Genomic DNA, 52,781 nt, shown 5'->3' on the forward strand with positions numbered 1-52,781 from the left:
TTGCCGGGAAGACCCGTCAGCGGGTTCTGGTCCTCCGCCGTCTTCAGGCGCTTCTCGTTGATGATTTTCAAGAGCGAGGAAGCGGACAGGATGCCGGCATAGCGCAGGTTTTCCGTCAGGATCACGCATTCATTGCCGCCCATGCCGGTGAAGACGTCGAGCAATTGTTCGGCGGGCGTATCGAGATCGGCGATCGGCGCGGTGGTGACGAAATGCGACAGGCTCTTCTGGTAGAGCTTGTTCTTCAGCAGGTCGCGGCCGAACGGGTGATAGCTCAGCTCCTTCACATGATATTCGTGCAGGATGCCGCGCGGCTCGTCATTGGCGTTCAGCACCGGGAAGAAGGTGCGCTTGGGGTCACGGCGGAAGAATTCGAAGACCGATTCCAGGCTCTCGTTTTCGCGCAGCACCGCCACCTGCTCGATCTCGCGGCGAATGAGGATGCTGTCCAGCGTGCGCGACGAACGGCGCGTGCCGCCGGCCCGCGTCACCTGGGCATAGACCGGGCTGAGCATGGAAAAATCGGTGACCGGGCGGGAGACGAACCAGCCCTGCACGAGATCGCAGCCGGCCTCGCGGGCGGCGACGAACTCCGCCTCCGTCTCCACCCCTTCGGCGATGACGCGGATGCCGAGCACATGGGCGGCGTTGACGGTGTTGCGCACCAGATGGCGCTTGCGCGCATCGTTCTCCATGCCGGAAATGAAATGGCGGTCGATCTTGAGATAGTCGACCTGGTGGTCGCAGAGCAGCTTCAGCCCGTTATGCCCGACGCCGAAATCGTCGATGGCGAGCTTGAAGCCGGCAAGCCGGAGCTTGCGCACGAGGATGGCGAAATCCGGCAATGTATCGTTGTCGAAGCGCTCGGAAATCTCGAAGCAGATCGAGGAGGCCGGAATGCCGGCGCGGAAGAGATGGCCGGCCAGCCGCTCGACGAGGTCCGCCCCTTCCGCCACCAGGCGGGAATCGAGATTGATGAAGAGCGTGCGCGAGCGGAAATCCGGCAGGGCGGCGAAGGCCGCGATCGCGCGGCTGTTGGCCATGTGCTCCAGCGCCAGGAGCTGGCCCGCCTCGTGCGCGCGGTCGATCAGGTCGAGCGGCGAGTTGAAGCCGAGCCGATCGAAGCCGCGCATCAGCGATTCATAGCCGAACACCGCGCCGGTGCCGGCCTCGACGATGGGCTGGAAGGCCGTTTCGATCACCAGCTTGGCGAGGGTGACGATCTCGCCATCCCCGAAACGGCGTAGGGCGAGCAATTCGGCGGCGGACATGGGCGGCTCCGAGGCGTGAACTTATGCCACGAAGTGTTCTTCGGGATCGCTGAAGAATCCGTTTCCGTAATGTGACAGTTCGATGAAAGTTCAATGACTACAAGGAGTTGAAAAAGGAGCGACTCATATAGGCAAAGCCAGCAGCAAGGCCCCGCCGCCGATCATGACCACAGCCAGCCAATGGGCCGGCGAAAGCTGCTCGCCGAGGAACAGAACGGCGAAGACGGCGACCAGAACGACGCTCAGCTTGTCGACGGGCGCCACCTGCGCGGCCTTGCCGATCTGCAGCGCGCGAAAATAGCAGAGCCACGAGGCGCCGGTCGCCAGGCCCGAGAGAATGAGGAAGATCCAGCTCCTTGCCGGCACCGTGCCGGGCGCCTGCCAGTTGCCCATGAGCGTCAGCATGAGGGCGAGCGCCAGCAGGATGACCACGGTGCGCACGAAGGTCGCGAAGTCGGAATTGACCTCGGCAATGCCGATCTTGGCGAAGATCGCCGTCAGCGCCGCGAAGACCGCCGAGCCCAGCGCCCAGACCTGCCAGGATGTGAGAAGCGCCTTCACATTGCACCTCCTGCGAGCATATAGCGTGACAAAGCAAGCCCCGCCGCCACGGCGAGCAGCGAAAAAATCACCGAGGCGCCGACATAAAGCGCGGCCAGCCCCACCTCGCCGCGCTCCCAGAGCAGCGCCGCATCGAGCGAGAAGGCCGAAAAGGTGGTGAAGCCGCCGAGAATGCCCGTCGTCAGGAACAGCCGCAGCTCCTGCGGCAGGTGGCCGCGAAAGGCGAAGGCCCCGGCAATCAGCCCCATAACCAGGCAGCCAAGCACATTGATGATGAGCGTGCCCGCCGGAAAGCCCGTGCCGAACAGGCGCGCCGACAGCACGTTCACCCCGTGGCGCCCGGCACCGCCGATGCCGGCGCCGAGAAAGACGATCAGATAGTTCATGTCCGTTGCCCTCATGGTTTAGCTACTCGAAAGCCGGACAACAAAAAACCGCCCACGGGCGGTCGCCAAACACGCGCCCGCCTTCGACGGCCATTGCTGGCCGGTTCTGGCAGGCGCTATCAGCCGGTAAACGGCGGTTGTCGGGGAGCACCATCCCCATCCCACGGTGAAATTTTTAGCGCGCCGGCGTGGCTGCTGTCAAACGGCGTTGATAGTGCCGACAGCGCCAAAAATTTTTATTGATTGATCACTCAATTAAAAATACGCTTGACGAAAATCAGGGGAACCATATGCCGAAGGTTGGAATGGAGCCGGTGCGCCGCAAGGCGCTGGTGGACGCGACGCTGAGGGCGGTCGGCGACCACGGTTCGCTGACCGTCACCATGTCGGAGATCGCCCGCCATGCCGGCGTGTCGGCCGCACTCGCCCATCACTATTTCGGCTCCAAGGAACAGCTCGTCATCGAGACGATCCGCAGCCTGCTGCGGCAGCTCCGCGCCGATGCCGTGGCGGCGCTGAAGGCCGCGGCGACGCCGCGGGAACGATTGTCGGCGGTGATCCGCGTCAATTTCCAGGCGCACCAGTTCGCACCCGAGACCGTCGCCGCCTGGCTCGCCTTCTATTCGGAGGCGCAGCGCTCGGAAGAGGTGCGCCGCCTGCTCGTCGTCTATGCGCGGCGGCTGAACTCCAACCTGCTGGCGAGCCTCAAGCAGCTCTGCCCCGCCGCCACCGCCTCGGACATTGCCGATGGGGCGGCGGCGATGATCGACGGGCTGTATCTGCGGCAGGGGCTGAAATCCGCGCCGGTCAGCATCGAGTCTTCGATTGCGCTGACGGAGGGGTATGTGAATGCGCAGCTGGCCGCAGCCGGCGCTGTCGCAGGGTCACCCCCACCCGCCGCTTCGCGGCGACCTCCCCCCTCAAGGGGGAGGTAAAGTCTGCCAAACGCCACGCCTTGCATTCTTTCGAAGGACCCATCCGTGACCGCCAGCAAGCCGAATATCCTGATCATCATGGTTGACCAGCTCAACGGGAAGCTTTTCCCGGATGGCCCGGCGGACTGGCTGCATGCGCCGCATATGAAGGCGCTGGCTGCGCGTTCGGCGCGCTTTCGCAACAACTACACGTCCTCGCCGCTCTGCGCCCCTGCCCGCGCCTCCTTCATGGCCGGGCAATTGCCGAGCCGCACGCGGGTCTATGACAATGCGGCGGAATACGTCTCCTCGATTCCGACCTTCGCCCATCACCTCCGCCGCGCCGGCTATTACACGGCGCTGTCGGGCAAGATGCATTTCGTCGGGCCGGACCAGCTGCACGGCTTCGAGGAGCGGTTGACGACGGACATCTATCCCGCCGATTTCGGCTGGACGCCGGATTACCGCAAACCCGGCGAGCGCATCGACTGGTGGTATCACAATATGGGTTCGGTGACGGGCGCGGGTGTGGCCGAGATCACCAACCAGATGGAATATGACGACGAGGTCGCCTTCCTCGCCAACCAGAAGCTCTACCAGCTTTCGCGCGACAATGACGACATCTACCGCCGGCCCTGGTGCGTCACCGTCTCCTTCACCCATCCGCACGATCCCTATGTGGCGCGCAAGAAGTTCTGGGACCTCTATGAGGACTGCGAGCACCTGATGCCGGAGGTCGGCATGCTGGAGGAGCAGGACCCGCATTCCGCGCGCATCCTGCATTCCTGCGACTATGCCGCCTTCGCCATCAGCGGCGAGAACGTGCGCCGCTCGCGCCAGGCCTATTTCGCCAACATCTCCTATCTCGACGAGAAGGTCGGCGAGCTGGTCGACACGCTGACGCGCACGCGCATGCTGGACAACACGCTGATCCTGTTCTGCTCCGACCATGGCGACATGCTGGGCGAGCGCGGCCTGTGGTTCAAGATGAACTTCTTCGAGGGCTCGGCCCGCGTGCCGCTGATGATCGCCGGCCCCGGCGTCACCCCCGGCCTGCACCTCGCCCCCTCCTCCAATCTAGACGTGACGCCGACGCTTGCCGACCTCGCCGGCATTTCGATGGACGAGATCATGCCGTGGACGGACGGCGAAAGCCTGGTGCCCGTCATCAACGGCGCGGAGCGGACGTCGCCCGTGCTGATGGAATATGCGGCGGAAGCCTCCTATGCGCCGATCGTCGGCATCCGCGAGGGCAAGTGGAAATACATCCACTGCGAACTCGACCCGGAACAGCTCTATGACCTCGACGCCGATCCGCTGGAGCTGACCAATCTCGCGACCTCAGAAAATCCAGTCATCAAGACGACGCTGGAGGCCTTTAGACAGATGCGCGAGGCGCGCTGGGACATGGCGGCGTTCGATGCGAGCGTGCGCGAAAGCCAGGCGCGGCGCTGGGTGGTCTATGAGGCGCTGCGCAACGGTGCCTATTATCCCTGGGACCACCAGCCGCTGCAAAAGGCATCCGAACGCTACATGCGCAACCACATGAACCTCGACAATCTCGAGGAATCCAAACGCTACCCGCGGGGAGAATAAGATGAGAGCCCAACCGAAAGCCTCGCATTTCATCGATGGCGAGTATGTGGAAGACGCCGCCGGTACGCCCTTCGAGAGCCTTTACCCCGCCACCGGCGAGGTCATCGCGAAGCTGCACGCCGCGACGCCTGCGATCGTCGAGAAGGCGATCGCGTCGGCCAAGCGCGCCCAGAAGGAATGGGCCGCGCTGAGCCCGACCGCGCGCGGCCGCGTGCTGAAGCGCGCCGCCGACATCATGCGCGAGCGTAACCGCGAGCTTTCGGAACTCGAAACGCTCGATACCGGCAAGCCGATCCAGGAAACCATCGTCGCCGACCCGACCTCGGGCGCCGATGCCTTCGAATTCTTCGGCGGCATCGCGGCGGCCGGCCTCAACGGCGACTATATCCCGCTCGGCCAGGACTTCGCCTTCACCAAGCGCGTGCCGCTCGGCGTCTGCGTCGGCATCGGCGCGTGGAACTATCCGCAGCAGATCGCCTGCTGGAAGGGGGCGCCAGCCCTCATCTGCGGCAATGCTATGGTGTTCAAGCCGTCGGAAAACACGCCGCTCGGCGCGCTGAAGATCGCCGAGATCCTTGTCGAGGCCGGGCTGCCGAAGGGGCTCTACAACGTCATCCAGGGGGACCGGACGACCGGGCCGCTGCTGGTCAACCATCCGGATGTCGCCAAGGTCTCGCTGACCGGCTCCGTGCCGACGGGCAAGAAGGTGGCGGGGGCTGCGGCCTCCGACCTCAAGCATGTGACCATGGAACTCGGCGGCAAGTCGCCGCTCATCGTCTTCGACGACGCCGATCTCGAAAGCGCCATCGGCGGTGCGATGCTCGGCAATTTCTACTCGACCGGCCAGGTCTGCTCGAACGGCACCCGCGTCTTCGTCCAGAAGGGCATCAAGCAGAAATTCCTGTCGCGCCTCAAGGAGCGCACGGAAAAGATCCTGATCGGCGACCCGATGGAAGAGGCGACACAGCTCGGGCCTATGGTCTCCAAGACCCAGCGCGACAAGGTTCTCGACTATATCGAGAAGGGCAAGGCGGAAGGCGCGACGCTTCTTACCGGCGGCGGCATCCCGAACGACGTCTCGGGTGACGGCTACTACATCCAGCCGACCGTCTTTTCCGACGTGACGGACGAGATGACCGTCGCGCGTGAAGAGATCTTCGGTCCCGTCATGTGCGTGCTCGATTTCGACCATGAAGACGAGGTGATCGCCCGCGGCAACGCCACGGAATTCGGCCTCTCCGGCGGCGTCTTCACATCGGACATCACCCGCGCCCACCGCGTCGTCGACCAGCTCGAAGCCGGCACGCTGTGGATCAACACCTACAACCTCGCCCCCGTGGAAATCCCCTTCGGCGGCTCCAAGCAATCCGGCTTCGGCCGCGAGAATTCGCTTGCCGCGCTGGAGCACTATTCGGAGCTGAAGACGGTTTATGTCTCGATGGGCAAGGTCGAGGCGCCGTATTGAGGCGTTGCCGAGCAGATGGCTGATGAAAGACTAGCTGGGGCAGCGATGCATATGACAGGCAAAGTCAGTGGTGAACCCGGTTTCGAGCCATCTGCCGGCCTGCTATTCGCGGCGCTTCCAGGTGAAGAAGACGTATGCCATGGCGAAAGAAACGTACAGAAGTCGGCAAACACCGTGGAGCATGACAAGGCAGAGCACGAGAATCCACAAGACAAACAGGACCGGCGAGATGTTCAGCGCCAACAAAGCGATCAGCACGCAGACCAGTATTTTAGCCCCAGCTCCAAGGTCTTGGCGCAAACTCCACGAAGCGTGGCGCCGAATGTCGCTCCATATGGCGCTTTTGCGGCGCGGCGCACTTTTCTTGCGCACAGCTTCGACTTCCAGGCGAGCACGTTCAAGCATGCTCAACCTCAGCAGCAGCTTATCCTGGAAACCTTCGCGGATCATTCTGCACGCGCAGCCTTGAGTGTGAACGACAATACATAGGTCGCATCGCTCTCTCGAATTTTCAACCGAGGCGTGCCATCCGGCATTAAAAACCTAAACCATGCCTAACAGAACTTAAGCGGGCCAACACCATGCAGAACGCAGACTACATCATCGTCGGCTCCGGCTCAGCCGGCTCCGCGCTCGCTTACCGGCTTTCCGAAGATGGCAAGCATACGGTCATGGTGCTGGAATATGGCGGGTCGGATATCGGGCCGTTCATCCAGATGCCGGCGGCGCTTGCTTGGCCGATGAGCATGAAGCGGTACAACTGGGGCTATCTTTCCGAGCCCGAGCCGAACCTCAACAACCGGCGCATCACCGCGCCACGCGGGAAGGTGATCGGCGGGTCGTCGTCGATCAACGGGTTGGTCTATGTGCGGGGCCATGCGGAGGACTTCAACCGCTGGGAAGAGCTTGGCGCGCGGGGCTGGGCCTATGCGGACGTGCTGCCCTACTACAAGCGCATGGAGACCTCGCATGGCGGGGAAACGGGCTGGCGGGGCACGGACGGGCCGCTGCATGTGCAGCGCGGCCCTGTGACCAATCCGCTCTTCCACGCCTTCATCCAGGCGGGCAAGCAGGCGGGGTTCGAGCTCACCGAGGACTATAACGGCTCCAAGCAGGAAGGGTTCGGCCTGATGGAGCAGACGATCCACAATGGCCGGCGCTGGTCGGCGGCCAATGCCTATCTGCGCCCCGCCATGAAGCGGCCGAACGTTTCGCTGGTCCATTGCTTCGCGCGAAAGATCGTCATTGAAAACGGGCGGGCGACCGGCGTCGAGATCGAGCGCAACGGCAAGATCGAGGTGGTGAAGGCGAACCGCGAGGTGATCCTCTCGGCCTCCTCCTTCAATTCGCCGAAGCTCCTGATGCTGTCCGGCATCGGGCCGGCCGCGCATCTGAAGGACATGGGCATCGAGGTGAAGGCCGACCGGCCGGGCGTCGGCGCCAATCTGCAGGACCATATGGAATTCTATTTCCAGCAGGTCTCGACGAAGCCGGTCTCGCTCTATTCCTGGCTGCCGTGGTTCTGGCAGGGGGTGGCGGGCGCGCAATGGCTCTTGTCCAAGGGCGGGCTCGGCGCTTCCAACCAGTTCGAGGCCTGCGCCTTCCTGCGCTCAGCACCTGGGCTGAAGCAGCCGGACATCCAGTATCATTTCCTGCCGGTCGCGATTTCCTATGATGGCAAGGCGGCGGCGAAGAGCCATGGCTTCCAGGCGCATGTCGGCTTCAACCTGTCGAAGTCGCGCGGCAGCGTGACGCTGCGGTCCGGCGATGCGATGGCCGATCCGGTGATCCGCTTCAACTATATGAGCCATGCGGAAGACTGGGAGAAATTCCGGCACTGCGTACGGCTGACGCGCGCGATCTTCGGCCAGAAGGCCTTCGACGAATTCCGCGGGCCGGAAATCCAGCCGGGCGCCGGCGTCGAGACGGACGAGCAGATCGACGCCTTCCTGCGCGAGCATCTGGAAAGCGCCTACCATCCCTGCGGCACCTGCCGCATGGGCGCGGCGAGCGACCCGATGGCGGTGGTTGATCCGGAAACCCGGGTGATCGGCATCGATGGGCTGCGGGTCGCCGACAGCTCGATCTTCCCGCATGTCACCTATGGCAACCTCAATGCGCCGTCGATCATGACCGGCGAGAAGGCGGCCGACCACATCCTTGGCAGGCAACCGCTGGCGCGCTCCAACCAGGAGCCGTGGACCAACCCGCGCGCCGCCGTGAGCGACCGGTAAAAACTTGGGAACCAGAACGGTTCCAAGGGGTTAAGGCGGGCAACCGTTCCAAGGGGAGCCCATGACCGTCTACCAAAAGGTTTCGCGCATCGACATCAGCAAGGAGACCGATCTCGTCGTCACCTTGATCCACGGCATCACCGGCCCCTGCGCCTTCATCACCGATCCGGCGCAGGCGCAGGACACGATTCCGCTTCCCGCCGAGGAAGCGCTGACCGACGCCCGGCGGCTGATAGCCGGCGACGTCAACCCGCGCAATCTCGTCGTCGTCGACGAGGAGGACCTGTGGGACGAGCGCTGGGGCAGGCTCGTGCCGCATCCCGATCGCGGCGTTAGATAAAGCCGATCCAGCGTCCCGCCAGGACGGCGCCAATCCAGATCATGAGCGAAAACGCTGCCTGCACGCGCAAGGCGGGCGTGGCGCTGTCCGTGGATATCGCCATGCGCCACCCGCTGCGCAGATGCAGGACGAGGGCATTGGCGATGCCGAGGGCGACGAGCCCGACCTTTGCCAGGAAGGCCGGGTTTTGCGCATATTCCTGCGGCCGGACGGAGAAAAGACAGAGGCCGGTCACGATCGCGAAGACGATGCCCGTTGCCGCGGTGCGTGACAGGAGCGGGCCGATGGCGGCGATGGAGGCCGCGCGGACCACGCCGATCAGCCGCAGGTCGAGCGGCAGGATCGCCCCGACGATGAGGCCGATCGACAGGATGTGGGTGGCGTTGACGACGAGATAGAGCGTGCCGGACGCCTTCAGCGCTGCGGCGACCGGCGTCGTCGAGAGCCAAGCGAGCGCCTCCATGCGGGCCGCCCGTCAGTTCGTCTCGATGCGCTCGGGATAGATATCGAAGACCTTGCCAGCGACAGTGATGCGCACCGCCTTCATGCGCTTCTCGCTCTGGTCGAGCGAGCGGTTACCCAGCACGACGATCTCGTCGCCGGGTTTCGCAGAGCCTTCCACGAAGCCGGAGCGCTCCGTCTGGCGCGGATTGCCGAGTTCCACTTTCCACACGCCGTCCGAGGCCGTCTCGACCTCAAGTGCTGGATGCGGCGGCGCGATCATGACGGTGCGGATGGTGCCGGTGAGTTCGGTCTGCTTCTCCTCGGCCCAGGTCCAGCCATGGTGGGCAAAGGCGGCGAAGGCGGTCATCGTCACAGCGGCGGCGAAGGTGACGATCCGGATGGTTTCGGTTTGCACGGCGTTGTCCTCCGAGGGTCAGCCCCGAAGGCAGGATACACCAAGCCGCCGGCGAGGCCGTTCAAGGATAGTTGAACGGGTCGCCCAAACGAAAAGGCCGGGCAAACGCCCGGCCTTTCCTCACCTCTTCCGACCGGAGGCTCAGAAGAAGAAGAAATCGTTGGCGTGCAGGTCGGTCTTGTCGACGCCGGCCAGTTTGATCGTGTTGTTGCCGTAATCGATGACGACACCGCTGGACGAGTCGTCGGCATGCGCCAGAACGTCCTTGAAGCTGGAGAGCACGGACTTGTCGAGGCGGATCACGTCGCCCTTGGCGCTGCCGGCCGAGAAGTCGGTGATGGTGTCGTTGCCCTGGGCCTTCTTGAAGATGAAGGTGTCGTTGCCCGCGCCGCCGGAAAGACGATCATTGCCGGCGCCGCCGTCGAGCGTGTCGTTGCCCGCGCCACCGGTAAGCTTGTCGTTGCCGGCGTCGCCGTACAGCTTGTCATTGCCGGCACCACCGGAAATCGCATCGTTGCCCGCGCCGCCCTTCAACGTGTCGTTGCCGCCGTTGCCGGAGATCTTGTCGGCCTTGCCGAAGCCGGTGAACGTGTCGCTGCCATTGCTGCCGCGATAGTCGATGGCATTGGCCTTGAGGATCTTTTCAAGGCTGGTCGTCGCGCCGCCATCGGTGTTCTTGCCGCCCATGATGTCGGCGAGGATCTGGCCACCCACCGTCTTGTCGGTGACGTTGAGACCGGTGATCTCGATATCGGAAACCGCCTTGAAGCGCGAGCCCGACAGGTCGATGGAATTGCCGAAGGTGATGGCGCTCAGCGAGCCGGTGACCTTGTGGGTCATCAGGTCGTAGTCCCACTTCGTCTTGCCGGCCGTCAGGAAGGCGCCGAAGTCCTTGGCATTGGTGGTGGCATATTGCGTGCCGCTCATCGCCATCGGGTCGGCGCTGTTGAAGGAGCCGTAGCCATCGCGAAGATAGGTCCTGTTGAAGCTGGCGAGATAGGCGGCGAAATTGATGCCCTTGCCGTCGCTGTTTGCATCCTTGACCGTGATCTTGATCGCCATTTCGCTGTCCTTCCCGAAGAGCCGCACAGGCCCCATTAATAACATGACTGAGATAGTCAGCTATTAAATCTGATTTTTGCTGTCAAGTTTTTTGACGGCTTCTCTGCTACATGCATGCGTGCTGAAAGGCGGCAGGATTTCTGCGCTCGGCGTGAGTTGGAGAGATATTTGCTCCCGCGCCGACATTTCAGAAATCGGTTTTGCTGTCTTGAAGGGGGCAAGGCTGCGATAATCCCCTCAATTCTCGTAAAGGCATGGAATGGAATGACTGCTCTCACCGGAAACGGGACCGCGCAGGCCCTCAATGACAAACTCGCCGAACTCGACCTCGCCGGGCGCATCGCGCTCGTGGCGGAGTTGGGCGGCCGTGCCGTCTTCACCACCAGCCTCGGCATCGAAGACCAGGTCATCACCGCGGCGATCGGCATCGATCGCCTGCCCGTGGACGTGGTCACACTGGAGACCGGCCGGCTCTTCAAGGAGACCGTCGATCTGATCGACGAGACCGAGGAGCAATATGGCATCACCATCGCGCGCTATCGCCCGGTGCAGGACGATATCGACGCTTACGCCAGGCAATATGGCCTCAACGGCTTCTACGAAAGCGTCGAAGCCCGCCACGCCTGTTGTGGCGTGCGCAAGCTGAAGCCGCTTGCGCGCGCGCTCGAAGGGGCATCCTTCTGGATCACCGGCCTTCGCCGCGGCCAGTCCGGCAACCGTGCCGACACGCCGTTCGCGGAGTTCGATGCCGAGCGCAACCTCATCAAGATCAACCCGCTGGCCGACTGGGACATGACGCGCATCAACGCCTATGTCGCCGACAACGCCGTGCCGGTGAACCCGATGCACAAGCGCGGTTATCCGTCTATCGGCTGCGAGCCCTGTACGCGCGCCATCAAGCCGGGCGAGCCCGAGCGGGCCGGCCGCTGGTGGTGGGAAAACGACGAGAAGCGCGAATGCGGCCTGCACGTGCCGGAATCGGCGATCCCATCCCTCGAGTCGAGCGCCCTTTGACAATCCTTCGCCTCGACCAGGCGCATCAATCCGGAGACTACCCTTTCATGTCCGATACCCGTCACGAAGCGGAAGCGAAGCAGAATGCAACGTCGAAGCCGCCGCTCGATCCGCATCTGAAGGCACTGGAAAACGAAGCGATCCACATCTTCCGCGAAGTCGCCGCCGAGTTCGAGCGTCCGGTGATGCTCTATTCGATCGGCAAGGATTCCTCCGTTCTCCTGCATCTTGCGCGCAAGGCCTTCTATCCCGGCCGCGTGCCCTTCCCGCTCCTGCACGTCAACACGGGCTGGAAGTTTGCGGAAATGATCGCGTTTCGCGACAAGGTCGTCGCCGATTACGATCTCGACCTGATCGAGCACATCAATCCGCGCGGTGCGGCGGAGAACGTCACGCCCTTCACGCATGGTTCGGCGCTCTACACCGACATCATGAAGACCGAGGCGCTGCGCCACGCGCTCGACGCCGGCAAGTTCGATGCGGCCTTCGGCGGCGCGCGCCGTGACGAGGAAGCCTCGCGCGCCAAGGAGCGCATCTACTCCTTCCGCACGCCGGACCACCGCTGGGACCCGCGCAACCAGCGCCCGGAACTGTGGAACATCTACAACGGCATGATCCGCAACGGCGAAAGCGTGCGCGCCTTCCCGCTCTCCAACTGGACCGAGGTCGATATCTGGCGCTACATCCAGGCGGAAGAGATCCCGATCGTGCCGCTCTATTTCGCGGAAAAGCGCCCCTTCGTCGAACGCGACGGCATGATGATCCTCGCCGAGGACCCGCGCCTCGAACTGCTGCCCGGCGAAGTCAAGCAGGAAGGCGTCATCCGCTTCCGCACGCTCGGCTGCTTCCCGCTGACGGGCGCCATCCGCTCGCAGGCCACCACGCTCGACGACATCATCGCCGAGCTGGAGACCGCCACGGTCTCCGAACGCCAGGGCCGCGCGATCGACCGCGACCAGTCCGGCTCCATGGAAAAGAAGAAACGTGAAGGGTACTTCTGAGATGACCGCATCCGCCACCGCAACCGCCGAGGTTTTCACCGTGGACGAATCGGTTCTCGAAACGGCCAGCGATCAAGCGCGCGCGATCCGCGATTCCCGCCCGCTTCGCCTCATCACCTGCGGCTCGGTCGATGACGGCAAGTCGACGCTGATCGGCCGCCTGCTCTGGGACACCAAGGCCGTCAAGGAAGACCAGGCCGCAACGCTGCACCGCGACAGCGGCAAGCAGAACGATCTCGGCCTGCCCGATTTCGCGCTGCTGCTCGACGGTCTCCAGGCTGAGCGCGAACAGGGCATCACCATCGACGTCGCCTATCGCTATTTCGCGACGGACCGCCGCTCGTTCATCGTCGCCGATACGCCCGGCCACGAACAATATACCCGCAACATGGCGACCGGCGCCTCGACGGCCGACCTTGCCGTGCTGCTGATCGATGCGCGTGCCGGCATTCTCGAACAGACCCGCCGCCACGCCACGATCGCGTCGCTGATGGGCATTCGCCAGTTCGTGCTCGCCGTCAACAAGATCGACCTGACGAGCTACGACCGCGCCGGCTTCGAGCAGATCGTGCACGACTTCAAGGAGTTCGCGCTGACGCTGGGCGTCAAGCAGATCACCGCCATCCCGATGTCGGCGCTGAAGGGCGAGAACGTCGTCTATGACGGCGGCGCCAACATGCCCTGGTACGAAGGCCCGACGCTGGTCGAGACGCTGGAAAAGGCCACCACCCGCTCCAACCAGACGGTCGGCTTCCGCCTGCCGGTGCAGCGTGTCTCCCGCCCCGGCGAAAGTTTCCGCGGCTATCAGGGCACGGTTGCCGGCGGTTCGGTGAAGCCGGGTGATTCCGTCGTCATCCTGCCGTCCGGCATGGTGGCGAACGTCACCAAGATCGTCACCTTCGACCTCGTGCGCAACGCCGCCGTCGCCGGTGATGCGATCACGCTGGTGCTCGACCGCCAGGTGGACGTGTCGCGCGGCGACATGATCGTCGCCATAGACAGCCAGCCGATGACCGGCCGCGGCTTCGACGCGCAGCTCGTCGCGCTCCAGCCGGAAGGCATCGAGCCCGGCAAGCGCTACTGGCTGAAGAGCGGCTCGCGCCGCCAGCGCGTCAGCATCGAGCCGGTGAGCCAGCTCGACCTCAAGACCTCGAAGTGGCATTCGGCCGAAAAGCTCGGCATGAACGGCATCGGCAAGGTGCATCTTGTGTTCGACGAGCAGGCGATCTTCGACACCTACGAGCAGAACCGCACGACCGGCGCCTTCATCCTGATCGACCCGGACACCAACAACACGGTGGCTGGCGGCATGATTACCGGCCGCCGCTCGGAAATCGGCGGCATCCACAAGGACGACCAGCGCGTGCTGCTGTCGCTGCCCGCCGACCTCGCCGAAAAGATCATGGCCACCGAACTCTTCGCCAACCGCCGCCAGGACGTGGACGTGCGCCACACCAGTGCCGGCAGGGCCGCGGAAATTCTGGCCGATCTGGACGAATAATCCTGGCGTCGCCATAGGATCTGCAAGCGGCGCTCCACGAGCGCCGCTTTCGTTTGGGCGATACCGTTTTTACCCAAACCGGCTTGCAGCACGCTCCATTTCTGCAATGTTGCACGCCATGACGTCCCGCCTCAAAATCGATTATCCGACACTTACCACCGACCGCCTGCGGCTCCGCGCGCCGCGCATAGAGGATGGAGACGCCTTCCACGCCATCCTGTCCGTTCCCGACGTATCGCGCTTCTCCAACCTGCCCGATGCGCCGACGCGCAAGCAGACGGAACGAACGCTGAAGTGGATGTGCGAGGTCTTCGCGAAGGGCAAGGGCTGCGCCTGGATGATCGAGGAACGCGCGTCCGGCAGCCTCGTCGGCGCGGTCCGCTTCAACCGGATCGAGCACGACGCGCGCTGCGCGCAGATCGGCTACGAGCTTGATCCGGCGTTCTGGGGCAAGGGATATATGCGGGAGGCCGTGGAGGCGGTCGTCACCTGCGGCTTCGCACAATTCGCTCTCAACCGCATCGAAGCCTGGACCCTGCCGGGCAATCCGGCCTCGGACCGGGTGCTGGAAAAAGCGGGCTTCCAATATGAAGGCACCCTTCGCCAGAAAGCCTGGTTCAAGGGTGCCTTTCATGATTTCAGAATGTTTTCGCGATTGGCCGGCGATGGGCCAAATGCCTAGCGTTTTCCGCTCAGAAGAAGAAGTACCAGAGCAGGAGAACGACGAAGAGCGGCACACCCATCAACCAGAGGATCAAAGCCCGAGCCATTGTGGTTTCCTTTCCAACATTGCGTTGATCGGGAAATGCCCGGGCGGCAAAATTGTTCCATCAGCGAATGGTAATGCGAGACCTCAGCGCTCGCGGAACGCCTTGGCGAAATAATCGGCGAGCGGCTTTACCAGATATTCGAGCGGCGAGCGTTCGGTGGTCTGGATGAAGGTTTCGACCGGCATGCCAGGCATGACGTGCTTGTCGCCGAGCTTCAGCATTTCGCCGACATCCGGCTTGATCTCGGCCTTGTAATAGGTCGCGCCCGTGCGCTGGTCGGCGAGCACGTCAGCTGCGACCTTCGTCACATGGCCGAAGATTTCCGGCGTCGAGCGGTGGTCGAAGGCGGCGAAGCGGATATGCGCCATCTGGCCGACATGGACCTGGTCGATCTGCGTAGGCGAAATCTGCGTGGAGATGACGAGATCATGCTCCTGCGGGATGATGTAGAGCAGCGGATCGGCCGGGCGGATAACGGAGCGCAGTGCATGCACCTGCATGCCGAGCACGATGCCCGACATCGGCGCGGTGATGTCCATGCGGCTCAGCGTCTCCAGCTTGGCATTGCGGTTTTCCCGGAGTTCGGCGACCTTCGCCTCGATCTCGCGCAGCGTCGTCGTCGCCTCCTCGCGCACCGTCGAGTGGATGTTGAGGATGGCGATCTCGATTTCGGCGACGCGGCCGGTGTTTTCCGCGATGTTGGCGCGGGCCTGGCTGATCGTGCCGAGGATTTCCGCCTCCTCGCGCTGAAGGGCGAGCACGCGGCTCGCATTCGTCAGCGACTGGGCGAGCAGCTTGTTCTGGGCGTCCAGTTCCTTGCCGATCAGGCCCTGCTGGGTTTGCAGCGCCTTGATGCGGCTTTCCAGGCCCTCGTTCTGCTTGCCGATCTGCGCCTTCTTTTCCTGAAGCTGGCCGGCCTGCTTGCCGCGTGTCTCGGCGCGCGCTTCCATCAGCCGCTTCTGGCCGGCAACGATTTCGGCGACGTCGGGATCGCTCGCCGCAACCTTCAGGAGTTCCGGGTCGAAGGTGATCTCGGTCTTCTCGTCCTGCTCCGCCTGAAGCCGCGCGGCGGTGCCGAGCAGGCTGAAGAGCTGGCCCTCGATGACAGCAAGCTCGGAGCGGTCGAATGTATCGTCGAGGCGCATCATCACGTCGCCCGCCTTGACCGTGTCGCCTTCCTTGACGCGGATCTCGCCAACGACGCCGCCCGTCAGGTGTTGCACGATCTGGCGGTTGCTGGCGACCTCGATGATGCCGCTGGCGACGACGGCGCCGTTGATGCGCGTCAGCGCCGCCCAGGCGCCCATGCCGCCGAGCAGCACGAAGACCGTCGCATAGCCCGCAATCGCATAGCCGCTGCTGGCCCACTTGCGGTCCCTGGGTGCCGTTTCCTTTTTCATTGGCCGATACCCCTTATTTGTTGCTGCCGCCGGTGCCGGCGACGACCTGCGTGTGGTTGCGCAGATGCGCGCGCAGCACGTCGTCGCGCGGGCCGAAGGCAAGGCGCTGGCCGTTTTCCATGATCAGGATCAGTTCGCATTCCTCGATCGCCGCCGGGCGATGCGCCATGATGACGATGGACTTGCCGTCTGCCTTCATGTTGCGGATGGCGAGGTTGAGCGCCATCGAGCCCTCGGCATCGAGGTTGGAGTTCGGCTCGTCTAGCACCAGCAGCACCGGATCGCCGTAGAGCGCGCGGGCGAGGCCGACACGCTGCTTCTGGCCGCCGGAAAGCCGGCCGCCCATGGCCGGCAGCTTCGTGTCATAGCCATCCGGCAGGCGCAGGATCATGTCATGCGCGCCGGCCTTTTTCGCCGCCTCCACCACCATCGTGGGATCGGGATCGAGCGCCATGCGGGCGATGTTTTCCGCCACCGTGCCCTCGAACAGCACGACATCCTGCGGCAGGTAGCCGACATGGTCGGCTAGGCCGTCCGTGCCGTATTGTTCGAGCGAGGCGCCATCGAGGCGCACCTTGCCGGCGGCGGGCGGCCAGATGCCGGTGAGCACGCGCGCCAGCGTCGACTTGCCGGACGCGCTCTGGCCGATGACGCCAAGCGCCTGGCCGGGCCTGAGTTCGAAATTCAGCATGCGCAGCGTCGCGACCTGCTCGCCGGGCGGCACGACCGTCACCTGCTCCACCTCCAGCAGCGCGCGGGGCTTGGGCAGCGCGGTGCGGGCCGTCTCCTCCGGCACGCGGCCGAGCAGCTCGGAAAGCTGCTTCCAGCCCTGCATGGCGCGCTGGATGAGCGACCATTGGCCGATGGCGCCTTCAATGGGCGCCAATGCGCGGCCGATGATGATGGAGCTCGCGATCATCGCGCCCGCGGTGATCTCGTTCTTCAGAACCAGATAGGCGCCAAGCGCCAGGATCGCCGATTGCAGGAAGACGCGGAAGGTCTTCGAGGAGATCGAGTAAAAGCCGTTGCTGTCGGAATAGTGGATGTTGGCCTCGAGCGCCCTGTCACGCAAGAGCTGCCAGCGGCCGGCGACGGCGCGGCGCATGCCGAGCGCGCGCACGGTGTCGCTTTCCTTCTGCAAGGTCTGGGTCATCTCGTCGCTGAGCCGGCCGGCGATCATCGCCTTTTCCTGATCGTCCTTCGTGCCGTTCTGGTTGAGCCAGGTGAGCGCCACGAGGATGAGGCCGCCGGCAACGCCGAGCATGCCCATCCACGGATGGAAGGTGAAGATGATGAAGAGGAAGAACGGCGTCCACGGAATGTCGAAGACGGTGAAGAGCGCGGGCGAGGACAGCACCTTCTGGATCGCGTCGAGATCGCGCATGCCGGTGACGGTGGAGACGCCCTGCGCGTGCAGGTTGGTGCGGTCGAGCACGGCGTTGAAGACGCGCTTGTCGAAGCGGGCCTGGAAGCGGGCGCCGATGCGCGCCGCGACGCGGCTGCGGATATGGTCCAGCACGCCCATGACCATATAGAGGCCGATGATCAGCCCCGTCAGCGCCACCAGCGTCGCCTCCGAACGGGAGGACAGCACCCGGTCGTAGATCTGCAGCATGAACAGCGGGCCGGTGAGCACGAGCAGGTTCACGAAGAAGCTGAAGAAGCCGATGGCGAGGAAGCCCGCGGCGCTCGATTTCAGCACGGCTCTGAGTTCTTCCACACCGGCTTTGCCCGATGGACGCATCACATTGTCTCTTTAAAGATCGACGCCGGAGGTTCGGCCGGTCTCCGGCCGTTGTCCGAGCGGCGAAGGGCCACTCGACCGCCCTGCCGCGCGCGGCCGGATGCGGGGGTGCTCGCAAAACGCGAGCCACCTCAATGGAAGACGGTATAGGGCGCGATTTATTCGTAAATCAACAGAATTCCGACGAACCGCCTGAAAACAAGAGTTCAACTGTCATCTTTATCGTGCCGGCCAACCCGTTTTGTCCCGCCATCCGTCTTGATTTCGAGCTTGCCGATGATGAAAAGCACGACGAAGCAGGCAACCGTTGCGAAGACGGCAATGAACCAATAGCCGAGGCCCACGCACAGCCCAACAGAGCCGGCGAGCCACATCCCTGCCCCGGTCGTCAGGCCTTTTACCTCGCCCCGCGAGAAGACGATCATGCCGGCGGCGAGGAAGGCGACACCAGCGGTGACCGCCTCGATGACGCGCAGGGGATCGATCTGCACCTGCTCGTCGGCAAAGCCGACCATATGCACGCTCTCGATGGAGAGAATGGCGAAGACGCAGGCAGAAAGCGCGACCAGAATATGGGTGCGCAGCCCCGCCGGATGCTCCCGGTACTCCCGCTCCGCGCCGATCACCCCGCTCAGCACGATGGCACCCACCATGCGGGCCAGGATGACCGGATAGGGCAATCGCGTCGGCGGAAAGAAGTCGGCGAGGATCTGTTCCATGGCTCGCCAAACGCAACAGCCCCATTTCGGTTCCGCCGACGCTGAGCCGACAAAGAAAAATTTCCCGGCCAGCCGGGGTTTTGCCCAAGCTCTCGAATTTTTTTGACATTTTGCGCTTGTCGAAACGAAAAGCCTGATCTATAGGAAGCGCCGCTGGTCACGGAGTGTAGCGCAGTCTGGTAGCGCACCACGTTCGGGACGTGGGGGTCGAGTGTTCGAATCACTCCACTCCGACCAGCGGAAAAGCCTCAATTTTCCGGGCTTTGACACTTTCCCGAAAAGCCTCGTAAAAATCACGGCAATGAATACGGCAATGAATGGCTACTTCATTCGCCCTGCCCTCCCTGTTGTAAATGCTTCACCGACACCGGCCTGATGATCCGGATGGTGATGGCCATAGGTTTTCTCCAGCGTCTCCAGGGTCATGCCCAGATAACCGGATGCCTCCCATTTGTCGGTAGCTGCCTGCATGAGCCATGTGGCTGCGGTGTGCCGCAAGGTGTGGCGGACGACGCCCTCGGCGCCCTCACCTAACACATCATCGACCAAGTTGCGGAAGGCCCGTTTGGGGTCCGCGGGCTTGCCGTTGTACTCGACGACATACCTTGCCCCCTTCGCATGCCACCGCCTCATATGGGCAAGCAGACGAGCAGGAAGGCGAATCGGCGGTGCTCGCTTATTCGAAGCTACCATCTCGCCCTCCCACGCCCTGTAGAAGACGCCGGCCTCCAGATCGATGTAAGGCCGGCCAGCTTCCTTCACGAACGACGCCTGCCAGATGCGCGCCGATCGGCTGCCGGTGTAAACTGCCGCAAGAGCGAATCGGGCGATGTGCACGGTTGGCTTCCGCTTATTGTCGACGCCACGAAACTTTCCGCGTTTGCGATAGGCGGCCCAGATCAGTCTCGCGAGTGTCGACCGATCGAGGTGCTTCACCCTCCCCTTGGCCTTCGGCGGAAGGGTGACCGTCACAGACTGGCGGGTGACGTTGTCGGCAATGGCCTGGCGGCACGCAGCGCGAAGATCCTCAAGCTCACGGCGGGAGCCGTTCTGATTTCCTCGTCGCCTCACATATTCGGCGCAGGTGCCGCTTGTGATGTCGTCCAGCGTTTTGTCGCCCCAGAACGCCATAAGGTTCTCAGCGCGCGCAGCTAGCTCTCTGGGTCGGGTCGCCGTGTCCTTCTTCAGTGACAGGTAGTGGGCAAGCACCTCGGCGATAGCTACATCAGCAGCCGCCCGATGCCTCTTCGGCGCCTGCGCGAGGAACTGCTTACCGATGTGCTCGGCTAACGCCCTCTCAGCTCCTGCATGATCATGCTGACCGCAGCCTGTGCGGAACTGCTTGCCCCCGTCGAGAATGACCCAGACGGCGTCCCGGTCCTTGTCGGCCGGTCGGAGCCACAGTCTTGCTGGTTTGCGGGCACGCGACATTTTTCCTTCATCTCCTCTATCAAGCGCAGCGTCGTGAAATCCTTGCCGGCGATCCTCATAAGCACGAGTCGGCCGTGGGCGGCCTCCTTTCGGAGACCGCTCACCGTCATTCCACCGTGCGGGAACGCGACCGAGAGGATGTCGGCCAGCCTGAGAGGGGCGTCAGGCTGGATGTTGTCGTTAACCGGGATCGGGAGCATCAGGCGTTCTCGTTAATTACGAGAACCAAGCCCTCTTGGAGTCTGTTCAGGGCCTCCACCATAGTGGAGGCTTCTGCGGATGACATGACGATGTCACCGCCATTCGCCAAAACTATCCTGTCCAGCAGCCATGCCTCGGTATGCTGAGACCAAGCGCCGATCATTCCGAGCGCGGTGATTGAATCGTCGTCCATTGCCAGCTCCTCAGTGCATCATGCCGGAGGTCGCCGCGGTAGCCGAACGCATCATCTGCGCAACAACCTGCCCTTGGCGGATAGCCCTCTGCTGCTCTGCACGCTTCTCCTCGGCTTTGGCCCGCCGCTTCTCTTGCGCGGCTTCAGCCTTCTGGCGCTTGTGGCGCTCGTGGAGCCGGTGCAGTTCGAGGACGGCCTTATCGTTAAAGACCTCCTGAAGCGCCGCCACGCCGCTCCGCTCAGCCCATGACGGCGGCTCGACCTCGCTGTCTTCCGTCCAGCCGCTGTCATCGGCATACTGGTAGTGCTCGTTTTCGCGGAAGACGTCAGGCCCGTGGTAGAAGTCGCGATTTTCCTTTAGGACGTGCGGCATTTGCTGGACCCAGATGCCGACGCAGATCACGGCGAGTTCGCCCATGTCTGGCACCATCGTAACGATATGGGCGGAAAGCCGGCGGGCGGCGTCGCGCTCGTCTGCCGACCGCTTTTCACTCCAGTTGCGATTCGGGTCACTGTCCATTGCGGTCAGGCCGAGAATCAGTGCGGTTGCGAGTTCGGTATTCGATAAGGTCAATGTTCTCTCCTTCATGATAAATGGCCGACGGAAGACCGACGACGCTAGGTTCATCCGGTTCAGGCGTCAGCCCGCGGTTGCGCTTGGCTTGCAATTTCCGTGGTCAAAGTTCGGCTGATGCGCCGGAGTCCGTCGATGAGAAACGCGAGTTCTCGGTTGGTGAACTCCAGCTCGACCGTCTCGCCTCCGACAGGATTGAAGTCGTAGTATCCGTCCCGTTTCTGAGAGACGAGATCTGCAGCGCGGGAAAGCCAGTAGCTCGACTTGATCAGATATTCCTGGTCGCTGACGCCGGAATGCTTGTCTAAGATCACGATTGGTTCAACCATTGCGAAGGGTGTTTCGGCGTTCATCATGCTGATTGTGGTCATGTTCTCTCCTCTTGCTGGTGACGCGCCCGCCGCCCTATTCCCATGCGTATCGACATATTTAGTATCGATTAAATCGAAAGTCAAGCTATCGATTCTAAAAATATCGATAGCACTACTATCGAAACATTGACGCGCGTTCGTGAGGTCGGTATACGGAGCGGACACACCCCACCGGAGATTAAGGTTTGGCGAAACCAGGTGAACTAGCGGAACTGATTGCCCGGCTCTTTAGGCTGGAGGAGGCAACCGTTCGTCAGCAGGCTCGTGAACTTCGCGACCACGGGCTAATGAGCAAAGAGAAAGCTGGACGCGGAGCGGGTTCAATGTCCGCACGAGATGCGGCGCACCTTCTGATAGCGGCAGCGATGACCACCTCGGTTAAGAGGAGCGTCGAATGCGTCTATCACTACCAATCCTGCCGCATAACCAATTGGCGCAATAGCGGAACGAAATGGAATGTAGCGTTCCTACCATCGGCGGAGTTGAGTGGCCTCGCAGACGATCACAGCTTTGTTGACCTGGTTGAAGCAGTAATAGTTTCGTTCGCCACGGGCCAATGGTCCACGAAATACGATTCATTTGAAAAGTCGCGACGCAATGTCGGGAAACTAGTCATGAATTTTGGTCTTAGCGGGCCTGTTGTTTCAGCATCATCAACCATAATTAGAGTAGACGATTTTGATAAAAGAATTCCAGGGAAAAGGCCGGACGGGGATTCGCACCAATACGGAGACCCCGCACAAGGAAGGATCGACTATAGTTTCTCGGCTAATTTCAGCCACGAAACGTTGATCGAGGTAGCCTGCCTGCTTCGCACTTAGCATCTACTCGATTGGCCGATCGGGTCAGGTCCGCTTCACCCCCGGCATGCCGACGACATTACCCTGATCTCTCCGCGCGGCTTCCGCAGCCTCCTCTTCCTGGATCTCGCGCTCGGCCTGAAGCCAGTGGCCCAGTGTCCGGCCATCGAGTGAACCTTCCCGCTGCCACAGTTCGAAAGCCCTCGCCTTGATCCGCCTGTCGCGCTCGTCCTGCATTTCGTGATCTCCTAATGTTGGATGAGATGAATGTGCGGGAGATCGCGTTGTTCCTTAGTACACGGGAACATCGTCGACCTGCTTCCGTTGCAGCTTGACCAACAGGAGGACGTGCAATGGCAATCGAGAACGCACCGACGGATAAAGGCAAGGAAGGCGCAAGAGGCCTTCACAAGGCCACACGAGCCGAGGAGCGCAAGGTTGAAGCCGAGAAGGGTTCAGACCTCGCCAAGGGCGCTGATCGCTTCGAGGAACGCTCTAAGAGCTCAGACGGCAAGAGTGCCGGCGAAAAGCAGAAGTGAACCGGCAGTTCTGAAATGACAAGCCACCCGGCAGGTGAATGCCGGGTGGCGTATCTATCAAAAGTTGGTTTCGGGGCAGGTTGCACCAAAACTCAGCAGCAGGGGGCGCGCCGAAGGCCGCAGTGCGCCTTACCAGGTCTGGCGGCCGTACCAATCATCGACGTCTTTCGTGGCTTGATCTTTCGCGTAACCGTAGCGCTCCTGGATCTTGCCTTCAAGTTGATCGCGCTTGCCGTCAATGACGTCCAGATCGTCGTCAGTGAGCTTGCCCCACTGCTCCTTGATCTTGCCCTTGACCTGCTTCCAGTTACCTTCAACACGGTTCCAGTCCATCGTGGTCTCCTTCATTCGGACGTTGATGGAAAAAGAATGCGTGACGAGCGATTTTGATCCAGCAACACTGAACCCTTTGATGCGGGTGCGCGTGGCAGATAATATCGCTTCGAGACCACTACAGGACATCTCCATTGACCTACGACGACCTCATATCCGGCGGCACCGCAGCAGTGGCAGACCTAATTGGCAAGCAGGAAGCCCTCTCCTTAGAGTTCAAGTCGAACAATCTGCGGGAACCGATATTTGACGCGGGCGAGCTTACGAATCCAGGGAAAAAGATACTGGCAAAAGCGTGCTCAGCGTTCGCAAACTCCGCCGGCGGCGTTCTCGTGTTCGGGGTGGTGGCCGTTAACAGAGACGGAGTTGACCAAGCTACAGGGCTCACCCCGATCGAGAACATTCGGCGGGCTGAGACCTCAGTTCGCGACGCTGCCGCCGATCTTCTCCAGCCCCGGCATGATGGCATTCGGGTAGCATCGATATATTCGTCGCCGGACGCTGATGACGGTTTCCTCGTGGTCGACGTACCACGGTCGGATCGTCGTCCGCATCGCTCGGAGGCCAGAGGGCAAAAAGAGTACTTCAAGCGGATCGGCAGTCGCTCGTACCCAATGGAGCATTACGACATCGAGGACGCGTTTAGGCGAACATCGTCACCCTCACTGCTGCTGCGGGTTTCAACTGTCCAGCAGTTTTCCGTAGGCTCCGAAGCCGTTTTCACGATGATCCTTGGCCTGGAAAATGATAGTCAAGTTTCGGCGAAGTCGATTAGCTTGCAGATATGGGACCGTAAGGGGCACGTCTTCAATCCCGAGACAATTCAACCCGTCCCAGATTTGACCTCGACCCACTACCAAGGACGACAGCATCTAGCGGCCGGGTTGGGGTATGTAATACATCCAGGTGAAGCTCGGGCTTTCTACAAGTTTGAGTTTCGCGCGAAGAGAGATTTAAGCGCCGAGCCTTCGATCGGGATGGAACGTTTCACGAACGGGTCGATAGGGTTCTCCTACGCGATCGCCGCAGAGAATATGCGAAGCGTCGAACAGCGCTATGCGATGTTGAGAGACGATTTCGCCCCGGTATTCCGCTACTTCAAGATGGACTAAACAAAACCGCCCGCCTGGTGAGGGCGAGCGGCTTTAAAATGCCGCGCTCGGTGGGCGGCGGCCTCCCTGGTAAGGAAAAGGCCGCGCGCAGCCCCCCTACGGCGCGTCAGCGGCAAACTCAGAATTCGTCTCGGATCCAGCTGGCATAGGTCAGCCAGTCGATCACCCCGCGTCCGTCATTGCACTGCTTGCAGGCCAGAGCGAGGTTGTCGATGTTGTTGCGGCCGCCGTCAGCGCGGCGGCGCAGATGTTCGATGGTGGCGGCGTCATGCCGGTTGGGCTGCGGCGCGTAGCTAAGCCGCAAGAACTTGCGGCAGTAGCAGCATCTCCCCCCTTGGAGGACGAACAGCAGGGCGGCGACTGCGCGTTTTTGTGGACCTCGCAGGGAGCGGCTCAAGGAACTCACCGAGGAAGGTACGGATGGGCCGACCGGCGGTATCGCCGGTCAGTGCTACTTCATAGATTTCAAGGCCGTTGGCAGATCTTAATCTTCCGATGACGATTGCAAACCGGTCGCGGCACCGGACGAGTTGGCCGACCACAAAGCGGAACGTGGCCGTGAACGTGCGTCTTAATCTGGGGGTCTTCGACATTGCTGGCTGTCTCCTCGTGTTGCCTTGGAAGCGATTACACTTTATGGGTAATCCAATGCACGCTAGGAGTCAACACCTCCGGCGTATAATTTTGCACTTTAGGGGTATTTCGTGATTACAGGGGCGCAGATCCGGGGAGCGCGGGGGCTTCTTAAACTCGATCAGCGTGATTTGGCGGGGCTAGCAGACGTCTCTGTCGAGACCGTAAAGCGTCTCGAAAAGATCAATGGACCACTTCTCACGGCCACGGGGACGACGCTACACGCGATTCAGTCCGCCCTCGAGTCGAAGGGGATAGAATTCATTGAGGGTGGTGTGCGCCAAAGGAACTTCGAATGAAACGCGCAGCAAAGTAGGTCTCCCCAAATCTGGGGAGACCCGTCAAAGAAGTTTACTTCTGGCCTGCCATACACTTCACAAGTGCTGCGCCAGCCTTGGTTGATCCGCGCGCGGTCAACAGAAACGGCCGATCGCTCATGCCGTCCTTGATGGCAATCTGCTTCTGAGCAGCGGCGAACGCCTCGACAAAGCTTTGCGAGTTCTCCTTCGTCAGCATCGTCTCAGCCGCGGCAACGTTGTCCCCGACGGCGCCGACCCTGCCCTCCTGGCCCAGCACCTTCTTGCCGTCGATGGCGAACTCCATCATGGGCTTGAACTCGCTCAGACCGGCCTCCATCGCGAAACCTGGCACGGCGCGGATCATCAGGCCAGGCTGCGCCGTGTCGCAGATGATGACGACGCCCGATCGTACCGAATTCGAATAATCGACAGTGGTCCTGTTCCCACCAGAGAACGGATCGTCTTCGCTCTCCGCGCTCCAGTTGTCGAAGCCGGCAAACGCCGGTCCGGAGATCGTCAGCAGAGCAGCACAAATACCAATAAGAAGTCGCATCCCATACTCCCAAGCCCTTGCAACTTTGGGTAATATTGCCTGAAGAGCCGGACAATGCAACGGGGAAGGTTGCGCTCGCCCTTACTAGACCGGCGCCCTTCTCGTGGCGCGAGATTGGCAGAGGTAACTATCTGTAAACCACCCAACCACATCATCCTCCAATCAACGGAGAGCGATCAATGAAGCGAGATGACAACGTAACGCTGAAAGATATCGAAGAAGGCATGCAGATATTTGCGCGGCTCGAGGACCGTTATGGAGATTGCATGCTTCCGCACCTCGAGCGGCTCGAACGGGAGCACGAAGCTCGCAGGCAGAAGCGCAATGCTTCTTCCCAAGTGAAGCGGATCGCGGCGCTGATAGCGTCGGGCGATACTGTGCCTCCGGCCAAGCCCTCGACAACCGCACGTGGCGGTGCGACGATGGCACCTTGAGGGAGGGAGTGATGACGAACGAGGAAATCAAGTTAGCCCTGCAGCGCGTGTTGAGAAATGAGCTCGGTGGTTGCCAGAACGCAATCAAAAAAGAAGACTTCAAGCGAGCGAAGAGGGATTTAGACACGGCCACGATGAAAATCGACCGCATCATTCGACAGCTGTAGACTGGTCAAACCGGCTACCCCTTCACCGCAACACCCGGACCCGATTGCCGCCGGCGTACTCAAGGCGCTTTTCATATGCGAGCATGTCGAGCGCGCTGACAATCTGCTGCTGCGTGTAGCCGGCCGAGATGAGAGTTGGGCCGACCAGGTAAAGATCGACGGGGTTCTCAGCCGTGCATTCGACCGCGGTCAGTTCGGCGAGCACGGCGTCCCTGCAGGGCTTCTCAGGTGTCGGCATTGTTCATCCCTTAGAGCGCGGTGAGATAGCGTCGCGGCGACACGGAACAAGTCCGGTGTTGCGAGGTTGTGGCATTGCGGTCGGCCCCTCAAGGCCCCCCCCAAGCCGGCAGCCACAGGGGCTGCGTCATGTTGATGGCGCAGCCCTTTTGCAATAATGATGGACCGCGGCCCACCATCCGCAACAGGCGTCCGCCTGCACCACATAGAGGAGACCAGACAACGCGGTCGGCATCCGTGCCGGCGGCAATGGTGTCCTCGTGGTAGTGTCCGATGAACGATCCCCTCAGCAAACTCCCGCTCTTCGCTACTGACCGCGAGATCGCCATTGCCGTCGTGGGCAAGGAGCGCGCCTCAATGTATGTGAAGGCAGCAATTCCAATGCTGGAGCGGCACGGCTTCCCTCGCATCGATGTTCTTCATGGAGGACGGCCGGTACCACTGGTGAGGAAATGGTACAATCTGCACATGGGCGTAGACCGCGCCTACGTGCTTCAGTCGCTCGAGCCTCCGAAAGAAAACCCAGACGCCTGGCGCTCCGCACGAGAAAAGCGCAACGAGCGCAAGCCGCAACTGGGGCTGAACACCCGCTGCCTCGGCGCGCTCCGGTACATGGTCGAGCATCCCGACGTTGGGACGAGCGCAGAGATACCGGGCGCCACCGACTTCACGCTGCAGGAATTGGCCGCGAAGGGTGCCGTCAAAGAAGGCCGCAAGGACGCGCAGGGCGATCGAACTTGGACCGTGACGGGCGTCGGTCGGGAAGAGATGGCGCGCGTCAACGACTGGCATGGTGGGAAGCGGCGGCTGTAGCTACGTGTTCTGAGGATAAGCAGATGACCGACGCAGAACACATCGAACAACTAGAGGCCAAGATCCAACAGGCCTACCAGGTCATTGGCGTGCTGCTAGCCGGGCCGGACGGTGAGTGCGAGGACTTCTCGTCACCTGGCGGCCAGCGGACGCTCGACTACTTCGGGCATGAGGATTACGACGACGATTTCTTGCCGTATGTGCATCCGCGGTTGGGAAGCCGGTGAATGACCACCGCACCGCGCCTCATCGGTCGCAAGGAGGCCGCCGCCTACCTTGGAATAGCGGAGTCAACGTTCTCTATGTGGGTCGCTTCGGGCAAAATGCCGGAGCCTATTCTCGGCACCAGGAAGTGGGACAAGAAAGCGATCGACGCGCGACTTGATGAGATAAGTGGATTAGCGCCCATTGCCCCGGCCGCACCCGCGGCAAATACCCGTGGCACATTTGAACACTGGGATGCTCAACACAAAAAGCGCGACAAACACCGCCCCATCCATCGCCTGGACGCCCGTGAAGAACGAATTCTCCGGTTTATGATAGCCCACCCGGACAGCACCACAGTTGATCTTATCCCACAAGCCGGTGAAAAGACTATGGAGGCGCTGGCCGAGGTCGGCGTTGTTCGTGCCGGCGGAAGGAACCATCGCGGGCAACGAGAATGGTTCGTTGCCGACGAAGGGGTGGCGGAAATCCAACGCACGGATACCTGGAAGAATTGGAAGTTTGATTGACGAACGAGAACAATGCAAGAACGAAATTCTGCAATTGATCTGTGGATTAGGCGGTCCTGCATAAGGCAAGAGACCTTAGCATGTCATAATGCATGCGTAGTTCGGAGGAAGCGGGTGCGTTGACACCGCAGCATGTCCCGCTCCCCCGACTACTGGCGCTATGCCCGCGGGAGATGAGAGCGCTGGAACGCTCTCATCTTTCCCACGCGTATATTGTGCGACATCGTTGCCTGTAAGGCAAAAGGGAATGTGGATTTTCCAAATCTTTGTTGAAGTTTGAGAGCCTTGTCGAAACCTTGGGCAAAGACTCCGCGAACTTGACTCCTCCGCCAATGAGAACAAAATAGGAACATAGTCCGCCCAGCGGACGTAGTTCCTAGAGGTTCCCATGTCCAGCAAAGCCGCTCCGCAGCACGAAGTAGACGCCGTGATCGAGGCCTACGGCGGCGATGCACGCGTCGCGGTGCGCGAATTGCTGGCCGACGCGGACTTCCTGCGCGATCAACTCTACACAGCCTCTGCGCTCGTTTCTAAGGGCTATGCCCGCGGTTGGAAGCCTCGTTACGAACGCCCCTGATGCGTCACCGACGCGGCATAGATATCACGGCCGGCACTCCGATTGATCCGGCGGCGCGCACCGGCCTGAACGTGTATGTGAACAGCCGCCAGCACTCAGTCGCCTTTCAGGATATCCCCGAGTGGTACGAGCTCGGCGCCCGGTGTTTCCGGTGCAAGCACGCTGGCTATCTCGATCGCTGGGAACTGGCGCGTCGCTTCGGCAAGAAGTGCATGATCATCACGCTGGAGCCTAAACTGCGGTGCACCCGGTGTGACAACCGGGAAGCGAATGACTTCGTGTTGGTGAAGATGGGGCGGGATTGACTGGGGTCGGCTCAACTCCCCCGGCTTCACCTCGCAGCGGAACTTACGTCAACTTGATTCGTTTCGTCTCCGTTCTTGAAACGGAGCTCATCATGAGAAATCTGATATTCGCCGCTAGTGTCGCCGCGATCGTCGCATTGCCTGCTTATGCTCAGCAGCAGCCTGACAAGTCCTCTCCGCAGACCGGGAAGAAACCATCGGAAATTCTGTCACTCATCGAGGCCAGGCCAGACTTTGCCCGTCTGGACGAGATGTCGTGGAGTGATCGCGGGTATTACGAGATCCAGTACCGCACAAACGACAAGGCCCGCGTCGAAATCAACATCGATGCTGGCGGCAAGCCAGTGGACCAAGAGTAGGCCGGACGTAAGCAAACGCGTGCAGCCGTCCGCTGTCCCGAGTTGGGCGGCTCGACAAAGCCGCTCAGCGATGCAAATCTCTAAGGCGTCGTCGTCTAGAGAGCCCCAGCGTAGACCAGATCACGGAAAAAGCGCTAGCTACCGGCATCACGACCGCTGACAGCAACAAGGCGTTCAAAAAGCGTGAGCATCGCCGAGAACGATCTGCTGTGCGAGATGCCCTGGCCACCATCTCCGAGCCGCCACATCCCAAGGGGTTCGGCGATCCTTGGGATGGCGACAAGGATGGGAAGCGGTGCGTGACGGGCGATCAGGAGTCCGTACTGCGGAAGTAAGCAGTTGACCATTGGCCGCCCATACACCTACCCTTCTACCGCGGCCGACCGCCCGCACACCACCACTAAGAGGAGATCTGATAGCGCAGTCGGCATCCGTGCCGGTGGCAATTCTTTCGCTGATGGGAAGGCCGAGACGATGGCATCAGACGCTCGAAGGACCAGCGGCCTTTATTTTTGACATCCTTCTCTCGGCCGACCAACTACCTCAAAATGCTAGCTGCATGACCGGCTTCCTGACTCGCTTGCCGTTGTTTTTGTGGGAATGGTGTCGAATACATCGCGATGGAACGATCGAAGCAGCCTAGTTTGGCATGCTTTTCTACGTCGTTGAGCAACGGTTGGCGGGGACGAAGTCATGGGAATGGGCGCTCTTCGACTTGTACTGGCTGTATCGGTGGTGTGCACACACGGCGGCGGCTTACTCGGTTACGACATGGCAACCGGTCGCGGCGCCGTTCAGGGCTTTTTCATGCTTTCAGGATTTCTCATGCAAATGGTTTTAGCCGAGAAATACAATCCACGAAGCGACATTTTCCTATTTTACTCAAATCGCGCGATCCGCATCTACCCCACATATTTCCTAGCATTAATATTTTCTGCAATGATATCTGCGCTTCTTTCCCGGTATTCTAGCGGGTTTTTTTATGAAGTTTACGCCGCAATGCAGGTTCTCACCCCCTTTGATTGGGCAAAAGTCGTGCTATCCCATATCTTCATAATTGGCCAAGACATTTTTGTATTTCAGCAGCTTGATACATCATCACTGAATTACACCACAGTCGGTGTCGGTAACGCTGCGGAGAAGTTACTTTTGCTCCCGCCGGCATGGTCAATATCGCTTGAGTTAACCTTTTACCTGCTTGCCCCGTTTCTCGCGCGACTTTCTACATCTTGGCTTCTATTCATTGTGGCCACGGCATTCTCGCTACGCTGTATCGGGTGGTGGAACGGACTGGCTCATGACCCCTGGACCAATCGCTTCTTTCCGTTCGAGATAGCGCTGTTTGTCGGGGGAATGGTTTCCTATCGCTGCCGAAACTTTATACTCGGCGTTCTCGGGTCACGCGGACAGAGACACGTTTTTTGGATTGCTTTGGTAGGCGCCTTATCAGTGCATCCCGGAGTCATTGCTGCGACGAGGCTCCACGTGCATGTGGAGCTGATGTATCTAGCCTTCTATGGCTTTGTCTTTTGTGTGCTACCCGCCCTTTTTGAACGTTCAAAAAGCTCGACCCTTGACAGTTTTCTCGGTTCGTTCTCGTTCCCAGTCTACCTTCTACATTGGCCGATACTCTTAGCCTACAACGCTTTTGTCGGGACGCACCAAGACATTTATCAAGGCACGTTGCGTACGATAGCCTGTGTGATCATCACGTTCTCCATATCCTATGCCATTGTGATCTTGGTCGAGCTACCCCTCGAGCGACTACGTTCGCGAAGGAAGTCGGGCAACGTGAATGCGGCGCGCCTGCCCTCACGCTCTGGTCCCCCGCCACTAATGCCGTCATGAATGCCGTTCGCACCACGCCTAAAACCTCATTAGCGAATGCGTGTCCTCGTGACGAGCGGACGGTGCAGGTCGAGGCGGGCCCCATTCATGCCAGGGCCACTGGCTGATGGGCAGCAAAGGGGATGGTATTGAGCAGCTTTCCGATTATCGCGACGATACTTTTCGGTAGTGCTGGGCCTATCCGTAACCGCCTTTTGCTTGGCCTCGTCACGGTCTTCCGCATCTGGAAAACGGCTCCACTGGACTGCGTTTGCCATAACGGGGAATAATCGGCTCAAATCTGCGTCGTTAACATTACTAAAGACTAGACGCATCTGGACGCGTTATGTCCATCGACTTCCCACGCGCGAAGTGTAACACCACCATCGTCGAACTCACATTTAATCTAGGGGCCAAACATGAATTTGAATAGCGCACGCTTGGGTTTTGTTGCTCTCGCCTTCGGTGCTGCGGTAAGTGGTGTGATTACCACTTCCGCCTATGCCGCGGAGTTCTCTTTCACAGCAACAAACACCACCAATACCGGGATTACTGAAATATTGGTTTCCGAGAACAAAAAGGATTGGGGCTACTTTGACATTGGTAGTGGTATCAAGTCAGGCGCAACAGCAAATCTTGTGTGGGACCAAAGCACAAACAGCGAAAACTGTGCGCAATGGGTCAAGGCAAGCTATGCTGACGGGTCCGAGTCGGAACCGGCCAAGTTCGATTTCTGCGAAGACGGCCTGGAAATCAACTTTTAATCACTTCACCGCGTGACGCTATTCTCGGCAGGTCATTTTGGTGGCCTGCCGTTTTCGTTTGAGGCTGGAAATGCCGCCGCTGCTCAGCGTGACTCGTCCGTTACAATCCGCAGCGGCGGTCAAGTCTGGAGGCGTATGCGCTCCGCCACACCGCTTGACTTCGGCAGATGGACTCACGCCAATCTCTAGGCAGGTATCACCGCAAGGACTGTGAGATGTCCGATATAACAGTTAGCGTATTTGCCGCAAGCGGAAGGCAGCTTCTGGCACTTATCCCTGTTCCCAGCATGCCCATTGCGCACCCACACGGCGCGCCATGCGGCGATGACGATCTTGTCACGTACGCTATGGGCATCCTTCGGGATGGGCGTGGCTTTTCAGATCTTGAGGTCAGATCGTTCCGGTATGAGGTGCGCCGCGTGCGGCCAATAGAGGCAGACGGGTTTTCCATCGAAGTGCCGGTGGAAACTAGGGTCGACAAACTGACCGATGTGAAGACGGATCCTCATCTCCTCCTAGAGCGCCTTAGGCCAGGCGGGGGACAAGAGAGAAAGCCTGGCAGTCCATAATGGCAGAGGCTTAACCCATCGGCTGCGACATGCCGCAGCGGTTGGGATGATCGCTCTTCCAACAGTTTTTCCGTGATGGGTGCAAAAGGCTCTAATATGATCGTAGAACGCAACAAGCGCATTGTCGCCCTTCGCGATCAAGGCTGGTCGTTCAACGACATTTCTCGTGAGCTCGGCATCTCAGTCGGTCATGTCAACATGTTGTATTACAGGAACTGCCATCAGCCCGGCGACGGGGAGGTTCCGGACGGAATGTCCGCAGTAACTGCCCGAGAGGTAAGGGCGCTGCTGGGGGTCTGGCCGTCGTCAGAAACTGCCGAGGCCGTGGCAATTCTAGCCATGGAGTTGCTCCGCAAGTCTCGCAGGCGGCGAACTCTGGGAGAGGTGACCCAATGGCTTGAGAGCCGAGGTCTCGGATGGGGTGCGCCTAACGGGTGGAAGCCTTAGCGCCTAAGGGGTGGAAGCCTTACCCCGCGCGGCCAAAGCTGCGGAACGTCTCCAGTCCCGAAGTGCAGACCCACGGAACAATCGCATTCAGTCTCAGTTAGGTTTGCGCGGCCGGAACAGTGCTTCCCACCAAGCCCCTCCCAGCCGGCCGCTTTAGGGGCTGCGTCATTCTGATGGCGCAGCCCTTTTGTTCTTGCGCCTGCCGTCTCGACAACCCTGCATCGCGGTGCGAGGATGGAGCAACACGACGATGTAGCCATGCCCTCAAAACCAATCTTGATCCACAAGCTCACGCCAGCCCAGATCGACCTTATCGATCGCTTAGCCTCCAGCGACGACGTCCAAATGGACGGACTCGCCTACCCGGATTTGGTCGCCTATCAGGAATTGGAGAAACTTGGTTTCGCCGAAATGCGCATCGAGCCCCGGAAGAAAATCAAGATCGCGATCACCAATCAAGGGCGTCAGGTGCGTGCGGCCAGGTACATCTCCAGCAAGCCCGTCGTTCGCCTTACGGGACCGCAATTCCTTGCAATGTGCCTCCTCGCGAAAGGGCCGCGATCCTACAACGATATCCCCGCCTCGATGAAAGACAGTGTGCGGCGCTTGCGGTTACGCGGCTGGGCAACCGTGGAGGAGGATGCCGCGGGACGGTTCTGGACCGCGTTGACTGCCGACGGGTGGCAGATTGTGGATCTGCTGGACTAGGGTCGCTGGGCCGCGCACCGGTACCGCACCGAAATTATTCACGAACCGTAACGATTTCGCTGATCCCGGCCTTCACATACACCCCATTTCTATTTTCTATAGCGGCGGGCTCTGAAGGCCCTCCCAGTGGCATCTAGCCAATGTGCCGCTCGAATTGCCCCGCTTCAGCGGGGCTTTTTTGTGTCAACCTCGAACGCCCAGTGGATCGTCGGTAGGGTAGCAAAGAACCAGCACCCGGCGTCGCCTCACGCGTCGTCCGATTTCCCCCAACCCAACTCACGGCACAGCGCTTCCCCGCGCGCATCGCTTTTTGTTGCGTCTTAAAGGGACCCGCCAAATAATGCGACCTGCTACGGAATTCGACTAGGACACCTTTGCTCAGGACGTCATAGACAATGTGCATGCCAGTTTCATATTTCATCAGATCACCTCCAGCCTTTGATACGGCCGGCAGCGTGATCGGATCAAATCAATCAGCTCGTTAACCCAAAGAACTGAGGTTAATCAAGTAACCCTCGCGCTAATGTATAGGGCGATGGTTGAACGAACTGTTCTCACTTTCTTTCGGTCGGACGTTATTAGTGTTGCGTCATGTGTTGTATGGTGCGGACGCCATTGTCTGTCACCTAAAGGAATGTCGAGAGCCTTGGATCGTCATGCAAAGGTGACGACAGGTTCCAATTTGAACATCCAAGATGCCTAAACCAACAAAGCCACCCCACGGCGCCGGTCTAACGCCGTTCGGCATCTTCCTCCTGGCGCAGTCATTCGAAGACGCGGGCCATCTCGTGATGGAGAACACTATCCGCCAGTTCTCAGATCACCCACAGCGTCTCTTATTCCTCCATGCAATCGAGACGTACCTGCGTGCTTATCTCTGCCTGCAAGGCGCCGAGCCAGATGAGATTCGCGGCTATATGCATAACGTCGGGAGGATGCTGGCCACAGCTTAGCAAGCTCCCTCTCTTCGCTTCTGATCGCGATATCGCCATTGGCGTAGCGGCTGCTGCACCCCGCGGCGCCGATCGCCCCTCGCTCAAACCATTTGTACCAATATTACACGGATGTAGTGTCCTATCGTGTCGATTAAACGCTGTGGTTACCACGAGACAAATGCATTGATCGCGAGATAGAACCTTCGCCTGCTTGTTCTCGTACTTCCTGCACGAGCCAATACCGGCCCGTTCAACTCAAGGTACGCAGGAGTGGACAATGGCAAAGCCCTATTTTCTCACCGCCGACAGCGATACATTTGTTTTTGGCGATCGGCAGGGAAGCGTATTCGCACAGGCGGGTGACGACACAGTCGTAGGTAACGACGGCGACAACCGCATCGGCCTGGGTATTGGCGACGACAATGCCCAGGGTGGCGGCGGCGCTGATTTGATCTGGGGCAATGCCGGTAACGATGAGATCGATGGCGGTGCTGGCAACGACACGCTCTTTCACGGCGCAGGCGACGATATCGTCCGCGGGGGCGCGGGAAATGATATTGTCTACGGTGGCCCGAACATTTCTCCAAACTCCGGCTCCGACGACATCGACGGTGGAGCGGGTAACGACACGGTCTATGCCGGCGACAGAAACGACACTGTGCGTGGCGGCGAAGGTGACGACATCATCGGCGGCGGCGCGGGCGACGACATTCTTTATGCCGACGGCAACGACACCGTTTATGGCGGCGATGGAACCGACACCGCGTACATCCAAGGCGATGCACAGGACGTTCTGATTTCCCTCAATCTCGATGGAGGGTTTAATCTCGTCGGTGGCGGTGAAAGGCAGAACTTCTACAGCGTCGAAAAAATCGTCACCGGCGACAACGCCGTTCTTGATCTGGGCGTCGGCCTGTCCGGTCTGACGGGGGCCGTCGATGACCTGCTGGACGGCCTTGGTGTGGGCAATCTCGTTGACGAACTAGGGCTCGGCGGGGTGCTGAGCGGCTTAGGCGCTGATGAATTCTTATTGGAAGACCTGCTTGACGGCCTTGGCGTTAATGACCTGCTGTCCTCTGTTGGCGGCCAGAGCGGCATGGAAGACGGCTTGACCAACCTGCTGACTGACAATGGCCTGGGCAACCTCGTAGACGACGTGCTGGACGACTTGGGCGACGTGCTGGGCGGATTGCTCGGTGGGCTTGGTCTTGGCTCCCAGTCCGAATACCTGCTGTAAGCAACTTTCGCAATGTGGGTGGGAGCTGCTCGACGTGAGCGGCTGCGAGCAGCTCCCACCATCCCAAAAGGCTCCCTATTGCGATCCACGGGTCGTGCTCCCAATGGTGGCGTGACCGTGCAGACAAGGCCCGCTTGGCAGTCCGTTCATATTGATCATGTGGATCATGTATCGCTCCCGGTGGGCCTTATCGGCCTAAATCGCCCATTACGATCGCGACGTAAGTCCAGACAGAGACGAGATAGCTCGACGGCATTTTGCCCAAGGAGACCTTCTGTCCACAATCCTGGCAGCTTCATATCGCGAATATGAAGCCGGAGCATTTCGAAGTTCTGCCGGAAATCCCCAGCAATGAAACGGCGACAATCGGTATCGCTCTCGGGGTCGCCAAATAGGGCTCAAGCACTAGGCTTCGTCTATAGGTGGAGAGCCACGCTAGCGTGGTGGGCGGGGTGCCGCGATGTAGGCAAGGCCATGATTACATCGCACTCGCAAAAACCCCGCACATGATGCCGAGGGCATAGAGGCCCGCCACCGCGATTGCCGCTCCAGCCATCGCATAAATGATATGCCGGCTTGCCCGCTCTTCATTAGCCCGATCTGGCTGCGGGTCATCGAAGTTTGCCAGATCCTGTGGCAGATAACCTCTTTTCATATCAACACCTCATTCCGATCGGTTGATAGCATTAGCTGTAGGCTGAACTTCCGGCTCTCCTGGTGTCCAGAAGACAATGTAGATACCGGCGACAAGGGCCGCTATCCCCGAAATGACGATAACGAAGCCCTTCATGCCAGCAATAGCTTTTTGCTCAGTGCTCATGACAGCCGAACTGGAACGCAGAGCAAAGGTTCCCACGTCCGTCCCCCGTGGGCGAAGAGGCGTGGAGGGCTACGGTCCGATTGCAAACGCGAGGATTACAAAAGCTACTGCTGCCGCCCCAGCGAAGAGGAATGCAAGGACCTCCTCGCGGGCATAGCGGATCAAACGCCGGTTGGATTGATCGCGTGCAGTGGCGGAAGGTTCGTGTGGCAATTTAGACAAAACCATATAGCACCTCGTTTCAGTAGCCAGCTCGCCGCCAACCCGCCGCACGAGCGTCATCCTCTGAGCAAAACCAGCGCGCTCCCTTTGCGTAACTGATGGCGGTCTCGGTATAATAATGCTGGCCTGGAACGTGGTAGATCTGCTGACCGCCGTTATACGAGACGTTGCCCTTGATGTTGCAGGCCGGATCATAAAGTTCCCGCGGAATGAGCGCGTGGCCGCCCATCGCTAGCAAGCTCGCAACCGAAGCGCCGACTAACAGGTATGTGAAGCTGCTCATGAGAGAAAGCATTAGCATCCTAATGTTTTCCGCCGGTTTAGGAGTTACATAAAGTTGCATCTACTGAGTGGTGAAAACTACGGGCGGCGGCGGAAGCTCCTGGAGTCTGTAGGTGGGTCTAAGTCGGCTTGCGACGGCGTCGTTCCAGCTGATTAAGGAGGAGCGACCAATTCTCAGCTTCGACTTTGGCCATTCCCCATAAAAGGTAGAACTGCCCGTCCACTTGGATCTCAGCCGGGCCGTCCGTCTTGGCATCGATCACATGCCAAGTGCCGTTCTCATGTTGGCCAAGGTGATACCGCGACAGGCTCTCCATCCGGACAGGATACGCCCAAAGGGGCAAAATGACGATCGAATTTCAGTAAGGCCTAATGGGCCGGCCGGAACGTTGCGACAATTTCACCATTGTCCTTCCACTTAGGTAGCGCGGAGGGACAGATGGCCAAATTCTATTTCAAGATCCAGGATCAGGAAGACGTGCTTCAGCCGGACCGGAGTTTTGAATTTCCCGGGCCAGAGGAGGCGGAAAGCGAGGCCAAATTCCTTCTGGCGGAGATGGCAGTTGACGGCCTCCCTAAAGGAAAGCTCGATAGCCTTTCAGTTGAACTCCAAGACGAAAACCGGGTGCCGATAGTCACTGTGCGGCTCGTCATGGAGGTCATCCCCCACGGTTTTCATGAATCGTAACTGTGGGGAGACAATATTTCTCAAATAATCCGATTCGGCGGAACAAGGTGCCGAGTTCACTGTTATCTACTTGCTCTACGCGCCCTAACGCACGAGTAAATAAAGCGAGCGCCCCGGTCCCCCTCGGGCGCTCGTTTTTTTATTTGCTTCCTCCAGGCCTAAGCCTTGCCCGACTATTCGTCTTCATCGCACTCGACAATTTCGCACACCGAGTCAGTCGATGTCCGGTTTGCGCATTCGTTTAGTGCTCGCTCTCGGGCAGCACCCTCGTTGTCATAGCTATAGCTGTACCCGTAGGTTCCTTCCTCGGACACAGCGGCGCAGCCCCAGGCAAGGGCTGACGTGTTCGAAAGCGCAAGGGCGGTTACGAGGACAAGGGCGCCGAGGCCCGTCCGTATGGTAGGTGTCATGAATTTTCCCCAAAAATGAAATGCGCGGCTGCGCACACGCTAATTAAGCCAAACGTCCTACGCTCACGCAAGACGGTTGCGTAAATGGGGACGGCCAAATTTGGGCATTGAGTTAATTGCGAAACGCTCGCGGTTGACGGGACTTGGTTGGTGAGCGTTATCTTCAGAGCAGCCGGAGGGAACGAATGCTAATCGAACACGAGAGCGAGCTGGATCAGTACGACATCCGCAGAAGCCCCGCAGGCCAGTGGGAAGTGTATGACCTCTCGACGGGACTCGTCGTTGTCCTCAATGGCAGTCCACTCCGCGGATTGTTTGTTGAGGAAGCTCATCAAGCTGCTGGATTGCTAAATGAAGAGCAAGCGAGACAGGCACTAGGAAGGCCGCATTGAAGAAGTATACAGAGGAGGTGGTTGAAGCGGTTTCGGCTATACACACGGCGCGCGCCAACGCACTTATGGTGCTCGTTAAAACTTTCAACGAGAGCGGACGTCTAGACCCTGCGCATTATGCTGAAAACATCCGCATGACAATTGACGCCAATCGAACCACCATCGGACCTGATGCCCAGCGACTGTTGCTGGATATTGCCAGCTTGCTGGAGATCGAAGAGGACTCAGGAACAGCATAATACCGCGTGCTACCTGCGGCGATTGAGGCATACCCGACGAGAGGGGCTCGGATTTCGCGAGAGCCACCGAACCCCTTGCGCAGCTTAGGCGGACACACGCCCTCCGCCGGACCGTGACCTAATCATCCAGGGCTGTACACCTGGCGATTTAATCAGAATGCCCTTCATCCTTCCAAAGGACCGAATTGCGTCTCGCGCAACTCCAATAGGCTTATGGCCATCCCAGGCCATATAGCAGGTCTTCAACGTTGCATCGTGGACAATGTCCCGATCCCGCTGCGGCCATTCTTCCAGAAAATCAATCGCGTCCTCCAGACACGTTATTTCTCGGACAAGCTCTCTGCTCTCTTTGAGATATACGGGCCTATCAAACACTCTCAACATGGCTACCTCACTGAAAACGTTGGTGTTCAACAAGGATGGCGCTCATCAAAGCGCCTATCGAAAATCTAATTTGCTCACATATCTAGTTCAAGGCCCGCTGGTGCGCCTAACCGGAAATTTTCCAGGATCGGGGTTCAGGCGCGGCCACACGCTGCCTGCTAACCAAAGAGATAGCTTGTCCCACACGCCAATCAGGGAGCAGCAAAAGATGTCGCCCGAGTGTATCTCGCAATCCGCAATTTTCGGAAATACAAAATACTCGTGAAATGACGGAACTTCAGCCGCTTAGCCTTGTTGATAAAGCGCGATCCATCAGTGCCCCCAACATCACTGGTGGCGAAGGAGGGGGCCGCCCCACGTCCCTGGCCCGGTGGCCTCCTCTCTTCAAACATCGGAACTTAGTCGAGGTACCTATGGCGGCCGAGATCACCCAGGACCAACTGTTTGAGGCGATGGAAGGCATCCAAACCGAGTTCCCGTATATCACCTTCGCTGTTCAGGGTCGTCATTCCGGCCAAATTCTAGGCTTCGACCTTGCCCCCAAACAGGTGATAATCTTGCAATCGGTTGTGGACGTCGACGCGCAGCTGGAAATCACGGCTCATGATAGTCGCGGCAGTCGAGTGGGTCTTCTCTACTTGAAAAGATCTCCAGACGCTCGCAGGAACACCGTCGAGACCAGCCGCGATTCAGGCGTCTTTAATGACATGGCCTGGGGAAAGGCGGGATAGGAGCGGTTCAGACTGCCACGGCACTGACGCGGATACTATTCCCTTTCAAAGAACTCCCTCACTCCGCGAGATGGTCAATACTTCATACTCGCCCTCGGGAGAACCTCCCGTCCCCGTCACCTTAAAACCATGCTTTAGGTAGAATCCCTTGGCACGCTTGTTCTGCACGAGGCACTTAAGACAGTAAGTATTGCTGGACCAACCAGGCAGTGCTCGAAGCAGCGCGGTACCAGCACCCCTGCCCTGCCATTCCTTATCGATATAGAGCATATGAATAAAGCAATCAGGCTCCCAAAGCGATATAAAGCCCGCTATCTCTCCTCCATGCGCTTCGGCGACCAATATTAGCTCGCCTTCAGTTTGAGAGGTAAAGTCTTCGAGGCGGAATGAGGTCGCAGCTATCCAGTGAAATGTATCTCGTCGGCGAGTAAGATAAATGTCTGCGAGCGCATCACGATCTGCGTCAATGAAATTTCGGATAATCCAGTCGTTGCTCATGATGCGCTTTTGCTACGGGTTGATGATATAATGCTGGAGATTACAGATGGCCAGTTTCTTTAGACATGGTGGATTCAGTCGGCGATCATAGCTCGGGCAGTTGAAGCTGCATCAGAGCGGGATACGGCCCAGTAACAACTTGTAGCTGATTTTGGACTTGGCTCGAATGGATGCCATAAAGCGCTTTCTTATGGCACCTCTGCTCGTGGATACCGTCGATCGTCATTTAACCCAACACCAGGCGATAATGGCGGTGCCAGAATGGTTCGAACTAGCAGAAACAGCGAGCAGAGCGGTATTTAACTTTATAAGGCCACTGGCGAAAGCTTGTGGTAAAGGCGGAATAGCCGACACTGGGAACGACTGCATTGCGCCCGATAGTGGACGTACACGGCGATTGCCCCAGCCTCAAAAGCCGACGATATCCAACCTGTGCCAGAACCGTAGGGCGCAAGCTGACACCGCCGGATTGGTGCCTGAGAATTGACAGTCTGCAAAACTGCGTTAAACAAAAGCCATGGGGTTGCGATCGCCCCACGAGGCGTCATGCCAAAGAATCGCGTCCATCAACCCGGCTAACGGAGGACGCGCCATGCCGTCATTTCTTGAAATTTCCCCCGAAAAACTGAGCCGCCTCATCGGTACGCCTAACGCCCCGGTGCTTGTTGACGTGCGCACCGACGAGGATTTCGAGGCAGATCCACGGCTGCTTCCAGGCTCTCGTCGCCGTCCTCATGAAGAGGTCGCATCCTGGATGGGAGAGGTGATCAATGGCCCGGTTGTGATCATATGCCAGAAGGGCAAGAAGCTCAGCCACGGTGTTGCTGCATATTTGCGAACGGGGGGGATTTCTGCGGAAGTCCTTGACGGCGGTTTTGAGGCCTGGAAGGCCACGGCTCTACCTTTAATGCCGACGGCTCAGGTGCCGAAGCGCGATGCTCAGGGCCGCACAGTCTGGGTGACGCGCTCGCGGCCGAAGATCGATCGCATTGCCTGCCCGTGGCTGATCCGGCGCTTCATCGATCCGGGTGCAGTCTTTCTGTTTGTCGCGTCAGGTGAAGTGGTCGCCGTGGCAGAGCGGTTTGGCGCAACGCCGTTCGATGTCGACGATGTCTTCTGGACCCACCGAGGCGAGCTTTGCACCTTTGATATGATGATCGAGGAGTTCGGACTTGTCACTGCACCCCTCCTTCGCTTGGCGACGATAGTTCGCGGTGCTGATACAGCCCGACCCGACCTCGCACCCGAGGTTGCAGGCCTGCTCGCCGCGTCACTCGGCCTGTCGCGCATGTTCAACGACGACCTTCAGCAGCTCGAGGCCGGAATTATGCTCTACGACGCGTTTTATCGCTGGTGTCGCGATGCCACCTCAGAAACTCACGACTGGCCTGCTGGAAAGAGAGGTGAGTGAGATGTCCGACACGATCGTTTCTGCAGAACCGTCACTTGGACCGGCAGCACACGGCATCTCATTCATGGAGGCATTCAAGGTTTGGCTGCGCGTTGCAGCGCTAAGCTTTGGTGGCCCCGCGGGCCAGATCGCGGTCATGCACCGGATTGTCGTCGACGAGAAGAAATGGGTCGGCGAAAACCGGTTCCTGCATGCCTTGAACTATTGCATGCTGCTTCCGGGCCCTGAAGCGCAGCAGCTTGCCGTCTATCTCGGCTGGCTTATGCATCGCACCGCAGGCGGCCTTATGGCGGGCATTCTCTTCATTCTGCCCGGCTTTCTGTCCATCCTTGCGCTCAGCTACATCTATGTCCTTTATGGCGACGTATCTGTTGTTGAGGGGCTATTCTTCGGCTTGAAGGCTGCGGTCCTCGCGATCGTTCTTCAGGCTGTTTTCCGCATCGGCCGCAGGGCTTTGAAGAGTCCGGCCATGATCCTGATAGCCGCTGCAGCCTTCCTGGCAATCTTCGCATTCCAAATCCCGTTTCCCTTGATCATACTTGCGGCTGGCATTCTTGGCTATCTAGGGGCAAGGACTGGGCACAGTTGGTTTGCGATTACAGGCGGACACAAGGCAGCGGCCGGCAAGATCCTTTCTGACGCGGATTCCGCCCTAGGCGAAGGGATGCCCGCGCATGCAAGGCCTAACCTCCAGTGGTCACTGAGGGTCTCCGTGGTTCTTCTGCTGCTGTGGCTTACGCCCGTGGCCTTGCTCTATGTCACGCTAGGCCCGGACAACGTCTTTACCCAGATCGGCGTCTTCTTCAGCAAGATGGCTCTAGTCACATTCGGCGGTGCCTATGCGGTACTGGCCTACGTGGCACAGGAGGCGGTGCAGAGTTACCAATGGCTGCGGCCCGGCGAGATGTTGGACGGGTTGGGCATGGCGGAAACAACCCCGGGGCCCCTGATCATGGTGCTCCAGTTCGTCGGTTTCCTCGGCGCTTATCGCGATGCAGGCGGGCTTGGCCCCCTGCAGGCCGCGACTTTTGGGGCTATCCTTGCGACCTGGGTGACCTTCGTCCCGTGCTTTCTCTGGATCTTTCTCGGTGCGCCCTTCATCGAACGGTTGCGTGGCAATGCGGCGATCTCCGGCGGTATGGCCGCGATTACCGCCGCAGTTGTTGGTGTGATCCTCAATCTTGCGATCTGGTTTGGGCTGCATGTCCTCTTTTCGGAGGTGGCCACTTTCCAAGCTGGACCGCTGTCAATGCAAGGGCCTGTGCTGTCGTCAGTGGAGTGGGCCTCGGTCGTGCTGACGCTTCTGGCGGTTATTGCAATCTTCCGCCTCAAAAAGTCGGTTATGACGGTCCTCCTCGGCACTGCGGTGCTTGGGATGGCTTGGACCCTTGCAGGCATGCAGTGACGGCGGCGCGTTTTGAACACATGTGAAAGAAGACTGGTGGAGGTAATCCCGCCAGCCGCAATGATTACATGACCCGCGTGATGTCGCCGTAGGCACCGTCGGTCGTGAGCCGCAGCTTGGCTCGCTTTTGCATTCAGAACCGGACAGTCCGCTCCCGGCCCGATACTGTTGAAAAACTAAGTTGCGTGTTATCATGCATCCGCGCGGGAGGAACTGCCCCATGACCCTGCTGTATTCTGCTATCGGCATCGTGAGCGGTTTAGGTCTTGTGGCTGTCGCCGTTTGGTTCGGGCTTTATCCATCTATAGCCAATCGAAAGTCTTCGCTTCCTGAGCCTAGCGGTAACTCTAACGAGCCAAATTCTACGAACATCTGGGGCTCGGGAAACGACCATCCATAACAATTGCCGGGATGGGAAGCATGTGATTCAATCGTCGCATCGATTTGCGGAGGATTGAGCGATGATGGGATGTCAGACAGCTCCAGCGCAGCTTTTCTACGACTTCTGCCTTGATGATCACGTTCCGGCAGACCACCTGCTGCGCGGGATTGACCGCCATCTCCAACTCGACAGTGTCCGGGCACAGTTGAAGCCTTTCTACAGCGCCACTGGTCGCCCCTCCATTGATCCCGAACTTATGATGCGAATGCTGATCATCGGCTATTCCATGGGTATCCGCTCGGAACGCCGACTGTGCGAGGAGGTCCATCTTAATCTCGCCTATCGCTGGTTCTGCCGCCTCGGTCTGGACGGCAAGGTCCCGGATCATTCCAGCTTCTCGAAGAACCGCCATGGCCGGTTCCGGCAAAGCGATATCCTGCGGCATATGTTCGAGACGGTAGTGGAACGCTGCCTCGCTGAAGGGTTGGTTGGCGCGGAAGGATTTGCAGTTGATGCCAGCTTGATCGCAGCGGATGCCAACAAGCAGCGTTCGGTACCAGGCGCTGAGTGGGAAGCAAAGGAAGACGCTGGCCGCTCGGTCCAAGAGTATCTGGCTGTTCTCGATGATGCCGCTTTCGGTGCTGCGTCGCCCGTTACACCGAAGTTCATCTCCCCGTCTGATCCGGCCGCCCAATGGACCGGCGCTCACAAAGGCAATGCCTTCTTCGCCTACGCCACCAATTACCTGATCGACAACGATCATGGCGTCATTGTCGATGTGGAGGCGACGCGTGCGATCCGCCAGGCAGAAGTCGGAGCATCCCGCACAATGCTCGAAAGGACCGAGAACCGCTTCGGCTTGAAGCCGGACTATCTGGCTGCTGACAGCGCTTACGGTTCCGCCGACAACTTGGCATGGCTGGTCAAGGAGAAGAAGATTGCGCCGCACATCCCGGTCTTCGACAAATCGAACCGGACGGACGGTACCTTCTCACGTTCGGACTTCACCTGGGAAGCAGAGAACGAGCGCTACATCTGCCCGGCAGGCAAGGAGTTGAAGCAATTCCATCGGACGTACGATACGCCCAGATCGGGGATCACTGCCGAAGGGACGCGACTCTATCGTGCCAGCAAAAAGGACTGCGATGCCTGTGAATTAAAGCAGCGTTGTTGCCCTAACGCGCCTATGCGCAAGGTACCGCGCGATCTCAATGAGGACGCGCGCGATGTCGCCAGAGCGATTGCGGCCACACCAGAATATGAACTGTCGCGGCATCGCCGAAAGAAAGTCGAGATGCTCTTCGCTCACCTCAAGCGCATTCTGCGGATGGCTCGTTTAAGGCTTCGAGGGCCGTGTGGTGCGAGAGACGAATTCCTGCTTGCAGCAACGGCACAGAACCTGAGGAGGCTGGCCAAACTCCGGCCTCAGATGCCGCCATGCGGTGCCGTCGCCGCTTGAGAGCGGCATAAATTGAGACCCTACGCCGAGGCGCGGGGCAGAAACTTATCACTACTCTGCCCGGAAGACCGTAACGGGCGGACACGCGGCAAATGCATCGAGTTTTTCAACGAAATCGGCCCCAAAGCAGTCATACTTCGAAGTAGGGTATAACCAAGTCGTATGTCGTCGTCGACCGAGAAAAACCACCGCCAGGTGTCGCCAACCGGCATGTAAGAGCAAGCCTCTTCGCGGTGGAAATTTCTCGCCTTCCCCCGCGTCATCCTGCATCAATGCTCCTTTTCGACAGTACCCCCCCCGCTCTAGAACTCAAAAAAGCGGCTCACCGTTGACTCTTTCCTCTGAGAGAACATACTAAGAACGAACAGGCGATGCGGACGCCAATCTGACAATCAGGGGCATTGATGCCTGCTGTGGCACGACACAGGAGAACGACGATTTGCGCCCGCTCGAAAATTACAAACCCAAGGGAGATGAGGTCGGCGAGGCTCTTGCCTGGCACGATGGGGATGCGCTTGCAACGATTGAGACATTGCTCGCCGACTGCGCCCACCTTCGGCAGCAGATCGCGATAGCTGACCGCGCGATGAGCCGCGGTTTCACGAGGGGCTGGCGGCCGGTGTCCGAGCGCGGCAACAGCGATCGGCCGGAGTGACGCCACGTGCAGAGCAACCAAGCCCTCATCGCTACCCTCCAAGAGGCGATCGACAACATCGCCGGTGGACAAGCGCGCCGACGCCCCCGGCTGCCGTTCGGCATTCCTGAGATCGACGAGAGGCTCCGCGGAGGCCTTTCCTTTGGAGCAACACACGAAATCGCCGGCGGAGGCGCCGATGCGATTGATGGCGCCGCGTCGTCTCTTTTCGCAGCCGGCATCGCCGCTCGGACGAGTGGCCCAATTTTCTGGTCGTTCGTGCGTGACGACCTCTTCCCCCCGGGGCTTTCCCAGGTGGGGCTCGATTTGGAGAGGGTGACGTTCATAGGCTGTCGGGACGATGCCGAGGTCTTGAACAGCGCCGAGGAGATAATCCGGCAAGGAGGCGTCGCGGCTTGTGTGGCCGAGACCGTGCGCCTCCCAATGGTCGCTTCTCGCCGCCTTCAGCTGGCGGCGGAAAAGACAGGGACCATGGGGCTGATTGTTCGGCGGTGGCGCCGGCAGAGCGAGGCAACCGACTACGGCATGCCGACCGCCTCCGTTACCAGGTGGCGCATTTCCGTCTGCCCATCAGAACGGCTGCCGGCCGCCGGCGTGGGTCGCCGACGGTGGCTTTTGGAATTAATGCGCGCCCGCGCTGGCGACTGCTTCGAGATCGAGGTCGGCGGATGCGACGAACGGGGCCAAATGGATGTCGTGCGCGACAATGATGAGCAACATCGGATCGCGCAATGACCTTGCCACGCTTGAAAGACTTCCGCGGCGAAACAATCGACATGGACTGCCGGCGCTGTGAGCGGCACGGCATCTATGACCGAAAGGCCCTGGTTAAGAAGTTCGGCGCCCAAATTGAGTTCATCGAAATGCGGCGCCGGCTCGCCATTGGATGCGACCTCATCGGAACCGATCGGTGCCACGCTCCCTTTCCTTGCCTGCTTGCCGCAAACATTCTGATCGATAGGGGGACGACGTGAGCGACGACACCACGAGAACGACGCCGCCCGGCATTTACGAACATTATTGCGAGCATCCAGGCTGTAACGAATGGGGCGGCTTCGGATTTGCGTCCTCGAAATCAATGCCTATGCATTGGTGGTGCTGGGAGCATTACCCATACAAGGAGCCGGGGAAGCCTACCGCAAATGGTTCCTTGTCGAGCTGACAGTACCGCCCTATCCTTCGCGGATGGCAATTCTTGGACCCCGACCGACGGAACAAGCGGAGGACCGTTTCCTCCAATGCGAAGAAGAGTTAGAGGTCGAATTCCAGGCGTTGGTCTGGAAGGCGTTGAAGGCAGGATGGGATGAGGGCGAGGCTTGCGTGGCCATCGCTTCCTTGGCGGACCATCACATCCTGTCCTTGGGGTGCAACGAAATGGCCGACGCGATGATGCGAAAGCTGAGAGGGTGAGCAAGTATGTGCGGCCGTTTCACGCAAATGCTGTCCTGGCGGGAGTTGGTGGCGCTCTATCGGCTGACCGACAACATTAAAAGCCGAAACACTGAGGCCCGATACAACATCGCGCCGACGCAAACGGTGCCATTTATTCGCCTGGACGAGAGCGGCGAACAAATCGTTGAGGATGGCCGGTGGTGGCTTGTGCCGCACTGGGCGAAGGAAATGCCGAAGGCGGCAATGTTCAACGCTCGAATTGAGACCGTCGATACCTCCCCGGCGTTCCGGGATGCCTTTAAGACCCGGCGCTGTCTTGTCCCGGCTGACGGCTTCTATGAATGGACCAAAGCCGACGATGGTGGGAAGGATCCGTGGCTCATCCAATTGCCCGGCGGCGCACCCTACGCTTTTGCAGGCCTCTGGGCGCACAACAGCAAGCTCGACGTCACGAGCTGCACGATTGTGACAGCACCGGCCGTCGCTCCCATCAGCCAGATCCACGACCGCATGCCTGTCATTCTCGATCCAGGGGCATTCGACGCGTGGCTGAATCCCGCTACGCCCGTCGAGAACCTGAAGGGGATGCTGCTTGGTCGGAACATCGACGCTGATGTGCGGATGCATCGCGTAAGCCGAGAGGTCAACAGCTCCCGCTTCACCGCCCAGCCGGCGCCGATCGTGAACTCTTTATAGGGAACAATTGTTGAGGCGCCGCGTTGAGAGTTGGCCAATCCACTTTCAGTTCAGCACTCGCCCCGCCCCGCGCGGGGCATTTTCTTCTCTCGAAGGCCAACTCGCTTGAAGGCAATTTCCGACGTCGTCGCAGAATTGGTGCATGCCGCTAACATCGCTGGACGACTCTCCGACTCCGAGAAGCTACTGCTGTTGACCCGAGCTTACATCACCATCCAAGAAGGTGGCGAAGCCCTGGGTAATGTTGAGGCAGCCGCCGACTCTGATGTCGCGATCGACATTATCACCTCAACTGGAATGGTCTGCCAGCTGACGGATGAAGAATTCAAAACTCTCCTGCTTGAGGCTGCCGACCAAATCCGCGACATCAAAATCGCTTTGGATCGCAAGAGAGCCCGGTTCTCGTCTTAGTAAAACGATCGGAAAAAAAGCACTCGCTGGAACCTAAGGGCAGTGGTGCCGTTCACACATTGCGGTCAAGCAGTCTGCACTCTGTCATGGTCCCCAACCAGTTGACCGCGAATTCGAGGCCGCCTCAGCAAAACTAAGGCGGCCTCTTTGTGTGTCCCAACGAGAATTGCACATTGATGAAACTCAGTCAGCGTAACCGGATGAAAGCCGGGGGAGCCCACGATATTTCAGTCGGAACAACGGAGGCCTCAGCTTTGTTCGGGCAGTACCTGAATGGAGGTAACAATGACTGAGAAGAAAGCAGACAAGACCAGTGACGCGGCACGCACCGGTGACGACGCGGATAAGAACCGGGACGAACTTGTGAAGAAGGCGGAGAAAGGCGTGAAGGACGCCTTCCAGAAAGATGAGGATCGGCAAAAGTAAGGCGTCGTGGTTCTCGCGCTGCCCGTCTCGGGGACGTTTCCACGCGAATGATGGTTCGGGAATACGCCACAAAGGAGCTGCACAGATGAGCCACCAGAAAGACGAACGCGGAGATCCAATCTCACGTACCCATGATCCCGCCCGAAAGGATTTTTCAGCGGTTGAAGCACGTCAAGGCGGGAAAGGCTTTCCCGTGTTGGCAGTTCTCGGCACCAGCTTGGCGCTGGTCGTCGTTGTATGGGCCGCGGTTGAGCTTTGGGGCAATTACATCGATCCTACGCCAGACCGCATGGAGCGAACGACGACGACCTCCGGTGAACCGACACAAGACACAATCGATAACTCGGTTCCGGGCGAAACTCAGACAGTTCCCACGGATCGGGACCCCACGCCGGAATCAGGCACCGGTGGTGAAAGCCAGACTGTCACGCCGGATGGCACATCGAACTGACGGTCGCTACGGCCCGGCGCATTACTGCGAGCATCCGCGCTTTACCGAATAGCGCGGCTTTGGATTTGCGTCCTCGAAGGCGTTATTAGCACTCCCTTGTCGAGCTGACTTGGCGCGGCCGATAAGGGCGTGGAACAGTTGACGTTATCCACCGTTTGAAAAACGCAATTTAGGAGGACGCGATGAACACCCTGATTACCTCACCCCGCAAGCCCATGAGCGACGTAGACGCGCAAATCGAGTGCGAATTCGCGATCGATCTGCCTGTCCGCGAATTCATCGACGCTATCGTCCAGGCCGGATGGACGCCAGAAGTGGCATACGCCGCGATGCGTGATGTCGTCGATAATCAGGCGCTCGCATATGCCGAACACCCTGATCACGTGGACGAACCTGCACGGAGGTCAATCTATGGGTAAGGCCGGCGTGCACCGTGGCCGCCGCGTTGCCATTACGATCAGCGTTGCTCTCTTATCTTTATTTGCGATCCTGGTTCTGGTTGTGGCCGCATCGGTTCTTCGCGATTTCGTAGCCTGACACCCCTTATTAAGTATTGCGTGATGAACTCGGGGGCATGGTTAAGCGCCCGTCGAAGACAACACGCCCCACTCCGCTCCTCCAAGACGATGATGCAACCCTGCGCGGGCAACGTCGCCGCCCGCGTAATCCAGATCAACCACAACTCCCCTTCGACCCTATACCGGCCCGCATCGAGCCGTGCTTGGCGAAGCTGGTGTCAAAGGCTCCATCGGGGCCGAACTGGCTATTTGAAATCAAATGGGATGGGTATCGATTGGCCGTTCATCTTGAGCATGGCAAGGTGAGGATCCTCACGCGCGGCGGGCACGACTGGACAGAGCGGTTCCCAGCGATCGCCGAGGCGGCGGCGGCGCTGCCAGTCAGCACGGCAATCCTGGATGGGGAAGCTGTCGTCCTCGACGAGATTGGCCGATCGGACTTCAATGGCTTGCAGCAAGCGCTTGGCGGGCGTGGCGGCAAAAAGACGGCGCAGAGCGCAATCCTCTTCGCCTTTGACCTGCTTTATTTCGACGGGCACGACATCACGCGCATGGATCAGGATGACAGACGGCGCTTGCTGGAGGATCTGGTGCCAGAAGAAGCAGACGGCTCGATCCGTCTTTCTCAGGAGATCGAAGGCGATGGAGCCGCCATCTTTCGAACGGCCTGCGAACATGGACTTGAGGGCATCATCGCGAAGGATCGGACAAAGCCTTATCGCAGCGGCCGGAACGGCGAATGGCTCAAAATCAAGTGCGTGGAGTCGGAGGGGTTCGCCATCGTCGGCTACGAGCGCTCGGCCGACGGGTTCGGCGGCATCGGTCGGCTGCTGGTGGCAGCTCGACAGGGCGACGGGCTCGTTTATGTCGGCGGGGTGGGAACGGGATTTTCCTCGGCGTCCGCGACTGCGCTTCGAAAGCGAATGGACACCATAGCCGTCACGCTGCCGCCCATAGACACCGGTAAGAAGCGCAAGAACGTCGTATGGATTCGTCCGGAACTCGTCGCGGAGATAGAGTTTCGAGCCTGGACCGGGGACGCAAAGCTGCGACATGCCTCTTATAAGGGGCTTAGGGACAAGGCCGACATGGCGGAAGTATACGAGATATCGGAATAAGAATATCGGCGGCGGCGGAACACGCGGTCAAGCTGTCTGTTAGGTAGGGCGGAAAGCGTACTCCTGTCGCCGACCGCCGGGGAGACAGCCAGGAAGCAACGACTGTGCGGTCTCCCCGATGACAGGCTTTGTACGCTAGCGTACCCTCTCAAAACCTGTATTTTTTTTGTGCAAGCTCCTGCTATGTTTACTCAGCAGTGGCATAGAGCAAAGGGCTGCCATGGCCGTTTGCTTAAGAGCTTTCGCCCCACCCCAAAGGGCGCGACAATGGCAAAACCCACCGCTGACGTTATCAAAGACGGCGACCAGTGGGTGGTTGTCCTGATCGAGGACGGCACTGAGATACGTAAAGAATTCGACATTCAGCAACACGCCTTGAATTGGCTTGAAGGTCAACGAATGCGTCTCGGTTGGAAGAATGCTGAGGCGTATCCCGACGTCTCTGTCGAGCCAAATGGCGGTGCTGGCCGGAAGGATGCTGCAGATGAATGAACAAAGGTCCAGAAAGCCGAACGTTTCGCTATGGGGCAACCTTGACGAAAGCGCTCGCGTCGCCCGGGAGCAAGCTGAAAACGAGAGAGCCGCGCGCGAGGCCAAGAGCAGACGGCTGAAAGAGTTGCGGCTCGGAAGGCGCTCTCTCGACGCTGATACGTTGGCCGATGGCGAGTCGGAAAATTGACAGAGCCGGTCGTTGGCCGCATATTTCCACGCGCACCTAATGGAAGTCTTCTCAACCCCGCTCAGGCGGGGTTTTTCTTTTCCTGTCAAAGGGCTCCGATGCGCTCAAAGCAAGCAAGGTTTCTCTGGCCGCAGCCATAATGGCAAGGACGAAACGATATAAGCACGTCATGATGTTCGCGCCTCACGAGCGTATGAGTCGACTTCCCTCATAAATGGCGTATGGTTGTGTGCACGCGAGGAAGCGAAACAGGCACCATCGCTCGATTTCGAAGGGACTTGCTCAAAAAAAGGAGGGACCAAATGAATGTCTCCCTACGCAGCCAGGCCTACGAACCGGGCGAACTAACCGAACTCAAGACGGTCTACGACGAAATCACTTCTCAGAATTGGTTTCGTCGAACCGAGCAGGCGAAAAAAGGTTTCGCCAAGTACCTCTTCTCGACCTTCGAGGCAGGCCAGTTCGATCGACAGCGGCATTACAACGAGGTCGTGGCAGTCGCCCGACGATGCTACGCGCGCTCATGATCTCAATCGAAATTGACTTTCCTAGAACGCGGGACATAATCGTGCTTCCCTGAGTGCATCGACTGTCTTTACCCCGCTTCGCCGCGGGGTTTTCTTTGCTACGTGTCAGCGAGGAATAGACGAGCGAGTCCTCACCTTCGACAATTAGGCGTCAAAACGCTGCTGCTTTAAGCGCATTTCGAGGATGATGTCACAAGCGCCTTAAACGCCGGCCTGGACCGCCATGAGCTCGCCTAGCTACCGTTGCTGGGTCGGAATTCTCCAGGCGCTCGCAAGCTGTCTTGAGGAATTCGAGCGTCCCGGATATCTTTGAGGCTGCCTCCATCCGCGATCGATCCTCGACCACGCATGCCGGCCGCTGGTCCTTTTCCTGCCGGGATTCAATCTAGGACGCGAGGGCGGCTCCGGCCGCGTCGGTGAGGCTCGAGCGGGCCGAAGCGGTCGCCGTACTCGGTCAGCGCGTCGATGGCGCTCAAGGCGTTGGTCTTCTGCGAGATGTTGAAGGCACAGCTGTAAGAGGCTCCAGAAGCGCAAGCGGAAGCGTCGCGTTCATGAGATGTCCTTTCGAGGGGGTAGATTAGAAATGTCCACCGAAG

Annotated in this window: 66 protein-coding genes, 1 tRNA gene and 1 riboswitch (1 of these 68 only partly in view); of the genes, 44 read left to right on the forward strand and 23 right to left on the reverse strand. The window is 59.6% G+C overall.

Going from position 1 to position 52,781, the window contains the following annotated elements; all coding sequences use genetic code 11:
• The 3 genes from J2Y63_RS18295 to crcB form a co-directional block, all read right to left on the reverse strand.
• On the reverse strand, nt 1–1,271 hold the 5' portion of the coding sequence (locus J2Y63_RS18295; RefSeq protein WP_435267254.1) for an EAL domain-containing protein. It extends 544 nt beyond the left edge of the window; only the first 1,271 of its 1,815 coding nucleotides appear in the window; the start codon lies at nt 1,269–1,271; the stop codon falls past the left edge of the window.
• 123 nt (nt 1,272–1,394) lie between these two features.
• Nucleotides 1,395–1,832, reverse strand: coding sequence for an EamA family transporter (locus J2Y63_RS18300; protein WP_435267255.1), 438 nt, complete (start codon nt 1,830–1,832; stop codon nt 1,395–1,397).
• The gene (crcB, locus tag J2Y63_RS18305; RefSeq protein WP_435267256.1) at nt 1,829–2,218 is read right to left on the reverse strand and encodes a fluoride efflux transporter CrcB; all 390 of its coding nucleotides are present in this window, start codon (nt 2,216–2,218) and stop codon (nt 1,829–1,831) included. Before crcB ends, J2Y63_RS18300 begins: the two co-directional genes overlap by 4 nt.
• Nucleotides 2,219–2,321: 103 nt before the next feature.
• A riboswitch (Fluoride riboswitch) is annotated at nt 2,322–2,385 on the reverse strand.
• Between the two features lie 123 nt (nt 2,386–2,508).
• On the opposite strand from crcB, the gene betI reads away from it, so the two are divergent.
• The 6 genes from betI to J2Y63_RS18335 all read left to right on the forward strand — a co-directional run bounded on the left by betI (nt 2,509) and on the right by J2Y63_RS18335 (nt 8,767).
• Nucleotides 2,509–3,153, forward strand: a complete 645-nt coding sequence (gene betI, locus J2Y63_RS18310) for a transcriptional regulator BetI (protein ID WP_435267257.1) — start codon at nt 2,509–2,511, stop codon at nt 3,151–3,153.
• Between the two features lie 45 nt (nt 3,154–3,198).
• The gene (gene betC, locus J2Y63_RS18315; protein WP_435267258.1) at nt 3,199–4,728 is read left to right on the forward strand and encodes a choline-sulfatase; all 1,530 of its coding nucleotides are present in this window, start codon (nt 3,199–3,201) and stop codon (nt 4,726–4,728) included.
• Between the two features lies 1 nt (nt 4,729).
• The gene (gene betB, locus J2Y63_RS18320) at nt 4,730–6,193 is read left to right on the forward strand and encodes a betaine-aldehyde dehydrogenase (RefSeq protein WP_435267259.1); all 1,464 of its coding nucleotides are present in this window, start codon (nt 4,730–4,732) and stop codon (nt 6,191–6,193) included.
• Between the two features lie 15 nt (nt 6,194–6,208).
• Nucleotides 6,209–6,682: a hypothetical protein gene (locus J2Y63_RS18325; RefSeq protein ID WP_435267260.1), complete on the forward strand. Its 474-nt coding sequence runs from the start codon at nt 6,209–6,211 to the stop codon at nt 6,680–6,682.
• Between the two features lie 92 nt (nt 6,683–6,774).
• Nucleotides 6,775–8,427, forward strand: a complete 1,653-nt coding sequence (gene betA, locus J2Y63_RS18330; RefSeq protein WP_435267261.1) for a choline dehydrogenase — start codon at nt 6,775–6,777, stop codon at nt 8,425–8,427.
• Between the two features lie 61 nt (nt 8,428–8,488).
• Nucleotides 8,489–8,767: a hypothetical protein gene (locus tag J2Y63_RS18335; protein WP_435267262.1), complete on the forward strand. Its 279-nt coding sequence runs from the start codon at nt 8,489–8,491 to the stop codon at nt 8,765–8,767.
• On the opposite strand, the gene J2Y63_RS18340 is transcribed toward J2Y63_RS18335, so the two are convergent.
• The 3 genes from J2Y63_RS18340 to J2Y63_RS18350 all read right to left on the reverse strand — a co-directional run bounded on the left by J2Y63_RS18340 (nt 8,760) and on the right by J2Y63_RS18350 (nt 10,688).
• The gene (locus J2Y63_RS18340) at nt 8,760–9,230 is read right to left on the reverse strand and encodes a DUF2214 domain-containing protein (protein ID WP_435267263.1); all 471 of its coding nucleotides are present in this window, start codon (nt 9,228–9,230) and stop codon (nt 8,760–8,762) included. The two genes, J2Y63_RS18335 and J2Y63_RS18340, sit on opposite strands and share 8 nt — an antisense overlap.
• A gap of 12 nt (nt 9,231–9,242) precedes the next feature.
• Nucleotides 9,243–9,578, reverse strand: a complete 336-nt coding sequence (locus J2Y63_RS18345; RefSeq protein WP_435267493.1) for a DUF6152 family protein — start codon at nt 9,576–9,578, stop codon at nt 9,243–9,245.
• Nucleotides 9,579–9,767: 189 nt separating this feature from the next.
• Nucleotides 9,768–10,688, reverse strand: a complete 921-nt coding sequence (locus J2Y63_RS18350; protein WP_435267264.1) for a calcium-binding protein — start codon at nt 10,686–10,688, stop codon at nt 9,768–9,770.
• Between the two features lie 264 nt (nt 10,689–10,952).
• Between J2Y63_RS18350 and J2Y63_RS18355 the strand changes: the two genes are divergently transcribed.
• From J2Y63_RS18355 to J2Y63_RS18370, 4 genes are all read left to right on the forward strand, one after another.
• Nucleotides 10,953–11,702, forward strand: a complete 750-nt coding sequence (locus J2Y63_RS18355; protein WP_435267265.1) for a phosphoadenylyl-sulfate reductase — start codon at nt 10,953–10,955, stop codon at nt 11,700–11,702.
• Between the two features lie 47 nt (nt 11,703–11,749).
• The gene (gene cysD / locus J2Y63_RS18360; protein ID WP_435267266.1) at nt 11,750–12,703 is read left to right on the forward strand and encodes a sulfate adenylyltransferase subunit CysD; all 954 of its coding nucleotides are present in this window, start codon (nt 11,750–11,752) and stop codon (nt 12,701–12,703) included.
• 1 nt (nt 12,704) lies between these two features.
• On the forward strand, nt 12,705–14,204 hold the full coding sequence (gene cysN / locus J2Y63_RS18365) for a sulfate adenylyltransferase subunit CysN (protein WP_435267267.1): 1,500 nt from the start codon (nt 12,705–12,707) through the stop codon (nt 14,202–14,204).
• Nucleotides 14,205–14,322: 118 nt separating this feature from the next.
• Entirely contained in the window at nt 14,323–14,886 is a 564-nt protein-coding gene (locus J2Y63_RS18370) for a GNAT family N-acetyltransferase (protein WP_435267268.1), read from the forward strand.
• A gap of 171 nt (nt 14,887–15,057) precedes the next feature.
• Here the strand turns inward: J2Y63_RS18370 and J2Y63_RS18375 are convergent, their stop codons facing one another.
• The 3 genes from J2Y63_RS18375 to J2Y63_RS18385 all read right to left on the reverse strand — a co-directional run bounded on the left by J2Y63_RS18375 (nt 15,058) and on the right by J2Y63_RS18385 (nt 18,837).
• A complete protein-coding gene (locus tag J2Y63_RS18375) occupies nt 15,058–16,374 on the reverse strand; it encodes an HlyD family type I secretion periplasmic adaptor subunit (RefSeq protein WP_256118671.1) in 1,317 nt (438 codons plus the stop codon).
• A gap of 13 nt (nt 16,375–16,387) precedes the next feature.
• Nucleotides 16,388–18,118: a type I secretion system permease/ATPase gene (locus J2Y63_RS18380; protein WP_435267269.1), complete on the reverse strand. Its 1,731-nt coding sequence runs from the start codon at nt 18,116–18,118 to the stop codon at nt 16,388–16,390.
• 206 nt (nt 18,119–18,324) lie between these two features.
• Nucleotides 18,325–18,837, reverse strand: coding sequence for an MgtC/SapB family protein (locus tag J2Y63_RS18385; RefSeq protein WP_435267270.1), 513 nt, complete (start codon nt 18,835–18,837; stop codon nt 18,325–18,327).
• A 160-nt stretch (nt 18,838–18,997) separates the two neighbouring features.
• On the opposite strand from J2Y63_RS18385, the gene J2Y63_RS18390 reads away from it, so the two are divergent.
• A tRNA-Pro gene (locus J2Y63_RS18390) sits at nt 18,998–19,074 on the forward strand.
• Between the two features lie 84 nt (nt 19,075–19,158).
• On the opposite strand, the gene J2Y63_RS18395 is transcribed toward J2Y63_RS18390, so the two are convergent.
• The 4 genes from J2Y63_RS18395 to J2Y63_RS18410 form a co-directional block, all read right to left on the reverse strand.
• Nucleotides 19,159–20,268, reverse strand: coding sequence for an integrase (locus J2Y63_RS18395; RefSeq protein WP_435267271.1), 1,110 nt, complete (start codon nt 20,266–20,268; stop codon nt 19,159–19,161).
• 199 nt (nt 20,269–20,467) lie between these two features.
• Nucleotides 20,468–20,662 carry a hypothetical protein gene (locus J2Y63_RS18400; protein ID WP_242221223.1) on the reverse strand — a complete coding sequence of 65 codons (195 nt, stop codon included), beginning with the start codon at nt 20,660–20,662 and terminating at the stop codon, nt 20,468–20,470.
• Nucleotides 20,663–20,672: 10 nt separating this feature from the next.
• A complete protein-coding gene (locus tag J2Y63_RS18405; RefSeq protein ID WP_435267272.1) occupies nt 20,673–21,236 on the reverse strand; it encodes a hypothetical protein in 564 nt (187 codons plus the stop codon).
• 59 nt (nt 21,237–21,295) lie between these two features.
• A complete protein-coding gene (locus J2Y63_RS18410; RefSeq protein ID WP_435267273.1) occupies nt 21,296–21,607 on the reverse strand; it encodes a hypothetical protein in 312 nt (103 codons plus the stop codon).
• Nucleotides 21,608–21,792: 185 nt separating this feature from the next.
• On the opposite strand from J2Y63_RS18410, the gene J2Y63_RS18415 reads away from it, so the two are divergent.
• Complete coding sequence (locus J2Y63_RS18415; protein WP_435267274.1) at nt 21,793–22,428, forward strand: hypothetical protein; 636 nt, start codon at nt 21,793–21,795, stop codon at nt 22,426–22,428.
• Between the two features lie 24 nt (nt 22,429–22,452).
• Here the strand turns inward: J2Y63_RS18415 and J2Y63_RS18420 are convergent, their stop codons facing one another.
• Entirely contained in the window at nt 22,453–22,644 is a 192-nt protein-coding gene (locus tag J2Y63_RS18420; protein WP_435267275.1) for a DUF2934 domain-containing protein, read from the reverse strand.
• A gap of 116 nt (nt 22,645–22,760) precedes the next feature.
• Between J2Y63_RS18420 and J2Y63_RS18425 the strand changes: the two genes are divergently transcribed.
• Complete coding sequence (locus J2Y63_RS18425; protein ID WP_435267276.1) at nt 22,761–22,946, forward strand: hypothetical protein; 186 nt, start codon at nt 22,761–22,763, stop codon at nt 22,944–22,946.
• 129 nt (nt 22,947–23,075) lie between these two features.
• Here the strand turns inward: J2Y63_RS18425 and J2Y63_RS18430 are convergent, their stop codons facing one another.
• A complete protein-coding gene (locus J2Y63_RS18430) occupies nt 23,076–23,279 on the reverse strand; it encodes a CsbD family protein (protein ID WP_256116072.1) in 204 nt (67 codons plus the stop codon).
• Nucleotides 23,280–23,413: 134 nt separating this feature from the next.
• On the opposite strand from J2Y63_RS18430, the gene J2Y63_RS18435 reads away from it, so the two are divergent.
• Nucleotides 23,414–24,391, forward strand: coding sequence for an AlbA family DNA-binding domain-containing protein (locus J2Y63_RS18435; RefSeq protein ID WP_435267277.1), 978 nt, complete (start codon nt 23,414–23,416; stop codon nt 24,389–24,391).
• A gap of 118 nt (nt 24,392–24,509) precedes the next feature.
• Here the strand turns inward: J2Y63_RS18435 and J2Y63_RS18440 are convergent, their stop codons facing one another.
• Entirely contained in the window at nt 24,510–24,788 is a 279-nt protein-coding gene (locus J2Y63_RS18440; RefSeq protein ID WP_435267278.1) for an HNH endonuclease, read from the reverse strand.
• A 587-nt stretch (nt 24,789–25,375) separates the two neighbouring features.
• Complete coding sequence (locus tag J2Y63_RS18445) at nt 25,376–25,876, reverse strand: hypothetical protein (RefSeq protein ID WP_435267279.1); 501 nt, start codon at nt 25,874–25,876, stop codon at nt 25,376–25,378.
• Between the two features lie 179 nt (nt 25,877–26,055).
• Here J2Y63_RS18445 and J2Y63_RS18450 point away from each other — a divergent pair, with 179 nt between their 5' ends.
• Both J2Y63_RS18450 and J2Y63_RS18455 read left to right on the forward strand, forming a co-directional pair.
• Entirely contained in the window at nt 26,056–26,310 is a 255-nt protein-coding gene (locus J2Y63_RS18450; RefSeq protein ID WP_435267280.1) for a hypothetical protein, read from the forward strand.
• A gap of 11 nt (nt 26,311–26,321) precedes the next feature.
• Complete coding sequence (locus J2Y63_RS18455) at nt 26,322–26,477, forward strand: hypothetical protein (RefSeq protein ID WP_435267281.1); 156 nt, start codon at nt 26,322–26,324, stop codon at nt 26,475–26,477.
• Between the two features lie 22 nt (nt 26,478–26,499).
• Here the strand turns inward: J2Y63_RS18455 and J2Y63_RS18460 are convergent, their stop codons facing one another.
• Nucleotides 26,500–26,715, reverse strand: a complete 216-nt coding sequence (locus J2Y63_RS18460) for a hypothetical protein (RefSeq protein ID WP_435267282.1) — start codon at nt 26,713–26,715, stop codon at nt 26,500–26,502.
• A gap of 272 nt (nt 26,716–26,987) precedes the next feature.
• On the opposite strand from J2Y63_RS18460, the gene J2Y63_RS18465 reads away from it, so the two are divergent.
• The 10 genes from J2Y63_RS18465 to J2Y63_RS18510 all read left to right on the forward strand — a co-directional run bounded on the left by J2Y63_RS18465 (nt 26,988) and on the right by J2Y63_RS18510 (nt 35,989).
• On the forward strand, nt 26,988–27,527 hold the full coding sequence (locus tag J2Y63_RS18465; RefSeq protein ID WP_435267283.1) for a hypothetical protein: 540 nt from the start codon (nt 26,988–26,990) through the stop codon (nt 27,525–27,527).
• A gap of 23 nt (nt 27,528–27,550) precedes the next feature.
• Entirely contained in the window at nt 27,551–27,754 is a 204-nt protein-coding gene (locus J2Y63_RS18470; RefSeq protein ID WP_435267284.1) for a hypothetical protein, read from the forward strand.
• Nucleotides 27,755–28,261, forward strand: coding sequence for a helix-turn-helix transcriptional regulator (locus J2Y63_RS18475; protein WP_435267285.1), 507 nt, complete (start codon nt 27,755–27,757; stop codon nt 28,259–28,261). It abuts the gene before it with no gap.
• Between the two features lie 388 nt (nt 28,262–28,649).
• Nucleotides 28,650–28,838 carry a hypothetical protein gene (locus J2Y63_RS18480; RefSeq protein ID WP_435267286.1) on the forward strand — a complete coding sequence of 63 codons (189 nt, stop codon included), beginning with the start codon at nt 28,650–28,652 and terminating at the stop codon, nt 28,836–28,838.
• Entirely contained in the window at nt 28,838–29,143 is a 306-nt protein-coding gene (locus J2Y63_RS18485) for a hypothetical protein (protein ID WP_435267287.1), read from the forward strand. Before J2Y63_RS18480 ends, J2Y63_RS18485 begins: the two co-directional genes overlap by 1 nt.
• 92 nt (nt 29,144–29,235) lie before the next feature.
• Complete coding sequence (locus J2Y63_RS18490) at nt 29,236–29,502, forward strand: PepSY domain-containing protein (RefSeq protein WP_435267288.1); 267 nt, start codon at nt 29,236–29,238, stop codon at nt 29,500–29,502.
• A gap of 693 nt (nt 29,503–30,195) precedes the next feature.
• Nucleotides 30,196–31,350 (forward strand): acyltransferase family protein, encoded by a 1,155-nt coding sequence (locus tag J2Y63_RS18495; RefSeq protein ID WP_435267289.1) that lies wholly within the window; start codon nt 30,196–30,198, stop codon nt 31,348–31,350.
• 398 nt (nt 31,351–31,748) lie between these two features.
• On the forward strand, nt 31,749–32,093 hold the full coding sequence (locus J2Y63_RS18500; RefSeq protein WP_435267290.1) for a hypothetical protein: 345 nt from the start codon (nt 31,749–31,751) through the stop codon (nt 32,091–32,093).
• A gap of 1,250 nt (nt 32,094–33,343) precedes the next feature.
• A complete protein-coding gene (locus J2Y63_RS18505; RefSeq protein ID WP_435267291.1) occupies nt 33,344–33,817 on the forward strand; it encodes a hypothetical protein in 474 nt (157 codons plus the stop codon).
• Nucleotides 33,818–35,029: 1,212 nt separating this feature from the next.
• A complete protein-coding gene (locus tag J2Y63_RS18510; protein ID WP_435267292.1) occupies nt 35,030–35,989 on the forward strand; it encodes a calcium-binding protein in 960 nt (319 codons plus the stop codon).
• Between the two features lie 478 nt (nt 35,990–36,467).
• Here J2Y63_RS18510 and J2Y63_RS18515 read toward each other — a convergent pair whose 3' ends face one another.
• From J2Y63_RS18515 to J2Y63_RS18525, 3 genes are all read right to left on the reverse strand, one after another.
• A complete protein-coding gene (locus J2Y63_RS18515) occupies nt 36,468–36,644 on the reverse strand; it encodes a hypothetical protein (RefSeq protein ID WP_435267293.1) in 177 nt (58 codons plus the stop codon).
• 9 nt (nt 36,645–36,653) lie between these two features.
• Nucleotides 36,654–36,845 carry a hypothetical protein gene (locus J2Y63_RS18520; RefSeq protein WP_435267294.1) on the reverse strand — a complete coding sequence of 64 codons (192 nt, stop codon included), beginning with the start codon at nt 36,843–36,845 and terminating at the stop codon, nt 36,654–36,656.
• A gap of 205 nt (nt 36,846–37,050) precedes the next feature.
• The gene (locus J2Y63_RS18525) at nt 37,051–37,332 is read right to left on the reverse strand and encodes a sunset domain-containing protein (RefSeq protein ID WP_435267295.1); all 282 of its coding nucleotides are present in this window, start codon (nt 37,330–37,332) and stop codon (nt 37,051–37,053) included.
• A 420-nt stretch (nt 37,333–37,752) separates the two neighbouring features.
• On the opposite strand from J2Y63_RS18525, the gene J2Y63_RS18530 reads away from it, so the two are divergent.
• Together J2Y63_RS18530 and J2Y63_RS18535 are read left to right on the forward strand one after the other, a co-directional pair.
• Nucleotides 37,753–38,001, forward strand: coding sequence for a DUF6894 family protein (locus J2Y63_RS18530; RefSeq protein WP_435267296.1), 249 nt, complete (start codon nt 37,753–37,755; stop codon nt 37,999–38,001).
• A gap of 798 nt (nt 38,002–38,799) precedes the next feature.
• A complete protein-coding gene (locus J2Y63_RS18535; RefSeq protein WP_435267297.1) occupies nt 38,800–39,042 on the forward strand; it encodes a hypothetical protein in 243 nt (80 codons plus the stop codon).
• Between the two features lie 84 nt (nt 39,043–39,126).
• Here the strand turns inward: J2Y63_RS18535 and J2Y63_RS18540 are convergent, their stop codons facing one another.
• Entirely contained in the window at nt 39,127–39,426 is a 300-nt protein-coding gene (locus J2Y63_RS18540) for a DUF982 domain-containing protein (protein ID WP_435267494.1), read from the reverse strand.
• 413 nt (nt 39,427–39,839) lie between these two features.
• Between J2Y63_RS18540 and J2Y63_RS18545 the strand changes: the two genes are divergently transcribed.
• A complete protein-coding gene (locus J2Y63_RS18545) occupies nt 39,840–40,157 on the forward strand; it encodes a hypothetical protein (RefSeq protein ID WP_435267298.1) in 318 nt (105 codons plus the stop codon).
• A gap of 45 nt (nt 40,158–40,202) precedes the next feature.
• Here the strand turns inward: J2Y63_RS18545 and J2Y63_RS18550 are convergent, their stop codons facing one another.
• On the reverse strand, nt 40,203–40,655 hold the full coding sequence (locus J2Y63_RS18550; protein WP_435267299.1) for a GNAT family N-acetyltransferase: 453 nt from the start codon (nt 40,653–40,655) through the stop codon (nt 40,203–40,205).
• Nucleotides 40,656–41,247: 592 nt separating this feature from the next.
• Here J2Y63_RS18550 and J2Y63_RS18555 point away from each other — a divergent pair.
• The 15 genes from J2Y63_RS18555 (at nt 41,248) to J2Y63_RS18625 (ending at nt 52,185) form a co-directional block, all read left to right on the forward strand.
• Nucleotides 41,248–42,066 carry a chromate resistance protein ChrB domain-containing protein gene (locus J2Y63_RS18555; RefSeq protein WP_435267300.1) on the forward strand — a complete coding sequence of 273 codons (819 nt, stop codon included), beginning with the start codon at nt 41,248–41,250 and terminating at the stop codon, nt 42,064–42,066.
• A 1-nt stretch (nt 42,067) separates the two neighbouring features.
• Nucleotides 42,068–43,471 carry a chromate efflux transporter gene (chrA, locus tag J2Y63_RS18560; RefSeq protein ID WP_435267301.1) on the forward strand — a complete coding sequence of 468 codons (1,404 nt, stop codon included), beginning with the start codon at nt 42,068–42,070 and terminating at the stop codon, nt 43,469–43,471.
• A gap of 461 nt (nt 43,472–43,932) precedes the next feature.
• Nucleotides 43,933–45,312, forward strand: coding sequence for a transposase (locus J2Y63_RS18565; protein ID WP_435267302.1), 1,380 nt, complete (start codon nt 43,933–43,935; stop codon nt 45,310–45,312).
• 439 nt (nt 45,313–45,751) lie between these two features.
• Nucleotides 45,752–45,967, forward strand: coding sequence for a hypothetical protein (locus tag J2Y63_RS18570; protein WP_435267303.1), 216 nt, complete (start codon nt 45,752–45,754; stop codon nt 45,965–45,967).
• 6 nt (nt 45,968–45,973) lie between these two features.
• Nucleotides 45,974–46,702, forward strand: coding sequence for an ImuA family protein (locus J2Y63_RS18575; RefSeq protein WP_435267304.1), 729 nt, complete (start codon nt 45,974–45,976; stop codon nt 46,700–46,702).
• Nucleotides 46,699–46,941 (forward strand): hypothetical protein, encoded by a 243-nt coding sequence (locus J2Y63_RS18580; protein ID WP_435267305.1) that lies wholly within the window; start codon nt 46,699–46,701, stop codon nt 46,939–46,941. Before J2Y63_RS18575 ends, J2Y63_RS18580 begins: the two co-directional genes overlap by 4 nt.
• Before the next feature lie 70 nt (nt 46,942–47,011).
• Nucleotides 47,012–47,377, forward strand: a complete 366-nt coding sequence (locus J2Y63_RS18585) for a hypothetical protein (RefSeq protein ID WP_435267306.1) — start codon at nt 47,012–47,014, stop codon at nt 47,375–47,377.
• A gap of 6 nt (nt 47,378–47,383) precedes the next feature.
• The gene (locus J2Y63_RS18590) at nt 47,384–48,055 is read left to right on the forward strand and encodes an SOS response-associated peptidase (RefSeq protein ID WP_435267307.1); all 672 of its coding nucleotides are present in this window, start codon (nt 47,384–47,386) and stop codon (nt 48,053–48,055) included.
• A 105-nt stretch (nt 48,056–48,160) separates the two neighbouring features.
• Complete coding sequence (locus tag J2Y63_RS18595) at nt 48,161–48,466, forward strand: hypothetical protein (RefSeq protein ID WP_435267308.1); 306 nt, start codon at nt 48,161–48,163, stop codon at nt 48,464–48,466.
• 285 nt (nt 48,467–48,751) lie between these two features.
• A complete protein-coding gene (locus J2Y63_RS18600; protein WP_435267309.1) occupies nt 48,752–48,892 on the forward strand; it encodes a hypothetical protein in 141 nt (46 codons plus the stop codon).
• 85 nt (nt 48,893–48,977) lie between these two features.
• Nucleotides 48,978–49,343, forward strand: coding sequence for a hypothetical protein (locus J2Y63_RS18605; protein ID WP_435267310.1), 366 nt, complete (start codon nt 48,978–48,980; stop codon nt 49,341–49,343).
• Nucleotides 49,344–49,525: 182 nt separating this feature from the next.
• Complete coding sequence (locus tag J2Y63_RS18610; protein WP_435267311.1) at nt 49,526–49,762, forward strand: hypothetical protein; 237 nt, start codon at nt 49,526–49,528, stop codon at nt 49,760–49,762.
• 155 nt (nt 49,763–49,917) lie between these two features.
• Entirely contained in the window at nt 49,918–50,979 is a 1,062-nt protein-coding gene (ligD, locus tag J2Y63_RS18615; RefSeq protein WP_435267312.1) for a non-homologous end-joining DNA ligase, read from the forward strand.
• Between the two features lie 267 nt (nt 50,980–51,246).
• On the forward strand, nt 51,247–51,471 hold the full coding sequence (locus J2Y63_RS18620; protein ID WP_435267313.1) for a hypothetical protein: 225 nt from the start codon (nt 51,247–51,249) through the stop codon (nt 51,469–51,471).
• Between the two features lie 489 nt (nt 51,472–51,960).
• A complete protein-coding gene (locus J2Y63_RS18625; protein ID WP_435267314.1) occupies nt 51,961–52,185 on the forward strand; it encodes a hypothetical protein in 225 nt (74 codons plus the stop codon).
• The last annotated feature ends 596 nt before the right edge of the window (nt 52,186–52,781 follow it).

The sequence above is a fragment of the Shinella sp. BE166 genome, assembly GCF_051201095.1.
Classification (GTDB): domain Bacteria; phylum Pseudomonadota; class Alphaproteobacteria; order Rhizobiales; family Rhizobiaceae; genus Shinella; species Shinella lacus.

What these genes read in the sequence shown, in the direction of transcription:
- J2Y63_RS18430 (WP_256116072.1), bottom strand. Translation starts at nt 23,279, where the DNA reads ATGGACTGGAACCGTGTTGAAGGTAACTGGAAGCAGGTCAAGGGCAAG.
- J2Y63_RS18485 (WP_435267287.1), top strand. Translation starts at nt 28,838, where the DNA reads ATGCGTCACCGACGCGGCATAGATATCACGGCCGGCACTCCGATTGAT.
- J2Y63_RS18340 (WP_435267263.1), bottom strand. Translation starts at nt 9,230, where the DNA reads ATGGAGGCGCTCGCTTGGCTCTCGACGACGCCGGTCGCCGCAGCGCTG.
- J2Y63_RS18400 (WP_242221223.1), bottom strand. Translation starts at nt 20,662, where the DNA reads ATGGACGACGATTCAATCACCGCGCTCGGAATGATCGGCGCTTGGTCT.
- J2Y63_RS18375 (WP_256118671.1), bottom strand. Translation starts at nt 16,374, where the DNA reads ATGAAAAAGGAAACGGCACCCAGGGACCGCAAGTGGGCCAGCAGCGGC.
- J2Y63_RS18510 (WP_435267292.1), top strand. Translation starts at nt 35,030, where the DNA reads ATGGCAAAGCCCTATTTTCTCACCGCCGACAGCGATACATTTGTTTTT.
- J2Y63_RS18465 (WP_435267283.1), top strand. Translation starts at nt 26,988, where the DNA reads ATGAACGATCCCCTCAGCAAACTCCCGCTCTTCGCTACTGACCGCGAG.
- J2Y63_RS18355 (WP_435267265.1), top strand. Translation starts at nt 10,953, where the DNA reads ATGACTGCTCTCACCGGAAACGGGACCGCGCAGGCCCTCAATGACAAA.
- J2Y63_RS18610 (WP_435267311.1), top strand. Translation starts at nt 49,526, where the DNA reads ATGAACACCCTGATTACCTCACCCCGCAAGCCCATGAGCGACGTAGAC.
- J2Y63_RS18345 (WP_435267493.1), bottom strand. Translation starts at nt 9,578, where the DNA reads ATGACCGCCTTCGCCGCCTTTGCCCACCATGGCTGGACCTGGGCCGAG.
- J2Y63_RS18370 (WP_435267268.1), top strand. Translation starts at nt 14,323, where the DNA reads ATGACGTCCCGCCTCAAAATCGATTATCCGACACTTACCACCGACCGC.
- J2Y63_RS18495 (WP_435267289.1), top strand. Translation starts at nt 30,196, where the DNA reads ATGGGAATGGGCGCTCTTCGACTTGTACTGGCTGTATCGGTGGTGTGC.
- J2Y63_RS18555 (WP_435267300.1), top strand. Translation starts at nt 41,248, where the DNA reads ATGCCGTCATTTCTTGAAATTTCCCCCGAAAAACTGAGCCGCCTCATC.
- J2Y63_RS18385 (WP_435267270.1), bottom strand. Translation starts at nt 18,837, where the DNA reads ATGGAACAGATCCTCGCCGACTTCTTTCCGCCGACGCGATTGCCCTAT.
- J2Y63_RS18470 (WP_435267284.1), top strand. Translation starts at nt 27,551, where the DNA reads ATGACCGACGCAGAACACATCGAACAACTAGAGGCCAAGATCCAACAG.
- J2Y63_RS18600 (WP_435267309.1), top strand. Translation starts at nt 48,752, where the DNA reads ATGACTGAGAAGAAAGCAGACAAGACCAGTGACGCGGCACGCACCGGT.
- J2Y63_RS18515 (WP_435267293.1), bottom strand. Translation starts at nt 36,644, where the DNA reads ATGAAAAGAGGTTATCTGCCACAGGATCTGGCAAACTTCGATGACCCG.
- cysD (WP_435267266.1), top strand. Translation starts at nt 11,750, where the DNA reads ATGTCCGATACCCGTCACGAAGCGGAAGCGAAGCAGAATGCAACGTCG.
- betB (WP_435267259.1), top strand. Translation starts at nt 4,730, where the DNA reads ATGAGAGCCCAACCGAAAGCCTCGCATTTCATCGATGGCGAGTATGTG.
- J2Y63_RS18550 (WP_435267299.1), bottom strand. Translation starts at nt 40,655, where the DNA reads ATGAGCAACGACTGGATTATCCGAAATTTCATTGACGCAGATCGTGAT.
- J2Y63_RS18445 (WP_435267279.1), bottom strand. Translation starts at nt 25,876, where the DNA reads ATGCGACTTCTTATTGGTATTTGTGCTGCTCTGCTGACGATCTCCGGA.
- J2Y63_RS18500 (WP_435267290.1), top strand. Translation starts at nt 31,749, where the DNA reads ATGAATTTGAATAGCGCACGCTTGGGTTTTGTTGCTCTCGCCTTCGGT.
- betI (WP_435267257.1), top strand. Translation starts at nt 2,509, where the DNA reads ATGCCGAAGGTTGGAATGGAGCCGGTGCGCCGCAAGGCGCTGGTGGAC.
- J2Y63_RS18625 (WP_435267314.1), top strand. Translation starts at nt 51,961, where the DNA reads ATGAATGTCTCCCTACGCAGCCAGGCCTACGAACCGGGCGAACTAACC.
- J2Y63_RS18420 (WP_435267275.1), bottom strand. Translation starts at nt 22,644, where the DNA reads ATGCAGGACGAGCGCGACAGGCGGATCAAGGCGAGGGCTTTCGAACTG.
- J2Y63_RS18380 (WP_435267269.1), bottom strand. Translation starts at nt 18,118, where the DNA reads ATGCGTCCATCGGGCAAAGCCGGTGTGGAAGAACTCAGAGCCGTGCTG.
- J2Y63_RS18565 (WP_435267302.1), top strand. Translation starts at nt 43,933, where the DNA reads ATGATGGGATGTCAGACAGCTCCAGCGCAGCTTTTCTACGACTTCTGC.
- J2Y63_RS18620 (WP_435267313.1), top strand. Translation starts at nt 51,247, where the DNA reads ATGGCAAAACCCACCGCTGACGTTATCAAAGACGGCGACCAGTGGGTG.
- cysN (WP_435267267.1), top strand. Translation starts at nt 12,705, where the DNA reads ATGACCGCATCCGCCACCGCAACCGCCGAGGTTTTCACCGTGGACGAA.
- J2Y63_RS18450 (WP_435267280.1), top strand. Translation starts at nt 26,056, where the DNA reads ATGAAGCGAGATGACAACGTAACGCTGAAAGATATCGAAGAAGGCATG.
- J2Y63_RS18455 (WP_435267281.1), top strand. Translation starts at nt 26,322, where the DNA reads ATGACGAACGAGGAAATCAAGTTAGCCCTGCAGCGCGTGTTGAGAAAT.
- J2Y63_RS18545 (WP_435267298.1), top strand. Translation starts at nt 39,840, where the DNA reads ATGGCGGCCGAGATCACCCAGGACCAACTGTTTGAGGCGATGGAAGGC.
- J2Y63_RS18335 (WP_435267262.1), top strand. Translation starts at nt 8,489, where the DNA reads ATGACCGTCTACCAAAAGGTTTCGCGCATCGACATCAGCAAGGAGACC.
- J2Y63_RS18605 (WP_435267310.1), top strand. Translation starts at nt 48,978, where the DNA reads ATGAGCCACCAGAAAGACGAACGCGGAGATCCAATCTCACGTACCCAT.
- J2Y63_RS18505 (WP_435267291.1), top strand. Translation starts at nt 33,344, where the DNA reads ATGGAGCAACACGACGATGTAGCCATGCCCTCAAAACCAATCTTGATC.
- J2Y63_RS18480 (WP_435267286.1), top strand. Translation starts at nt 28,650, where the DNA reads ATGTCCAGCAAAGCCGCTCCGCAGCACGAAGTAGACGCCGTGATCGAG.
- J2Y63_RS18540 (WP_435267494.1), bottom strand. Translation starts at nt 39,426, where the DNA reads ATGTTGAGAGTGTTTGATAGGCCCGTATATCTCAAAGAGAGCAGAGAG.
- J2Y63_RS18350 (WP_435267264.1), bottom strand. Translation starts at nt 10,688, where the DNA reads ATGGCGATCAAGATCACGGTCAAGGATGCAAACAGCGACGGCAAGGGC.
- betA (WP_435267261.1), top strand. Translation starts at nt 6,775, where the DNA reads ATGCAGAACGCAGACTACATCATCGTCGGCTCCGGCTCAGCCGGCTCC.
- J2Y63_RS18580 (WP_435267305.1), top strand. Translation starts at nt 46,699, where the DNA reads ATGACCTTGCCACGCTTGAAAGACTTCCGCGGCGAAACAATCGACATG.
- J2Y63_RS18475 (WP_435267285.1), top strand. Translation starts at nt 27,755, where the DNA reads ATGACCACCGCACCGCGCCTCATCGGTCGCAAGGAGGCCGCCGCCTAC.
- J2Y63_RS18590 (WP_435267307.1), top strand. Translation starts at nt 47,384, where the DNA reads ATGTGCGGCCGTTTCACGCAAATGCTGTCCTGGCGGGAGTTGGTGGCG.
- J2Y63_RS18525 (WP_435267295.1), bottom strand. Translation starts at nt 37,332, where the DNA reads ATGCTAATGCTTTCTCTCATGAGCAGCTTCACATACCTGTTAGTCGGC.
- J2Y63_RS18410 (WP_435267273.1), bottom strand. Translation starts at nt 21,607, where the DNA reads ATGACCACAATCAGCATGATGAACGCCGAAACACCCTTCGCAATGGTT.
- crcB (WP_435267256.1), bottom strand. Translation starts at nt 2,218, where the DNA reads ATGAACTATCTGATCGTCTTTCTCGGCGCCGGCATCGGCGGTGCCGGG.
- J2Y63_RS18585 (WP_435267306.1), top strand. Translation starts at nt 47,012, where the DNA reads ATGGGGCGGCTTCGGATTTGCGTCCTCGAAATCAATGCCTATGCATTG.
- J2Y63_RS18395 (WP_435267271.1), bottom strand. Translation starts at nt 20,268, where the DNA reads ATGTCGCGTGCCCGCAAACCAGCAAGACTGTGGCTCCGACCGGCCGAC.
- J2Y63_RS18425 (WP_435267276.1), top strand. Translation starts at nt 22,761, where the DNA reads ATGGCAATCGAGAACGCACCGACGGATAAAGGCAAGGAAGGCGCAAGA.
- ligD (WP_435267312.1), top strand. Translation starts at nt 49,918, where the DNA reads ATGGTTAAGCGCCCGTCGAAGACAACACGCCCCACTCCGCTCCTCCAA.
- chrA (WP_435267301.1), top strand. Translation starts at nt 42,068, where the DNA reads ATGTCCGACACGATCGTTTCTGCAGAACCGTCACTTGGACCGGCAGCA.
- J2Y63_RS18490 (WP_435267288.1), top strand. Translation starts at nt 29,236, where the DNA reads ATGAGAAATCTGATATTCGCCGCTAGTGTCGCCGCGATCGTCGCATTG.
- J2Y63_RS18530 (WP_435267296.1), top strand. Translation starts at nt 37,753, where the DNA reads ATGGCCAAATTCTATTTCAAGATCCAGGATCAGGAAGACGTGCTTCAG.
- J2Y63_RS18325 (WP_435267260.1), top strand. Translation starts at nt 6,209, where the DNA reads ATGGCTGATGAAAGACTAGCTGGGGCAGCGATGCATATGACAGGCAAA.
- J2Y63_RS18460 (WP_435267282.1), bottom strand. Translation starts at nt 26,715, where the DNA reads ATGCCGACACCTGAGAAGCCCTGCAGGGACGCCGTGCTCGCCGAACTG.